Origin of the sequence: Haloechinothrix sp. LS1_15 (assembly GCF_033042135.1) — a bacterium.
Classification (GTDB): Bacteria; Actinomycetota; Actinomycetes; order Mycobacteriales; family Pseudonocardiaceae; genus Haloechinothrix.
Genome location: NZ_WBXM01000009.1, coordinates 115053 through 170413, shown reverse-complemented (window position 1 = coordinate 170413; position 55361 = coordinate 115053). Strand labels below are relative to the sequence as shown.

The following is a 55361-nucleotide window of genomic DNA, read 5'->3' as shown; positions in this document are numbered from 1 at the left end:
GCACTCGCCCTGCTCGCACGCGTTCTTCGAGCCGGCCAACCCGAGCCGTTCACGCAGCACGTAGAGCAGGCTCTCTCCCGGCCAGACGTCGTCTGCGGTGTGCCGGGCACCATTGATGGTCAGGTTCAGGCGCATCGGTACTCCTCCCATGCCCAACCGAGTGTGCGGCGGGCCATTACGGACAGTGCGTGGCTGCGGTAGTCGGCTTGCCCTCGGACGTCGTCGATCGGCGAGGCCGCCGCGGCGACGAGCTCGCCGAAGCGGCGCGCCACCGCATCGGCGAGCGGGTCGCGGTCGTGCCACGGCAGCTGTTCGGCTGCGTAACTCTCGGCGTCGCTGGCGTGCCGCGGCGTCGGAGCCGCCGAGCCGAGCCCGGTGGTCACGGTGCGCTCGCGCGGATCGAGTGCGACCGCGAACGAGCACACCGCGATCACCATGGCGTTGCGCGTGCCGATCTTGGAGAACTGCTGGGGGCCGCGCGCCGCGGGGACGATGATCTCCCTGATCAGCTCGTCGTCGGCGAGTGCGGTGCGCTTGACCCCGGTGTAGAAGTCGTCGATGGGAACCGAGCGCGCTCCGCGAACCGACTCGACCTCCACGGTGGCGCCCGAGGCCAGCAGCGGGGGGTGGCTGTCGCCCGCAGGCGAGCCCGCCCCCAGGTTGCCCGCGACGGTTCCGCGGTTGCGGATCTGCGGCGAGCCTACGGTGCGAGCCGCCAACGCCAGCCCGGGCAGCTGCTCGGCGAGCTCGTCGATGACCGTGGTGTAGCTGACGGTGGCGCCGAGCCGCACGGTATCGCCGCCGCTTCCGTTGCCGTCGCCTGCCCTGTCGATACGCCACCGGCCGAGCTCCGCTATGCCAGTGAGGTCGATGAGCGCCGGTGGCCGGTGGTGGTCGAAGTTCAGTTCGACCATGACGTCGGTGCCGCCCGCGATGGCCACCGCGCCCGGTACGGCCGAGCGGGCTTCCAGCGCCTCCTGCCAGGTCGACGGTCGGATGAAGTCCATGGTGGTCACTCCCAAGCCTGCCCTGCCGCAGGTGCGTCGTCTCGGATCACGGTGCCTTCGATCAGGCCGTACGGGCGGTCGGCGGCGAAGAAGACCTCGCCGTCGTTGTCCAGGCCGAACGGGGTCAGATCGACGGGGAAGTGGTGCTTGTTCGGCAGCGACAGCCGCGCCTCGCACACGCCGGGCTGGTTGTCCAGCACTCGCTGCCCCATCGCGTACAGCGTCTGCTGCAGCGAGTAGCTGTAGGTCTCGGCGAAGGCGTCGATCAGGTCCTGCTTGGCAGTGGTGTAGGACTTCTCCCAGCCTGCGGGGTCGGCGGGGAGATCGGCGTGCCGCCAGCTCGCCGTGACCGCGGTGGCCAGGATCCGGTCGGTGGTCTCGGCCAGCGTGGTGTACTCGTCGACGAGGTAGCCCCAGAACTCCGAGTCGGTGGAGTTGAGCAGCACCAGGTCGCTCACTCCGGAGACGACGTGGGTGGCTTCCGCGTCGTGGTGCACCACGCAGGTGCGCACTTCGGGGCCGGTGCGGGCGAAGGAGTGCCCGGTGGCACCCACCCGCTGCCAGCCGTAGCTCTCGATGGCCACCCGTGCGTGGGTGATCGTCGGCTGGCCTGCCACGAAGCGCTCCGCCAGCAGCAGTGCGAAGGTCTCCGGCTGGTCGATGCCGTACTTCTTGGCGAAGGCGTACACGGTGTTCTTCTGCGTGTCGGTGGGAAGCACGGCTGCGTTGTCGCCGGTCAGGTGCGTGGCGGCGAGCTCACCCGAGAGCGCGATGCTGACGTTGACATCGGTGATCTCGTGCCGGTCGGAGTCGCGCCGCAACGCCACGACCCGTGTCTCCGCCTTGCCGTAGCGGTTGGCGCCCAGCCTGACGCTCGTTCCGGTCATGCCGGGCACCCCCTCGCGGTGAACGCGCCGGTTGCCGTGCCCGTACGTCGGTGTGCATGCTGAGTATGCTCGCGCGCGTGGCTGGTGCCCTCGCCTGCGCCCGGCGCGGGGGTGGTTGTGGTGCTCGTCCCGGTGTGCACTGTCGACCTCCGAAACCTGTTGCCGCGTTACCTTCAGTGAACACCGGACGCCGCCGATGTGACCAGGAGCACAGAACACGAACAACGGGGTGGCCGGGGCGGGACTTCTTGGAGGATCCTCCGAATCCGCCGGATACGTGGTACTCGGACCGGGCGGAGGCTCGCGGGGCGAACCGAAGGAGAGACGTGAAGCTGCGTGAACTGCTCGCCGACACCGAGCTGCGGTTGGAGCGGCTGGTCGGCACCGAGGAAGCGCTCGAACGGGAGTTCCGCTCGGTGATGTCGACCGACCTGCCGGATCCCAGCCGGTACCTGACCGGTGGTGAGCTGGTGCTCACCGGGATGGTCTGGCGGCGCGCTCCGGAGGATTCCCGGAGCTTCGTGGCCGCGCTGTGCGAGTCGGGGGTGGCGGCACTGGCCGCAGGCGACCAGTTCCACCCCGTTCCCGACGATCTGGTCGATGCCTGCGAAGCCGCGGACCTCCCGCTGCTGCGGGTGCCCGCCGACATCGCCTTCGGCACGCTGATCACCCGCGTGTCGCGGGTCCTCGGGCCGCAGCGGGCCGACGAGGTCGCCACGCTGCTCGGCCAGCACCGCGACCTCGCCGACCCCGATGCCGAGGCCGCCGACTGGCTGGCCGAGGTCCTGCGGTTGGTGCACAGCAGGCTCGAGTTGGGATGCGCGGTGCTCGGCCCGACCGGGCGGGTGGTCGCGCGCGCGGGGTTGGACCTCGACGAGCGGCACCGCGAGGAGCTGGCACGGACGTACCTCAGCGGGAGGCACCTGCCCGCCGCGGTTGACGGTCACACCGTGTACGGCACGGGCAGCGCGTTCGCCTCCCGGGTGCTCGGCTGCTTCCTGGTCTTCGCCGAGGACTGCGCGCGATGGGGCGGCGATCGCTACCACATGGCGGCGGAGCTGGCTGCGCTGGTCGCGACGGGCTGGCGGCGCATGCTGCGCGCGCGGCAGGAGCGCAGGCCGCTTGTCGAGGAGATCGTGCAGCGGGTGTGCTCGGGTGCCGACCCGGCGGGGCTGCGGCCACGTCTCGAAGTGGCGGGCCTGCCGGTCGACGCCTCGCTGATGGTGGTGGTGGCTCGGTTACGCGGCGGCGAGCGCTCCGGCAGCGACGAGCTGGCCAGGGGCATGCTGGAGGAGCTGCTCCAGCGGGAGGCCGCGGTCTACGCGGGCGAGGCCGTCGCGCTCGTTCCGGTGGCGGCCGAGGGTGTCCCGGACGAGGACAGGCAGCAGCGGGGTGACCACCCCGCCGCGCTGGTGTCCCGGCTTCGGCAGGAGGCGAGCGGGCTCGCGTGCGGGCTGGGAACCGAGCGGTTACTGCTGGGCACCAGCGGGGTCGTGGCCGGAGAGTCGGGGTTGCGGGGCGCGATCGACGAGGCGCGGCACGCATGCAGGCTGTCCGAGCTCCGTGCGGGTCAGGCGGTGCTGACCGGTCACGAGGATCTCGCCTCCCATATGATGCTGCTCGCCGCCGTGCCCGATGATGTGCGGCAGTCGTTCCGGGAGCGGGTACTCGGCCCGGTACTGGCCTACGACGAGGCGCACGGTGGGTCCCTGGTACCGACGCTGCGGGCGTTCCTGGACAGCTCGGGAAGCTGGACCAAGTGTGCCAGGGAGTTGCATCTGCACGTGAACACGCTGCGGTACCGGATCCAGCGGATCGAGCAGCTCACCGGCAGGGACCTCGGCCGTATCGACGACAGGGTCGACTTCTACCTGGCGTTCTCACTGACCTGACCGACCATCGTCCGGTTGCGACACAGCGGGCCGCGGGTCTACGTTGCCTGCCGGTGCGCCTGCGGAGGTAACCGTTCCGGTGATGGGGGTGGGGGCGTTGTTCAGCGTGCTCGTGCTCGCTTATCTCGTGGTGATCCTGGCGGTCGGGGTGTACTTCGTCCGGCAGGTGCGTGGTGTGGAGGATTTCGCGCTGGCCGGGCGGCGACTCGGGCTGCCCGTGCTGATCGGCAGCCTCGCCGCCAGCTACATCGGCGGTGCGACCGTGGTCGGCTGGACCGGCAGCTTCTACGAGATGGGGGTCGACTGGTGGTTCAGCGCGATCGGCGCGATCGCGGGTGTCGCGCTGGCCACCGTGGTGATGGCACGTCGGTGCAGGCGGCTGGCACAGTTCACCGTTCCCGACCTGCTGGCGATCCGGTACGGCCCGCCTGCCCGGTACGTCAGCGCCGCGCTGATCATCCTTGGTGACATCGCGATCGTGACGGTGCAGATCATCGCCATCGCGGGCATCCTGACCACCTTCACCGATATAGACCGGCTCGCAGCGATGGTGATCGGCATCGTCTCCTTCGCGGTGATCTCGCTGTTCGGCGGGATGAAGGGTGTGGCGGTCACCGACAGCCTACAGGCGCTGGTGATCTTCATCGGGCTGCTCGCCGGGGTGATCGCGCTGTTCGGCAGCCAGGGTGGCCCTGGCCCGGTGTTCGCGGCGCTGCCGGACGGGTACTTCGAGCCCTTCTCGGTGGCCGGTGGGCTCGGCGCGTTCAATCTTGCGCTGGCCGCGCTCGGTACCACGGCCGTGTCGCAGTCGCTGATCTTCTCCCGCATCTTCTCGGCGCGCGACGACACGGTGGCGTTCCGAGCGATGGCGCTGCTGATCCCGGCGGCGCTGTTCGGCTACGGCATGGTGGCGCTGCTCGGCTACGGCGGGCGGGCCGTGCTCGGCCCGGACGTGGTGCCGGATGACGTGTTCGCCCAGGTGGTCACCGAGCTGTTGCACCCGCTGCTCGGCGGGATCCTGCTGGCCACGGTGATCGCCGCGATCGTGACCACGACCAACTCGATGCTGCTGTCCGCCAGCGTCAACGTGGCGCGTGACCTGTACCGGCAGTTGGTGCCCCGGCAGGCGGGCACGGTGGAGCTGCGGCGGGTCGGCCAGGCGGCCGTGGTCGCCTTTGCGCTGCTCAGCTTCACCCTGGCGGTGCTCATGCCGGACATCGTCACCGCGATCGTGTTCGCCTACACCATCTACAGCGCCGGCCTGCTGATCCCGCTGTACGCCGGTTTCCTGTGGCGTGGCGCGACCCCGGCCGCTGGGGTGGCCACCATCGTGGTCGGCGGCGGTACGGCCCTGCTGTGGTACGTGCTCGGCGAGCCGTTCGGCCTGCCGCCGATGGTTCCGGCGCTCGCCGCTGGCCTGATTGTGATGATCGGGTTGAGCCTGGTCACCAGGAAACCGAGCGCGGAACAGCTACGGGTGTTCGACGTGTAGCGGGCGGGCTGCGCGGATTCGACGGGCGCGTGCGCTCACCCTGATGGGTTAGGGTGCGTCCCGTGGATCAGAACCCGCTCGTCGAGCTCGGCCTGCCGATCGCGCTGTTCGTCATCATGATCGGCATCGGGCTGACGCTGACGCCCCGTGACTTCGCCCGCGAGGGCAAGGACCCGCGCGGTGCGCTCGTGGGTTCCCTCGGCCAGATCGTGGTGATGCCCGCGCTCGGGTTCGCCGTCGCCGCCGCGCTGTCGCTGCCGCCCGCGATCGCCGTGGGTCTGGTGATCATCGCGGCCTGCCCCGGAGGCACCACCTCGAACCTGGTGGCCTACCTGGCGCGGTCGAACGTGGCGCTGTCGATCGTGCTGACGGTGATCGCCAGCCTCGTCACGATCATCACGTTGCCGGTCGCGGCCAATCTCGCGTTGCGGTGGCAGCCAACCGCCTCGGACGTGCCGGTGGAGGTGCCGGTGCTGCGCACGATCGGCCTGCTGCTCGCGATCGTGCTGCTGCCGGTGCTGATCGGGATGGCGATCCGGGCGCGCTGGCCACAACGCGCTGTCGCGCTCGAGCGGGCGGTCTCGCTGTTCGGTGGGTTGGTGCTCGCCGCGTTGATCGTGGCGATCGCGGTCTCGCTCGGCGGGGAGGTGGTCACCATGCTCGCCGACGCGGGACCGGCTACCGTGCTGCTCAACATCGTCGGGATCGGGGTCGGCATGGCCATGCTGTGGCTGGTCGGGCTGCCTTTCGGCAGCCGGCTGGCCTGCGGGATCGAGCTGGGTATCAAGAACGCGACGCTCGGCATCCTGATCGCCGTCAACGTCATCGGCTCGGAGGAGATGGCGGTGCCGTCGGCCGTGTACGGGCTGCTGATGTACGTCACCGCGGTGGCGGTGGTGTTCTACGGGCGCAGGCGACAGGCCCGGGTGGTGCGGTCTACCGCGCCGCGCTCCGGATGAAGGTCCTGTCGAGGGCAGGCAGGACCGGGGCCGCGGTCAGCGACGTCAACCGACCCGGTCCGCCTGCCCACCAGGAGCCTGTTGAACGGGTGGTGACGGGCCGGCCGACTCGGGGTGGTCCCCGGATCGCGTCGGAGCCTTCCGCGACGGCGTGGAGCGGGACCGGTCCGTGCTCGGCGAGCCTGGCCGTAAGCGTGCGCGCTGATCAACTACCATGCGCAGGGGTAGTGGGGAGTCGGGCTATCGGTGGCGGGTGTTTTACTGGGGACTGTGAGGTTCATGCACCGGGTCGCCCAGCTCCGAGAGCAGCACATCCACGGTCATGTTCGCTCGTGTCTGCCCGATGGCGACGAGGTGGTGTGCTGGGTACGCGCACGGCGTATGCCGGACGGCAAGCACGGCTTCGCCTACATCACGCGGGAACGGCTGGCCTTCTGCTGGATTCACGGCAGGGAGGAGCAGCTGTCCGTGTCCTGGGAAGACGTGAGTGCCTGGGGGATCAAGCGCGGGCAGCGCGGTGGTCCGGTGCTCGCGGTGGCTACCGATGTGGGATGGACCAAGGTTCAGCTCCCGGTGCCCTCGCACACGAAAGCGCGGGCGGTGAGCACGTTCCTCGCCGAGCTCTCCGACCGGGTCAAGGATGCCCGGCCCGCTCCCGAGGAAGGGCTCCACGGTTTCGAGCAGCCCGAGTCGCTGGTCATCCCACGTGAGCGCCGGTCGCTCGCCGGGCACGGCAAGCGCGCGGTCATGACCTTGGCAGGCGTGCTGCTCATCCTCATCGGTGTGATTTTCGCCTCGCCGTTCGTGCCGGGACCCGGCACGCTGACCGTGCTCGCCGGGCTCGCGTTGCTGGCCAGCGAGTACGACTGGGCCAAGGACGCGCATCACTGGTGCCGCAAGAAGTTCCAGGAATGGTTCCAGCGCTTCCAGCAGTGGCGACGCGCACGACGTGGCAAGCACAACGGCACGAACAGGGTCGGCCAGCGCAGCGGCTGACCGCGATGCTTGGGCGTTGTCACCGCCGCCGCGACCCGCCGTAGCCGGTGCCGTTCACCGGCACCTCACCGGTCGCTGGCATGATTTGTGACCGTGACCGTCACGCCCGACACTGACGACGGCCCCCCTCGCGCGCGTCGCCGCACGCGCGTCACCTCCACCGACGTGTTGTGTGTGCTGCTCGTGCTGGTCATGCTGGGCCAATCCGCGGTGCAGCAGGTGCTGGACGTGCCTGCACTGCGTACCGCGGCGACGGTGTTCGTGGCCATCTGCATCCAGGCGCTGCCGTTCCTGGTTCTCGGGGTGCTGCTCAGCGGGGCGATCACCGCTTTCCTGCCCGCACACGTGCTGCGGCGGGTGCTGCCGAGCGGCGAGAACCGCGCGGTCGGAGTCGCGGGCCTCGCCGGAGTCGGCCTGCCGACCTGCGAGTGCGCCTCGGTACCCGTGGCGCGCAGGCTGATCGGGCAGGGGGTGCCCGCCTCTGTCGCGCTGACCTTCATGAACGCCGCGCCCGCGGTGAACCCGGTGGTGCTGGTGGCCACCGCCGTCGCGTTCCCCGGCGAGCCGGGCATGGTGCTCGCCCGTTTCCTCGGCTCGCTGGCCACCGCGATGGTGCTGGGATGGCTATGGGCACGCTGGGGCAAGACGGAGTGGATCATCGAGCGGGCGCGGCGCCGGGTGGCAGGCGTGCAGCCGGGCAATCGCTGGCGCACGTTCACCGAGACCGCCCGTGGTGATCTCGTGGATGCGGGCGGCTTCCTGGTGCTCGGGGCCGGGGTCGCGGCGGCGATGAACGTGCTCATCCCCGCCGAGTGGTACGGCACGTTGAGCGAGCAGTTGCTGCTCGCTGTGGTCGTCATGGCGCTGCTGGCGGTGGTGCTGGCGCTGTGCAGCGAGGCCGACGCCTTCGTCGTCGCCTCGCTGCCGGGGGTGCCGCTGCCTGCGAAGCTGGTGTTCCTGGTGGTCGGTCCGGTGGTGGACGCGAAGCTGATCATGCTCTACTCGGGGACGTTCGGACGTTCCTTCGCGGTGCGGTTCGTGCCCGTGGCGTTCGTGGTCGCGGTAGCCTGCGGGCTCGCCGCGGCGCTCCTGGTGCTCGGTGGGGGTGGTCGGTGATGCGGCGAGAGACACAGAACGTGCTGCTGGTACTGCTCGGCGCGACGATACTCAAACTCGTGATCACCGGTGACTACCTTCGGTACGTCAAACCCACCCACCTGGCCTGGCTCATCGGGGGCGCAGTGGTCGTCGCCGGGCTCGGCGCGATCGCGATCTGGCGGGATATCCGCAGGAACATGGCCGCGACCCGCGACCGAAACCAGGAGGTTCCGCAGCCGGATGGCGTCGCGGAACCGGCCTGCGGGAGCGACGACGGCGGCGGTCACTCCCACTCGACACCGGTCTCGTGGATGCTGCTCGCCCCGGTGCTGGCGGTGTTCCTGATCGCCCCACCCGCACTGGGCGCGGATTCGGTGCAGCGCAGCGGTGAGCGCAGTGTGTCGAGCGACTCCTCTCGCGCCGCGAGCGCGGAGTTCGAACCGCTTCCCGACGAGGAGGTCGTGGCGCTGCCGGTGGTCGACTTCGTGCGCCGGGCGGCCTGGGACGACAGCGGCTCGCTCGACGGGCGGACGGTCGCGCTGACCGGGTTCGTGGTGCACCAGGAGGGGGAGGTCCAGCTGGCGCGGATGGTGATCGCCTGCTGCGCCGCCGATGCCACCCCGGTCACCGTGCGGCTCGGCGGCCGGGCGGGCCCCCAGGTGCGCCAGTTCGACGAGGACGAGTGGATCCGGGTGACCGGCACCCTCGTTCCCGGATCGGCCACAGAGCACAACAACTTCACCCCGGAACTCGACACGCGGCAGGTGGACGGGGTGCCCGAACCCAGACAGCCATACGAGCGGTAGGTCCACCGTCGAGATGCTCGGACCGGTGTCGCTCGACGAGCTCACCGGGCACGCCTCAACCCCGCCGCAGGCGTGGACGTTGCTGCGACGCGGAGACGTCGCGGTCGTCGCCATGGATCACCTCGTGGAGCGGATCCGGCTGCGGCTCTCCGACGCGGAGGTCCGCTGCGTCGAGCGGGCGGCATCGCATACCCGGGACGGCGTGGACGCGGCCGTGGCCGCCGCTGGCGCCCCGGATGCCACCGAGTCCTCGGTGGCGGCGGTGATCGCCGGGGCATTGTTGGGTGCCGCGAACGCCCCCTCGTCGTGGGGACCGCTGGTGGCCACCGGCCGGCGAGGCGGGATCCCGCATTCGAGCTGGGTGGCACGCCCGTTGAGCCGGGGCGCGACGTTCCTCGAGTTCGCCCGGCGCGCACCACCGCTACCACGCTCCCGTGATGCACACGCTGGTACGTGACCAGCCCGATGCCGACGTGCGGGTACTGGCCGAACTGGCCACCACCGCCGTGGATGCGGTGCTGGCGGAGGCCAGGCCCGGCGTGACCTGTGCCGAGGTGGCGAAGGCGGCGACGTGCGTCGTTGTACAGCGGGGCTCCAGTTGCCTTCGTGTTCTCTCCTCGGACGATGTCGGCGCTGGTTTGCCGCCTGGGGGATCGCATGCGAGGACCGGATCCTCACCCGGCTCGGAGATGGGTTCTGCTCAAGGCAGTAGGTCCTGGTCGTTTACCTGCTGATCACAGCCGCTGCCGTAGCTATCTCACTCGGCTGGATCCGCCGTGATGGCGGTGGCTTCCTGGTAGAGCTGGTGGGCGGACTCGCCGAAGTAGGGGCCGTACATCACCCCGGGCAGGAACAGGTAGCCGAAGCTGTTGACCGAGTTCTGCACCCCGCTCGCTGACTGTTCATCGAAATCGAGGAACCACGGCCCACCGCTGGACCCCTCGGTCATATTGCATCCGAGTCCCATGGCCGAGCTGAAGAACAGGTCGTTGGAGGCTCTCCCGCTGCAGTGGATCAGCTGCTCACCGTCGTAGGTGCCGGCGGCGGGGTAGCCGAAGGCGTCCATGAACTGGCGACGATCCTGGTTGAACGCGAGGGCCTGGCCGCCGACGACCTCGGTGAGGCGCCCGCCGTCCCGCTCACCCACCACGGCGGCGCCCACGTCGTGGTTAAGGTCCTCGCCTGCGACCCATTCCTCGGTGGCCAGTAGGGCCGCAGCCGGCCAGGTACCGTGCGGCGCCTGCCCGTCCTGGTAGCCGGGCACGAAGACCCATTCGTCGTGCCACTGGCCGTCCATCCGGACGCAGTGACCCGCTGTCAGCACGGTGCTGCCGTTGTCACTGGTGACCGCATTGCCGCTGCACGAGGCGTCCTCGCCATCGTAGGTGAAAAACACCCGACCGACGGTGGAGCTCACCTTACCGCCGCCGGTCCATGGCTCACCCGAGGCGCCGCCTCCACCGAGCAGGCCTGTCGAGCGCGGCGTGGCGGGCACCGAGACCGGCTCGCCGCCGGGCACCACGTCGAGCACGTCGGCAAGCCCGATCACGTGCCCGTCCCGGGAGATCAGCTGCTCCACCGGAGTCGCACTGCGCATCCGTTCAGCGGACCAGGAACCGGTGACGTGATCAACGTCGACCATGGTGTCCGTGGCGACATCGAGCACGTCACTATCAGAATCGATGCCCGCCTGTACTGCCGAAGACGGCGCGGACAGTACCGCCAATGTGGCAGTCGAGAACAGGGTCAGACAAACCCGCTGCAGAGACCTCATCACTCACCTCGCCAGGAGCATCGGCAAGCAGGGCACCGCAACTTGACAACGAGCTACGAATCGGACGCATAACGCGCTGTGATTGCTGTCACATAGCGGGTTGGTCGGGTCTTCGGGCTCACGCCGCGGCGCGCTGGGGCGTGGGGGCGAGGTGGAGCGCCTGCAGGACAACCTGGGTGAACAGGTGTGGCTCGTCGATGAGCCATCCATGTGGACCGGGGACGCTCATGGACGGTGGATTGCCGAGTGCCTGCCGCAGGTTCGCGAACGTCGACTCGGGCAGGAGCGAGTCGCCGTCGCTCCATGTCACCGAGATGTCCACGTCGAGGTCGCGCAGCGCGGCGAGTTCGGTGGACAGGTCGACCGCACGGGCCACCTGTCCGGTGCGGTAGATCGCGACCGGGTTGCGCAGCAGCCCGGGCAGCGCGCTGTGCAGCACCGCGGTGAGGGTGGCAGGCCGGTGACCGGAACAGGTCTCCGCTGCCAGATGCCGGCACCATTCCCACAGCGACCGCTCGTGAACCGGCTCGTGCGATGCGTGACGCTTCGCTGGCCGGAAACCGCCAAGTGGGTTGATGAGCACGAGATGGGAAACCCGGTCGGGAGTGTCGTAGGCCAGCCGGATGGCGATAGCGCCGCCGAAGGAGTGGCCCACGACGATCGGTGGCTCGGCTACGCCGGCAGCGTGGCAGAACTGGCGGACCCACCGCGCATAGCCTGCGATGCTGACATCCTCGTTACGCAACGGGACGGTCCCGCCGAATCCGGGCAGGCACGGGGCGTAGACGTGCAGGCCGGTGGCGGCCAGCTGACGCAATGCGTTCGCGTACGCGTGGCTGCTGACACCCCAGCCATGCAGGAACACGACGGGCTTCCCGCTGCCGATCTCGGCGAAGGACGTGGCAGCCCCGGCGACCGTAGCCTGGTGCCACGTCACGGTGGGACGGCTGTGCTGTGCGTTCGTCATGACGGCCTCTCACTGCCGGGCTCTCGGCACCCACGCATCCGCAGGCGTGGACATCCTCGCGAGTGACGTGTTGGTTCGAGCATGGCGCAGGGCGATCGGTGCCACATCAGGGAAACTACCCAGGAAGCTACCTACTGTGGTCCTATACGCCTGCGCTGGCGCGCGCATGCCCGGCGGTGCATCCTGTATCCGATGTCCTGGCCGAGCGGTGGTCGAGCAGGGAGTTCATTCGCCGTTCCGCCCGGCTTGCTCGGTACCAATCCCAGTCGCGGCGCGCATTTCGGAGATCCAGCAACGCGCGCCTGATCAAGCGGTCGAGGTCCGTGGTGGACACCGGGAGATCGCGTGGGTTCGTCATGTCGCTCACCTCGGGTGCCGCATCGGCAGCGGTGGACCCCGCTCGTGCCGAGCGGTCAAGGAGGCTCGCCCGGCACGAGCGGACGATATGGTAACTGCTGGCGGCGCCTATCGGGAGACCGCCCTTCAGCTTTGACACAAGGATGGCGGCGGGATGCGGCGATCGCATGAGTGTTTCTACGGATATCACTACCTACGTGTCCCTGCCGGATCAGCGAGTGGCGCGGCCATCGGCGAGATCCCCGGGTTCGCCGCAGGAGGGTTTGCTGGACTTCCACCCCGGCCGGTCGTCACCCCGCGCCGCTGCCGCCCTGTGGAGCTGACCGGTGTGCCATTGCAGGTCGAGCGCACCGTCGAGTGCCTTGACCGTGCTGTTGCGGGCCAACCGGCGTGGTAGGCCGAGTGAGATCAGGATTCAACACGCTCACACGGTAAGCCCCATCGCCACACGCCAGTTTCCGGACGGTAGGCGGAATATATACGGGAGGGGGTATGTTGACGTACGTGAGGTGATGACATGGACATGGATCCGGAGATGTTCCGCGACGCCCTGACCAGGTTGAAGCGAGCCCAGGGGCAGCTGTCGGGTGTCGTGACGATGATGGAGGAAGGGGAGGACTGCAAGGAGGTTCTCACGCAGCTCGCTGCAGTGTCCCGCGCTCTGGACCGGGCCGGTTTCAAGATCATTGCTACGGGCATGAGGTATTGCGGGGAAGCCGTGGAGCAAGGCGATGATCCACCCATGACCCAGGACGAGCTGGAGAAGCTCTTCCTCGCGTTGGCCTGACGCCCGCTCCTCACCCCGTTCGAGCGAACGCCTGTCCGTACCGCGGATACGTGTCGATTCTATATACCCCCCGGGGTGTTAAACGAGAGGAGCTCAGTGTATGAGCACGCCCAATTGCCAACCCATGAGCGTCGCCGAGGCGCTAGAGCTCGCATCGAGTAATCCGGGAGCACGGTTCATCGACGTCCGCACACCGGGTGAGTTCGCCGCCGTCCACATTCCCGGGTCGTACAACATCCCGCTTGAGCTGCTCCGCGAGCACAGCGATGAGCTTCGAACGCACCATGACGACCCGGTGGTGCTGGTCTGCGCATCCGGAGCGCGGGCGGACCAGGCACAGAAGGCGGTACAGGATGCGGGCTTCGACGAGTTGCGCGTGCTGGACGGCGGCATCAACGACTGGGCCCGATCAGGCGGACCGGTGAACACCGGCTCGGGCGTGTGGTCGATGGAACGTCAGGTCCGGCTGAGCGCCGGATCGATCGTGCTGTTATCGGTGCTCGCGAGCCTGGTGTTCGCACCGGCGGTATGGCTGGCCGCTGCGGTCGGTGCCGGGTTTGTGTTCTCCGCGGTGACCGATACCTGCGGGATGGCCAAGGTATTGGCGATGCTGCCGCACAATCGCGGTGGCTCATGTGACCCGTCCGCACTACTACGTGCGATGACGGACCGGGTACCCGGTCGGTCGTGATCGGGAAGGCCGCGGGATGTTCCTGGCGATACCTCTGGGCGTGCTGATCGGGCTGGCTATCGGCCTGCTCGGCGCAGGCGGGTCGATCCTCGCCGTGCCCGTCCTCGTCTACGGCGCGGGCATGCCCGTGCACGATGCCATCCCGGTAGCGCTCGTGGTGGTCGGGCTCGCGGCCCTGGCCGCGCTGGTCGCCAGGAGAGGCAAGAAGGTGATTCGCTGGCCGGTCGCTTTGGTGTTCGCCGGAGCCGGGTTCCCGGCGGCCTTCGCCGGGGCCGCGGCGGGCCGTGCGGTACCGGAGCCGATCGTGATGACGGGCTTCGCCGTCCTGATGGTGATCGTCGCCGTGCGGATGCTGCGAACTCGTCAGGAATGTTCGGGAGCGTGCCGGACCGGGGACGGAGGGGTGAACTGGCGCAGCTGCCTGCCCAAGGCGATCGGCACCGGTGCGCTGGTCGGGTTCCTGACGGGGATGTTCGGAGTCGGCGGTGGGTTCGTCATCGTCCCGGCGTTGGCGTTGCTGCTTGGCCTGCCTGCTGCCGAAGCGGTGGCCACCTCACTGGTCATCATTGTGGTCAACGCCGTCGCCGGGCTGACTGCCCATCTCGGCGCGTCGGTGGATATGAACTGGTTCGTGACCGCGGTCTTCGCCGCCTCGGCCATCGCGGTGGCGTTGCTGACCGGTAGGCACGCCTCCCGCCTACCCGAAGTTCCCCTCCGTAAAGGATTCGCAGTGCTCGTGTTGCTTGTCGCCGCGGGATCCGTGGCAGCGGCGCTGCTGAAGCCCGAGCTGCTGAGCGCGGCGTCAACCGTGGCAATCGGACTCAACTACCGATGAGAGGAGCGGACACCATGCTGTTCACTCAGTACTACCTGGACTGCCTGTCACAGGCGTCGTACCTCGTCGCCGACGAGACCACACGTAAGGCGGTGATCGTCGATCCTCGCCGGGATGTGGCCGAGTACGTCTCAGACGCCGAATCACAGGGATTGCAGATCGAAGGTGTCATCAACACTCATTTCCACGCCGACTTCATCGCAGGCCATCTGGAGCTGGCCGAACGCACGGGAGCGTGGATCGGGTACGGGAACCGGGCCGATACCGAGTACCCGATACGCGAACTGACCGATGGGGAGCGGATCACCCTGGGTGATGTCACCCTGGAGATCCTCGAAACACCAGGACACACGCCGGAGTCGGTCAGCGTAGTAGTCTACGAACATCCCGAGCACGACGTCCCATACGGTGTACTGACCGGGGACACGCTGTTCATCGGTGATGTGGGTCGCCCGGACCTACTGGCCTCCGTAGGGTACACATCAGACGAGCTCGCCAGAATGCTGTACGACTCGGTACACAACAAGCTGATGCGGCTCCCCGACGCCACCCGGGTGTTTCCCGCACACGGTGCGGGCTCGGCCTGCGGCAAGAACATCTCCACCGAACGGCAGTCGACCATCGCGGTCCAGCGTGCGACGAACTACGCGTGCCAGCCGATGGAACGCGAGCGCTTCGTCGACCTGGTCACCGCAGACCAAAGCGTGGCACCTGCCTACTTCTCCTACGACGCCGACCTGAACCGTAGGCAACGCCCGCTGCTCGACACCGACCACGTTGCCCGGGAGCTCGATCCGGCCGCCTTTCTGAAGGCGCGTGTGGACGGTGCGACGGTCGTCGACGCCCGCGATCCGCAGGAGTTCGCCGCAGGACACCTCCGTGGAGCGCTGAACATCCCGGCCGACGGTCGGTTCGCCGAGACGGCCGGGACCGTGCTGTCGCCTGCGGCACCTGTGGTGGTGCTCGCTCCGGCGGGTCAGGGTGAGCAGACCGCGATCCGGCTAGCGCGGGTCGGCCTCGACAAGGTGGAAGGTTTCCTCGATGACCCGCAGGCGGTCCTCCGCGGGGCAACCGGCGAGGTCGAGCGGTCGAGCCGGGTGACCGCGGACCAGCTCCCCGACATCGTCCATGCAGGCGGCGCGGATATCCTGGATGTCCGTAACCCCGGGGAGCGTGCCAACGGAAGCATCGCCGGTTCGGTGCACATCCCTCTTGGCCAGCTGCCGGACCGGCTCGGCGATGTACCGAGCGAGCGTCCGCTGATCGTCCACTGCGCTGGCGGCTACCGCTCCAGCGTGGCAGCCAGCCTGCTGCGGGCGAACGGCTGGACCGGCGTCTCCGACCTGCTCGGCGGGTACAGCGCCTACCAGCAGGCACACGACCCGGCCTGTGGCGGATAGGGGAGGGCCCGCCCGCCACGGGACCAGGGCGCACGGGCAATCGATCTGCGGTCGCGCACCGCCTTCGTGAGGTTCGACAGGCAGGATATGTACTTTTTGGGCGGCATGTGTGTTCGTCGTGACCGCTGGGATGTCTGGGGTGGCTGCCGTGCGGCAGGGCGCGAGTAGCGACTCGAACCACGACGTTGGGTGGTGTCGACCTACGACTCCGTCGTCGGGCTCGACCACACCGTATCGCCGGTAGCGTTCGGCGAATCGGTCGTGGCGCCGCTTGTCCCGTTGTGGTCGCGACCCGGGCCGCTGACCGGTATCGATCTTGGCTCGGCTCTCGTCACTCGAGTTCGAACAGCGCGAGTTCCGCTGGATTGGATGGAGGAGCCGGCTGATATCGAGGTTGGAGTACAGGACCTCGGCGCGGTTAGGGTGGTTGTTGTGGATGTGCGACGCCTGGCCGAAGTTGGCGGCAGGCGGCTGCCGTTTCTGCGGTGGTCGTTCCTGCGTTCCGTGCTGGGCTTGCGCTGGATGCCGTGGAGCTGGCAGGTCGGCGACGGGCGGGAGATGGCACTCGCCGAGTATGTCGAGGCCAACGCCCGGCGCGGCGACATCGATGACGTGCTGTGGACGATCGATGACTTCGCCTACCGGCGCAGTTTCCTGATCAACATCGGCGACGAGAAGGGCGAGATCCTCGACGCCGCCGTTCAACGCGCGAAACCGCGGTTGCTGCTGGAAGTCGGGGCATACTGCGGGTACTCCGCACTACGGATGGCAAGGACGATGCCGGAGGAAGCGGTCCTGGTGTCGGTCGAGCTCAGCGCCGCCAACGCCGCCATCGCGCGTCGAGTGTGGCAACATGCAGGGGTGGGGCACCGGGTCCACGCATTAGTCGGCTCTCTCGGTGACGGGGGACAGACCCTGGCGCGGTTGGAGTCCGAGTACGGCTTCACGGCGGGGGCGCTGGATTTCGTGTTCCTCGACCACGGGGTGGACGACTACGTACCCGACCTGGAGCGCATGATCAACAAGGCCTGGCTGCGCCCGGGATCCGTCGTGGTCGCCGACAACATCCGGCTTCCCGGGGCGCCAGAGTACCGCCGGTACCTGCGAGAGCGGGAGGGAAGCGCGTGGCGCACGGTCGAACACGCTACCCACCTGGAGTACCAGACCCTTCTCAAGGACGTGATGACGGAGTCGGTGTACCTGGGCGACTCGTGCTCCGAGGCGTGAAGTCGGTGACTGTGTGTAGGGAGTGAGGCTTCGCTGGCATCCCGCCGAGCTAGGTGAAGCGCGTGCACAAGGCGCCCAGTGACGAGCGCCTGACCGCGGGTCAACTCGGATGGAGCTGCGGTAGGTCGCGCCGTGAGTGGATGAACAGGGAAGCGATGAGCCCGGCGATCGCGGCGAGGAACGGAAGAGCGAACACCGCCGTGAGTCCGAGACTCTGCAGTATCCCGCTTGTCGACGACCCCAACGAGTTGCCGATCAGCGTGATCGTGATGACCCAGGCGAACGCCTCGGTCGCGGTGCCTTCCGGGGCGACCTCGCCGATGATCACGAAGCCGCAGGCGAGCACGGGGGATAGGAATACCCCGGCGATGCCCATCAGCACGACCATCAGCGCAGAGTCGGGCAGCAGCACCAGCGGCAGGTAGCACGCAGCCAGGCACGCGTACAGTACCGGTAGCTGCCGGGTCGATCTCGTCGACCAGGTGCGCGACCCGTATACCAGGCCGCCGATCAGCGCGCCGGTCGCGTGGGCCCCCAGTAACAGCCCGGACATTGTGCCCGACGACCACTGCGATTCGGCGAACATCACGCTGGCGAGACTGAAAACTCCGAGCGCGAAGCCCACACCGCCGAGGCTCAGCAACGTCATGCGCAATGCGGCCGAGCGCAACGGCCCGGCTAGTGACCGATTCACTCCGCTGGTGCCTCGCCAGGCACGGACCGGCTCCGCCCCCGCGAACAGCAGCGTGCCGACGAACGTCACCCCGGCCACGAGGTACAGGACGATCGGCGGCGACGTCGCCGCGGCTGTGGCGACCACCAGCAAGGGACCAGCCACGTACACGATCTGCTGCAACGAGGCGTCTAGGGAGTAGGCGGCGGATACCAGTCGCCGTTCTCCGAGAATCCGCTCCCACAGGCTCCGCAAGCATGGTTCCAGCGGAGGGGTCAATGCGCCGGCAAGAACGACCGCTACACACGCGACGAACAAGGAATGCCAGCCGGCAGCGAGTATCACGAAGCCGAGTGGAGACGCCACGCCGGAAGCTAGGAGAACGGCAGCTTGGCCCTTCCTGTCCACCAGTCGCCCCAACAGGGGACCACCGACTGCGGTGGCCACCACGAACAAGCCGACCAGCAGTCCGACCTGTTCGTAAGGATACTGCGCGTGCCGCAGGAACAAGGCGATCGACAGCGGGGCCATCCCGTTCTGGAGGCGCCCCAACAGGTTCGTCGCGATCAGATACTTGGTGTACGGCTTCCGGAAGCAATCCCGGTAGGGATGCGCCATGCCCCATACCCCCTCTCCCCGGTGCGGCCATCCGCAGCGGGGTGCGAGCCGGCTGTGACCACTGTTCGCTGCCGCGACGGAGGGAAGCGCGGCGCCCGCCGCGCCGCGACGGTTCAGTGAATGAGCTTCGTCAGCGCCGCATCATGCAACACGCTGTTCGACGACAGCGCGTTCCCACCAGCAATAGTGTCTACTCCAGACAGACTTGTGAAGCAGCCGCCTGCCTCCTCCACGAGAATCTTCAGCGGGGCGACGTCCCACGAACTGACGATCGGATCCGCGGCGAGATCGATGGAGCCCTCCGCCACCAGGCAGTGCGACCAGAAATCGCCGTACGCGCGGTCCTCCCAGCACGCATCGACGAGCGAGAGGTAGGCCTCCCGGCTGTGGAACCGCGACCACGTGCCCAGGTGTGCGGTAGACACGATCGCATCGTCCAGCTTAGCCACATGTGATACGGCCAGCCGACGTTCCGTACCGTCCATGCCCCGCACGTGGGCACCGTGACCCTTCCCTGCCCACCAGCGACGACCGAGCGAAGGTGCGCTCGCTACACCGGCCACCGGTTGCCCGTCGATGAGCAGCGCGATGAGCGTCGCCCAGACGGGTATTCCGCGCAAGAATGCCTTTGTTCCGTCGATCGGGTCAATAATCCATGTGCGTCCGGAAGCAACAGTCCCCCCGCTTTCTTCGCCGACTACCGAATCAGCCGGTCGTTTGCTGATCAAGAGTGCTCGGATCTGGTTCTCGACCGCGATATCCGCGTCGCTGACAGGCGTCCGGTCCGGTTTGCTGTCCACTTGGAGGTTATAGGCACCTACGCGAGCCGTGGTAATCGCATCAGCTGCGTCGGCGAGTTCCAGTGCCAATGCCACGTCGTCGTAATCGAGCGAGTAGTCAAGCCCCACGGAACGGGACCGTAGCACTGCTCCTTGTGGCAGCCAACGAACTGACGAGTGATCTGCGACACAGCTAGCGTTCGTTGAATGTGGACACACATACTCCCATGCCTCGTCACCGTTGGTGATCGTTCAGGAGGGAACGCGTCGCGCGATCGGACTATAGTCACCGCGGGTCGTTGGTCCTTAGACTGTGGTCGCATTGCGAGAGCTGGGAACAGCTCGTCGCGCCAGAGATCTGGGGAATGATTGGTTGCACGTGACTGGGGATTGGCTTTGTTCACGTCGGCGGTTTCGACGTGAACAGACGTAGTGCGGTTCGGCCACTCGCCAAGCTAGTTTTCGATCATCGCTAACCGTGTTGCGATCAAGGGGAGACATGTGAGTTCACCGAACGACGTGACAAGTCAACGTACCGTTCACTCGAAGATCACGAAGAAATTCAGGGACGACAGCGGGCAGATTGTTTTCCGTAGCGGGCAGGGCGGAAAGGTCTATGCGTGTGACGGATCCACATACATCGACTTCGTGATGGGCTACGGGCCGGTCGTCCTCGGGCATGACATGCGGTCGTTCACCGAGGCCGTGTCCCGCTCGCTGACCAATGGCGTCATGCTGCCCGGTTACACCTCGTTCCACGAGGACTATCTGGAACGGCTGCTGGCTGGTACACCCGGGCGGCGCGGGGCGTTCTTCAAGACGGCCTCCGAGGCCGTGACCGCCGCACTGCGGCTGGCGGCCATCGAGACCGGGCGGCGCGGTGTCATCAGGTGCGGGTTCATCGGCTGGCATGATGCCCAGATTGCCAATTCGCTGAAGTGGCATGACCCGCTTGCTTCCCCGCTGCGATACAAGCACAAGTACACCTCGTATATGCGTGGGGTCGGCGCGGACGAGCCCGTAGTCAATTGGCATGACCTGCGCCCGGAAACCCTGGAAGGGCTCATCGCGGAGCATCGCTCGACAGTAGGCTGCCTGGTGATCGACGCCTATCAGGCGGCACTGTGCGGACCGGAGGTGATGCGCCGGGCCGTCGAAGTGGCCCGCAACGCCGGGTTGTTGACCGTGTTCGACGAGACGAAGACCGGAGGACGGATATCACGGCTGGGATATGCCGCTGACCACGGTATCGATGTCGACCTGATCGTCATCGGCAAGGCGCTGGCCAACGGTGCCCCGCTGAGCATACTCGTCGGCTCGCGCGAGCATCTCGCCACCGCTGAGCGCTCACGACTGAGCGGCACCTTTTCCAAGGAGATGATTGCCATCTACGCTGCGCTCGCGACCTTGGACGAGCTCGAAACGCCGCGCGCCGAGTATCCCGATGGTTGGGCGGAGCTGGGCGCGATCGGCACCCGGGTCGCCGCGTGCATCGCCGGGGCCGCGGCGGAGGCAGGCTGCTCGTCACTGGTCTCCGCCGAGCCGGTGATGGGTGGCGGGATGTTCGAACTGACCTACGCTGAATGGCTGCTCGCTGACCGGGAGCGTCGGGATGCGCTGCTGGATGCGTTCACCGGAGCCGGTGTGCTGCTGCTGGAGGGACACCCCTCGTTCGTGTGTCTGGCCCACCGGGAGCTGGACTGGAACGAGCTGACCCAACGATCGATCGATGCATTCTCCGAGTGGCTGACAAGAACGGGGCTGGCAGCATGACTCACTCGACACGACTGGCACTGATCGGCTGCGGCAAGCAGATGCGGAAGAACCTCCTGCCGTTCCTGCGCCGCGCTGAGTCCGAGGCGCGCGCGGTCGTCTGTGTCGACCCGGACACCGAACAGGCTCGCCGCGTGCAGGCTGTGACAGGCGCGCCGCACCGGTACACCTCGGTGGCGGATCTGGATCTCGGTTCGATCGACGCCGCCATCGTCGCGGTTCCGCCGGAGCCGTCCGCGGATATCGCCGAGAAACTCGTCCATAAGGGAATCCACTGCTTCGTCGAGAAACCAGCCGGACCGTCGACGGAGCGGTTACGCCAGGTGGCCGTCGCGGCCGAAGAGGTGTCCGCCGACGTCCGTGTGCAGGTAGGGTTCAACTTCCGCTACGCGGATGCCATTCGCAGGTTACACGAGGTCAGCGCTGCTGCACGTGCTCAACCGTGCTCGGTGGAGATCGAGTTCTTCAGCAGGCACCCCTCGGCGCCGCAGTGGAAAGTGCCGACCGCAATCGAATCGTGGATCCGGCAGAACGGGGTTCACGCCTTCGACCTCGCGCAGTGGTTCGTGGCCAGTCCGATCGAGCGGGTGGTGGCGCATGAGTTGCCGGGTGCTGACCCGGATCGGTTCATGGCGATCGTAGGCTTGTACCACGCGAACGGCTCGCATACGACACTGCGCGTCGGCAACCAGACCAAGCGATTCGTGGTTAACGCGACCGTTCATGCTGCGGACGGCAGCGTCTACACCGCGCAGTCGCTCGAACGCGTGGAGCTGGTCCGCGACGGCGGTATCCCCTCCGGAGCTCGATTGTTCGCGCATAAGCCACTGGATCACGGGTGGGGGCGGAGCGGCTTCGGCCCCGAGCTCCAGGAGTTCCTTCAAGCCTGCGCAGGCACCAGCTGGAAACCGACTCCCGGGCTTCGGGACGCGCTGTCCGCCTCAATGCTGTGCGACCTCGCTCTCGAGGACCTGACGCCGCCGAGCACCGCCGATTCCGGAACCATGTAGGAGCAGGAATGAACCGACGTGCGAGTGGGACCGAGCCGTTCATGGACCTGTCGAGGGAATCCAAGGTCACTGGAGTGCGGTACGTCGTCGGCGCCGTCATCACCGATGGCGCCGGGCGGGCGTACATGCAGCGACGGAGCCCGCGAGCACGCCACTTCCCGGGATGTTGGGATATCGTCGGCGGCCACGTCGAGGAGAACGAGACGCTCGAACAGGCCCTCGCGCGCGAGATCCGCGAAGAAACCGGCTGGGAACTGGCCCGGATTCACGGAATCGTAGGGACCTTCGACTGGCCGGGTGACGACGGTGTCACCCGCCGGGAGATCGACGTACTCGCTGAGGTCACCGGTGACCTCAGCGAACCCACGCTGGAGACCGAGAAGTTCACCGACCACGTCTGGGCGGACGAGGAAGAATTGCGGCGGATGCAACGCGCGGTCCCCGCTCCCGATGCGGCGATGATTCGGCTGTGCCTCCAAGCCGATTGCGCAAGGATCGTGCGCTGACCATGGACAGAATGGACAGAGCGGTCGGCGGGACGCCCACTCCTGCCTATTCCGCTGCTTCGGCCACCTCGCGGGCCCACCGGTAGTCGGCCTTGCCGGACGGCGACCGCTGGATCTGCTCGACGAAGACCCACGTCTTCGGCAGTTTGTAGCGGGCGAGGTGCTCGGCGGCGTGGGTCGCCAAGCTTTCCGCCGTGGCCTCCGCCTCCGTGGCGAGCTGGACGACGGCGACGACCTCTTGGCCCCAGCGTTCGCTCGACCGCCCGCACACCGTCACGTCCCGGACGTCGGGATGTGTGGCGATGGCGCCTTCCACTTCCTCGGCGAAGACCTTCTCACCACCGGTGTTGATGGTGACCGAGTCCCTGCCGATCAGCTCGACGGTGCCGTCGGCCAGTAGCCTCGCCCGGTCGCCCGGGACCGCGTAGCGCTGCCCGTCGATCACCGGGAACGTGCGGGCTGTCTTGTCCGGGTCGCCGAGGTAGCCCAGCGGTACCCAGCCGGACTGGGCCAGCCAGCCCATGCCGTCGTGGCCTGGCTCCAGCACCCGGGACAGATCCTCGGAGACCACGGTGGCCCCGGGACCCGCACTGAACGTGCCGGTCGCGACGTTGCCCTTGGCTGAGAGGTGCGAGCCTTGGGCGCCGGTCTCCGAAGCACCAACCGAGTCGTTGATGAACACGTTTGGCAAGGACTCGAGCAGTCGCTCCTTGAGGGCGGGAATGAGCGGTGCGCCGCCGTTACCGATGACCGCGAGCGAGGAGAGGTCGTAGTCGCCGGTCTCGATCTCGTCAAGCAGCGGGCGCACCATGGCGTTGCCCACAACGGTGATCGTGGACGCGCGTTCCCGATCCACGGCACGGAGCACGTCCGCGGGGTCCATGTGCCGGTTCTCGTCAGGGATCACGATTCTGGCGCCGGTGGTCATCATGATGAACGTCGACCACTGCGCGGCGCCGTGCATGAACGGCGGCACCATCACCATGGTGGTGCCTGGGTTCTCGGTGGCGCGAGCCACCACATCGTCGTAGGAGGTCGCCGGCTCCCACACACCGGGGATCCGCCCGCCCATGGTGGACATGAAGATGTCGTGCTGCCGCCAGAGAACGCCCTTGGGCATCCCGGTCGTGCCGCCGGTGTAGAGCACGTAGAGGTCGTCGGGGGAGTGGTCCCGGCGAGGGAGCTCCGCGGGCATCGAGGCGAGCGCGTCTTCGTAGTCGACGGCGCCGGGCAGCAGCGGATGGCCCGATCCGTCGTCGACCTGCAGCAGTACCGTCAGATCCGGCAACGCGTCACGGATGGCTGCCAGCCGCGGCGCGAACGCGGCGTGGTAGATCACCGCCCGGGCGTTGGCGTTGCCGAGTAGGTAGGTGAGCTCCTCCTCGACGTAGCGGTAGTTGACGTTGACCGGGCCGAGGCGCGCTTTGAACGCCCCGAGCATGCCTTCGAGGTACTCGTTGCCGTTGTGCAGGTAGAGCGCGACGTTGTCCTGGCCGGACTCGTGCCCCGCGAGCTCGGCGCGTTCGGCCCGCACACCGAGCCCCTGCGCATGCAGGTAGGAGGCCAGTCGGCGGCTGCGCTCGGTGACATCACCGTAGGTGAGGCGGCGGTCGCGCCAGACCAGCACCTCGTGGTCGGCCAGCTGGCGGCTGATCGCCTCGTGGACGAGCGCGATGTTGAACTCTGTCGCGGGGGCGTCAGTCACTGGAGCTCCTTACCTTCTCGCGTACGCGGTCTCGCCCGAGGCGAGGGATGTGGTGTCGAGGCGTGAAGCCGTCACAGGACGAACGTAGCCAAACTATGGACACATGTCCAGTCTCCTGTTTATAACGCGGTATGGAGGAGGTAAGGAGCTGGGGCGAACCGCGCGTTTCGTCGTCCTGGCGGGTTGTGGCGGCGAGTTGCCCGTAGCTGGCCGCGACGGCTCCGTCTACCGGGAGTGCGTGGCGAGCCGCCCGTTGGGCAAGCGCGAGGTGGCCGGTGTCCGCGGTCGCGGTGTGGCCTCGGTTACGGCGGTGCATCCGGTTGTAGGGGCCGCCAGCCAGCAGCCGCGGCCTGGGCGCTCACCCGGCTGGTAGCAATTCAGGTAGATCCGGTCTGGACACTGGATGTCCAGGCCGTGTCCGTCGAGACTGTCGGTTGCGCCGTCAGACGATCCTGATCCACCCCGGACAGCGACGTCGATACCGTCGGCTGGCTCCTCACGATCCGAGGTGGCGGGGCGACGATGGCGGTCGGTGACGGGCGCCGTGATCGGGCGGCACGTCGATCCCGTGCCGCACGCTGGAGAACGCGTCGACGCCCCGGGCGACCTGGCGGGCGCCGCTCCACAGGGCGCGGAGCAGACGCCGGATGGGCCGCTGGGCGCCAACGTGTTGCGAGGACGAGGAGTCGTTGGCCTTCAGGAGCTGTTGTGCGATGAAGTCGTCGAAGTGCATGCCTTGAGAGTGACACGAGAATCGGTCCCGCGGGAGTGGCAGTATCGACGTAAAGTGCTAGGATTTTGCCATCATGGCCACACCGCGTCCGACGATCACGATCCCGCTCATCGACGGCATGACCCTGTTCGAGATTGGCATGCCGCTGGAGGCGTTGGGCTACGACTGGGGCCCCGAACACGGCCCGCTCTACGACGTGACGCTGTGCGGCGACCTGCGCGGAGTGCGCACACACACCGGCGCCCGTCTGGCCCCGGAGCGGCCGCTGAGCGCCGTGGCCGAGGGCGAGACGGTGCTCGTGCCGGCGGTGCCACCAGGGCGGTCGGTCGGCTCACGGCTGGTCCGCGAGCTGCGGCGCGCCGCCGGTCGGGGTGCCCGCATGGTGGCACTGTGCACCGGAACGTTCGCGCTCGCCGAGGCCGGGCTGCTCGACGGCCGTCGGGCCACCACCCACTGGCGGCACGCCACACTGCTGCAGCGGATGTACCCCAACGTCGAGCTCGACGCGCGCGCCATCTACGTGGCGGACGGCGACATCTTCACCAGTGCTGGCTCGGCGGCAGGTCTCGACCTATGCCTGCATCTGATCCGGCGCGACCACGGGGAGCGCGCCGCGAACGCGACGGCCCGCTACCTCGTCATCGCTGCCCACCGCGACGGTGATCAGGCGCAGTACGTACACGCGGAGCCGATGGAGAACCGCGCCGCCTGGTTGGACAACCTCCGCGCCTGGCTGCGAGAGAACCTCCGCCGCCCGCTGACGCTGACCGAACTGGCACGAGCGGCGAACCTCTCGCCCCGCACCCTCGCCCGACGGTTCGAGCAGGACGTCGGTACCACGCCCATGCGCTGGGTCGCTGCGGAACGGATCGCCGCGGCCAAGGAGCTGCTCGAGACCACCGACCTCACGGTGGACCGGATCTCGTTCGAGGTGGGCTACGGGTCACCGGTGACGTTCCGAACCGCCTTCACCCAGGAGGTCGGCATCTCACCGAGGCGCTATCGCTCGCGGTTCGCGGCAGTGCTCGACACCGCCACCCCGACATAACCCGCGGGGCGGCAACGTACCTACCTGAGTGCGCGGAACCCGCCACCTCCTGTGGCAGGTCTCAGCCGGTGATCTCCCGGCCGAGTATTTGGCGGGCGATGATCCATTTCTGGATCTCGTTGGTGCCTTCGTAGATCTCGCCGATCTTGCTGTCGCGGTAGAGGGCCTCGACCGGGCTGGCGCTGCCGTCGGCGCCGAGTTCGCGGGCGAAACCCAGTCCACCGAATGCCTGTACGGCGTCGCGGGCGATGTCCACCGAGAGGCGGGTGCCGTAGGCCTTGGCCATCGCGGCTTCGGGTTCGGGGAACGGGTTGCCCGCATCGAGCCGGAGGGCGGCCTTGGTGTAGAGGGTGCGGGCGTTGTCGATCTCGGTGGCGCGGTCGGCGAGCAGGAACTGCCAGTGCTGGTTGGCGGCGACCGGCCTGCCGAACGCGTGCCTGCGGGAGAGGTGGTCGACAATGTGGTCGAAGGCGGCTTGCGCCATGCCGACCCCGGCGGCGGCGATGCCGATGCGCCCGTAGGTGAGAGTGGACAGCGCGTGGCGCAGACCTTCCCCTTCGATGCCGCCGAGCAGGTCGGCGTCGGTGAGGCGTACGTCGGTGAAGGACACGTCCGCGGTGAGCTGTCCCCGGTTGCCGATCTTGCGGTCCGGCGTGCCGATCCGCACGCCTGCGAGGCTGGTGTCGACGATGAACATGCTCAGCCGCTCCCCGGTGCGCGCCAGCGTGACGATGAACCCGGCGACGGGGGAGTTGGAGATCCAGCGCTTGTGGCCGTTGAGCAGCCAGCCATCGCCCGTGCGGGTGGCCACAGTCTGCACCGCTCGGGGCGAGAGGTCGGTGGACGCCTCGGGCTCGGTGGTGGCGAACGCGCCGACCACCTCGCCGGAGGCGACCGGGGCCAGCCAGCGCTGCTGCTGCTCGGCGGTGCCGTTGCGCAGCACGTTACCGGCCAGGATGCAGTGCACATCGAACACCGCGGACACGCTGCTGGAATGGTAGGCGAGTTCCTCGATGGCCGCGGCCGTCGCGCTGGCCGGGTGGGTCAGGCCCTCGCCGCCTACCGCCGTGTCGAACGGGATACGGAAGACACCCTCGGTTGCCAGCGCGTCGAAGACGTCCCGGGGGAAGCCGTCGGTGCGTTCGTCGCCGCCCGCGATGCGAGCGGCCTCGGGCGCGACCACGGTGTCGGCGATGGCGCGTACCCGGGTTCGTATCCGCTGTGTCTCGTCGGGAGCGAGCAGGTCGTGGTACAGGCGCTCGGATTGACGCGGCACATTCATGTGCTGAAGATACCATTAGTGCTACCAACTATTTGAAGGATCTAGGTCACACGGCCCGGTGCGGTCTCCCGGTCGGCATCGAGCGCTGCGGGCAGGGTCGGACCTTCGGCAAGCACGCGCAACGACCGGTGCAGCGCCGCGCGCTCATCGGCCGCAAGGTCGTGCAGCAGGCGGGTGTCCAGGTCTTCAAGAGCACCGTTGACCCTGGCGAGCATCCGGCGCCCTGCCGAGGTGAGCTCGACGACGTGCCGGCGCCGGTCCTGGGGATCCCGCACCCGAGTGGCGAGCGTGCGATGCTCCAGGTCGTCCAGCGAGCTGACCATGGTAGCCGGATCGATGCGCAGGTAGCCACCGAGCGCCAGCTGGGTCATGGAGCCTTGATCGGCAAGGGCCTGCAGGATGCTGTAGTGCCGTACCCGTAGGCCGAGTCGGCTGAGATCAGCCTCGACGAGGCGGAATACCACCTGGCCCAGCTTGATCAGTAGGCAGCCGGTGTGCTCGGCGATGCTGCCCGGTACCAGCGATGTCTGGTTCATCGTTCGCCCCACTTATCGTTCGCGCGTCGTATCAACCGCATCCTACGGGCAGGTGATGACGAGCTGGGGCGTGTCGTTGAGCAGGCGGCGTTGGCGCCGGGGACCGTGTCAGGCGTAGGTCTCGAGGTAGGCGGTGACCAGGCGTCGCGCTTCGTTCATCGTGGTCTCGTCGCCGGCGGGTGAGCGCCGGAACGCGACGTCGAAGAGCCGGCTGCCTGCCTCGAAGGCGAGCTGCACGGCGAACTGCGGGGTGTCCGCGCGGAGCAGCTCACGCTCGACGAGCAGCCGCCACAGCCGTTGTGCGGTCGACTCGTCGAAGGCCTGCACCAGCTCGGTGAGCGTCTCGTGGCGACCCGCGAACCACAGCTCGGCGCAGCTCGGGTACTGCCGGAAGTAGGCGAGCATGGGGTCGATCGTCGCGTCGACGGCATCGCGCAGCGTACGCACCGTGGGGCTGTCCAGCGCGGCGGTGACCCGCTCGTCGAGTGCACGCAGGTGGCGTTGCAGGAGCTCGGCTTCAACCTTGTGCCGGTGTGCGAAGTAGTGGTAGACGGAAGCGGTCGGGATGCCTGCCCGCTCACCAACCGCCTTGAGGGTGGCGGCCTCGTAGCCCTGCTCGCCGAGCAGCTCCTCGGCGGCGTCGAGGATGGCCTGGACGCGCTCGACCCTGCGGCGCTGCACAACGGCCGGGCGAGTGCGCTCCTGGGCCGTCGGCTGGTTATCGAACATGATTCAAGATCGTATCAGTCATGCTGGGTTCGGGAGCATGTGATCGCGGCCGGCTGCTTACGGCTCCGTGACCGCGGCGAGTCCGGCATCCAGCAGCGGGTGGATCGCCTCGCCGATCCGGTCGAAACCCGGGCCGACGGTCTGTCCGTCCAGATAACGGTAATGGATGCCTTCGAGGATCGCGGCGAGTTTGAAGGCCGCGAGACCGAGGTAGAAGCCCAGGTCGCTGAGGTCGCGGTCACTGCGGGCGTCGTATCGCGCGATGATCTCGGACTCAGTCAGGAAGCCGGCGGCGTTGCTGGCGTCGGCGACGACCTCGCTGCCGACGAGGTGAGCGAGCCTGGCGTAGAGCAGCATCAATGCCAGGTCGGTCACCGGGTCACCCAGGGTGGCCATCTCCCAGTCGAGGACGGCGCGAAGCCGGTCGTCGTTATCGACCAGTACGTTGTCCAGGCGAAAATCGCCGTGGACGATGCCAGGGCGAGCTGCTGCGTCGACCTCGGGTGCTCGCGCCGCGAGCGCGGCGTGCAGCTCATCGGCGGCAGGCAGATCGCGGCAGTACGACGCGTCCAGCTGCTTGCGCCATCGCGTGACCTGCCGGGTGAGGAATCCCCTTGCACGGCCGACGTCGTCGAGCCCGACGGCGGCCGGTTCGACTTCGTGGAGGTCGGCGAGTGTATCCACCAGCGCGGTGGAGATGGCCCGTACCCGCTGGGCGCCGAGCGGCTCCAGCTCTGCAGCCGTCCGGTACTGAGTACCCTCGACGGACTCCATGACGTAGAACTCGCTACCGAGTACCGCCGTGTCGTGGCAGAAACCGATCATCCGCGGCACGGGCACCGCGGTGTCGGCCAGCGCCGACATCACCCGGTACTCGCGTCCCATGTCGTGTGCGGTGGCGAGCACGTGACCCAGTGGTGGTCTGCGCAGGATCCAGCTCGTCACACCGTCGGTGAGGCGGTAGGTCAGATTCGATCTGCCGCCGGTGATCAGGGTGGCCGACAGTTCGCCGAGGCCGCGCCTGCGGCGCGGCCTCGGCGAACCAGGGGCGCAGCCGAGCCGGATCGAGTCCCGGTGTCTCGTTCGTGTCGCGTGCGCCCATCACGTGCCGCCTGCCAGCGTGAGCCCGCCGTCGATGACCAGCGTCTGTCCGGTCATCCAGGCCGCATCCTCGGAGAGGAGGAATGTCACCGCACCGCCGAAGTCACTGGGTATCCCCAATCGTTTGAGCGGGTATGCTGCGGCGACCTCCTCCTCCCGGCCGTCGTAGAGCGCCGTCGCGAACGTGGTCTTCACGACGGCAGGAGCAACCGCGTTCACCCGGATGCCGGGACCGAGCTCGACGGCAAGCTCCTCGGTCAGGTGGATCAGCATCGCCTTGCTGGCGCCGTACATCCCGATGCCGGGAGCTGGTCGGATGCCGCCGACCGAGGCGACGTTGACCACCGACCCACCGTGTTCGACCATCCAGGCCTTGTTCACCTTCTGGATCCACGACAGCGCGCAGAAGCAGTTGACCTCGACGATCTTGCGTGCGGCGTCGAGGTCGAGCTCCGCCAGCGGCCCGTAGACCGGGTTGATGCCGGTGTTGTTGACCAGGAGGTCGGCACTGCCGAAGGTCTCGACAGCCTTCTCGATCACCTCGTCCTGATGGTCGGTGTCCTCGGCGCGGCCGGCGACGCCGAGCGCGCGGCCGGCCCCGCCGAGCTCAGCGACTGCCGTGGCCAGCGCGTCGGCCTTGCGACCGGTAATTGCCACCTTCGCGCCGCCTGCGACCAACCGTTCGGCGATCGCGAGCCCGATGCCGCGGCTGGCACCGGTGACGATCGCGGTCCGTCCGGCGAACCTGTCGGTGGACGTCTGCTCAGTACGAGTCATGGTCGAGCGTTCCAGGGATGCTACGGGGGAGGGGCGCCGGTGTACCGGCGCGGAGAGCCACGACGTCGTACCTGTTGACCATCAGCCCCTCCGTTTCGCCTGATGTCACCCGTGGCACCTGGCGTGCCGGACTGATGGCGGCGAGCGCGCCTGGCGGCGTAGGGTGCGGAACTGGTGGCCGAAGGAGGGCGGGACGACGGGAACCGACGATCATCAGCGGCGCTTGCCGGAGCTCGTGGGGCTGGGTAGTGCGCCGGAACGGGGTTGGCTGGCGAGCGAAGCGGCCGCGGAGGTGCTGGCGGAGCAGGATCGTGCGTTCGCGGATGGGGAGTACGACCGCAGGCTGGTGGCTACCCGAAACGCGATGGTTGATGCGGAACTGGACGCGATGGTGGTCATCCGGCCGTCGAGCGTGGAGTACCTGTGCGGCTACCACAGCGAAGAAACCGCGCCGCAGCCGCTGCTGGTGACCGCATCGGAAACGTCGATCTACGTGCCCGACCTCGAGGTGGGGCGGGCATTGGCCAGCGCGCGAGCGGACACTGTGCTCTACTGTGGATACACCGATGCGCTGCGCGGGCTGGAGCTGTTCACCGCGCATATGGCGACTGCCCTGCCGGCGGGGGCGCGCGTCGGGCTGGAGACCAGACATGCGTCGACCCCACCGGATGTTCTTGAGCTGTTGCGGCGTGGTGGGCTCGAGGTCGTCGCCACCGACCACCTGGTCGAGCGCATCCGGTTGCGGATGTCCGAAGCGGAGGTGCGTTGCGTCGAGCTCGCGGCAACACAGACCCGGCACGGCGTGGACGCGGCGGTGGCCGCCGCGGCGGCCACGGATGCCACCGACTCGTCGGTGGCGGCGGCGATCGCCAGCGCGCTGTTCGCCACCGCCAACTCAGCTTCCGCGTGGGGACCGGTGGTCGCGACCGGCCGGCGGGCAGGTATCCCGCACTCGAGCTGGGTCGCGCGGCCACTGAGCAGGGCAGCGACGTTCCTCGAGTTCGCCGGTGCGCACCACCGCTACCACGCCCCGGTGATGCGCACCCTCACGCTGGAGCAGCCGGACTCCGACGTGCGGATGCTGGCCGAGCTGGCCAGCACCGCCGTGGACGCGGTTCTTGCTGCGGCCCGCCCTGGCGTGACCTGCGCCGAGGTGGCGACGGCGGCGGCTCGTGCGGTCGGGCCGCTACCGCAGGGTGTGATCTTTCATCACCTGTTCGGTTATCCCGTGGGGTTGGCGCACAAGCCACACTGGATGGACGGGGCGCCGTTCTACATCGCCGCGGACAACCAGGCTCCCCTTGAGGCCGGGATGGTGTTCCACATCCCGGCGTCGTTCCGGCTGTTCGGCCGCACCGGGGTCGGGCTCAGCCACACGTTCGTGGTGGAGCCCTCCGGTGCCAGAACGCTCACCCACGGTAGGGCGCGGCTCATCGAGGTGTGAACCGCGACGACGACCGGGTCCTGGTCCGGACGTTCACCTCGGAGGCTGACCCGGTGGTGTCGCCGGGTGGGATGGGGTCGTCGGTGAAGGTGACTCGTACCGAGATCGGTGTCGTTCGCAGTGCGCGGAAGGCGGCCGCGCTGAGCGAGCGGAGTTCTCGGCGATGAGCCAGGCGCCGCCGGCGTCCGTCCCATCGTTTCGGATCTCCGTCAGCGCCGGTACGCGGATGCCGAGGCGGTCCAGCCCCCGGACGATCGGGTTGGCGAGGTAGCGACCAGCCAGACGTTCCACACGGAACTTCCGCCGTAGCCGGTCCTCGGCCGATGCCGGTTACTTGAAGCCGCGCTGGCTCCGGAAGGCGTCGAGACCGTTGCGTTTGACCATCGTCCACAGCGTTCGCCAGGCTGGGCGCCCTGGCGCTGGATCGGCGCCTGCCCCGAGCCGGTGCAGCTGGTCGGTGTGCCATTGCAGGTCGAGCGCGCCGTCCAGTGCCTTCACCGTGCTGTTGCCGGCCAGCCGGGATGGTAGTCCGAGCGAGATGCGTGGGGAGGCGAGTCTGCCGTCGTCGCTGGCGAGAACGGCGGACGCGGCGCCGGGGTTGACCGCGGCCGGGCGGCCTAACCCGACGACGTCGCAGTCGCCGGAGGCGACGGCCTGCAGCATTCCCGCGTGTGACCGGAAACCTCCGGTCACCGCCAGCGGCACGGCGCCTGCCACCTGCCGCGCGGTGCGGGCGTAGCCGAGGAAGTACGCCTCGCGCGCGCGGGTGCTCGCTGACCGGGTAGCGGGTCTGCCCATCATGGCGGGCGATTCGTAGCTCCCGCCGCTGATCTCGATAAGGTCGACGTGTTCGGCGGCGAGACGCTGAATGACCTCGGTTGATTCGGCTTCGGTGAACCCTCCGCGCTGGAAGTCGGCTGAGTTGAGCTTGATACCGACCGCGAAGCTCGGCGTGACGGCTGCCCGGATGCGCCGGACGGTCTCGAGCGCGAACCGCATCCGGCGCTGGGGATCGCCGCCCCACGCGTCGTCACGCTGGTTCGACAGTGGCGACAGGAACTGGGACACCAGGTACCCGTGCGCGCCGTGGATCTGGATGCCGTCGAACCCGGCGGCTTCCGCGAGGGACGCTGCGGTAGCGAACCGCCGGAGGATGTCGTCGATGTCCTCCTCGCTGAGCGCGCGCGGCGTGGGAACGCCCGGCAGACCTGGTGCGATGGCAGACGGTGCGACGGGCCGCGTGCCGGTGGCGAGCGGGTTGGCTTGCCGCCCTGGATGGTTGAGCTGGACCCAGATCGGGGATCCGCCGTCCTGGGCGCTCTTCGCCCAGCGGGTCAGTCCGTCGAGGTCGCGGTCGTCGTCGAGCACGACGTTGCCGGGTTCACCCAGGTGTTGGCGATCGATCATCACGTTGCCGGTGATGATGAGCCCGTACCCGCTCGCGCCCCACCTGGCGTAGAGGCGTTCGAGCCTCTCGTCCGGCCCGTGGTCGTGCGTGGCCAGACCTTCGCTGAGGGCGGCCTTCATCAGCCGGTTGGGCAGTATCAATCCGCAGGCAAGCGGTAAGGGTTCATGGAGTCCCGTCATCGGCCGCACCTCATACGCCGTCATCGCCATGTGTTACTCCGAGTCATAGTTGAGTATGGCGATCGGCATGGAAAGTAATCGTGATACACAACACAAAACTTACGTTCTGCGAGTTCGTTGCGGATATGGCTTATGCTGATTGGTATGGACGGTGGACACTCGGGTCGTGAGCGTATGGTGAACGGAGCGATCCAGGTGTTCCGGGAGCGTGGTGTCGCGGGGACATCGCTCACAGATATCGTGGAGCGCACCGGGGCCCCGCGCGGTTCGGTGTATCACTACTTTCCCGACGGCAAGGCCCAGCTCGCCGAACACGCCACCGATCACGCAGGGCGGATCATGTCCGCGATGATCAGCTCGGTGCTCAGCGCGGCTGAACCGGCGGAGGCGCTTGACGAGATCGTGTCCTTCTTCCGGGAGTCCTTGATCGACAGTGGCTACGATGCTGGTTGCCCTGTGGCCGCCGGCGCGCTCGCGGCACACGAGTCGGAGGGCGCGCGCGAAGCCGCAGGCGAGGCATTCAGCTCATGGGAATCCACCATCGCCACGGCGTTGTGGCAGCGCGGCTTGTCCAAGAGCAGGGCCGAGGTGGTGGCGACCATGGTGATTTCCGCGATCGAGGGCGCCCTCATCGTTGCCAAGGCCCAACGCAGCCCCCGTCCCCTCGACCGCGTCGCCGACGAACTGAGGAGGTACGCCGCCGAGCTGCCCGGGTGAACGAGCAGAGGCTCGGCAGCAGCCCCTGCGGCGCGAGTGACGTGCGCTGCGGTGCGACGTTCGGGCCGTGTCACCCGATCGGGCGTGGTAGGTTGTGCTGGCTCGGCGCCATCGCGGCGGTAGCGGGGTCGCGGTTGCCAGCGCAACGGGCCGGCCGATCGTGCCACCCGGGTCACAGGGGAGGGGATCGATGTCGGACACCGGGGTCGTCGTGCGCGGCCGGGGGTCGCTGTCGGCGCGCTATGAAATGGCTACCGCCTATGTCGCGGTGGGTGTCACGGTGCTGTCGTGGGCGTCGGCGTTCGTGGCGATCCGGCACCTTGCCGGACATGTCGAGTCCGGCCCGCTGGTGCTCGGCCGGGTCGCGGTTTGTGCCGTGATTCTCGGTGTGGTGCTGGCGGTGCACCGGGTACGCACCCCGAGGCAACGCCGTCCCGCCCTGCTCCCGCGGGGCAGGCAGTGGGCGCCTATGGCCGTGATCGGCGTGGGGTGGTTCTTCCTTTACCACCTGGCGCTGAATCAAGGTGTCCATTATCTCGACGCTGGCACGGCGGCGATGCTGGTCAACACCGGTCCGATCTTGATCGTGGTGTTCGCGGGGCTCTTCCTCGGTGAAGGGTTCGACAGGTACCTCGTTGGTGGTGTGGCGGTCGCGTTCGCCGGGGTGCTGCTCATCACTGCCTCGTCGGGTGGTGGCATCGACTTCGACTGGGTGGGTGTCGTGTTGTGCTTGTGTGCGGCGCTGGTTTACGCGTTGAGCGCTGTCGCGCAGAAGCCGTTGTTGCGGAGCGTGTCGGCGTTGCAGGTGACCACGTGGGCGGCCGTCATCGGCGCTGTCGCGAGCCTGCCGTTCCTGCCGGCGCTGATCGAGCAAGCCCGCCCGCTGCCTGCCACGTCACTCTGGCTCGTCGGCTACCTGGGCGCGATCCCCACGGCGCTGGGGTTCTTGACGTGGGCGTACGCGCTGAAGCGGATCGACGCGGGCCGTATGGGCGCGTTCTCGTACCTCGTCCCACCTGCCGCGATCGCCATCAGCTGGCTCGCACTGTCCGAAGTGCCCGCGGTTCTCGCCATGGTAGGCGGCGCGCTGTGCCTTGCCGGCGTCGCAGTGACCAGGCGACGTCACGCCCGGGCGTGACGGGCCTGTCGTCCCAATGCGCCAGTGCGCGGGCTGCCGTCGGAGCAGTGGACGCCGAGGGAACTGCGGCACAGCTTCGTATCGCTGCTGTCGGGCTCGGGCGTGCCGCTAAAGGATATCGCTCGCCTGGTGGGCCACAGCGGCACCAGGGTGACCGAGACCGTCTACCGCAAGGAGATCAAGCCGGTCGTGGTCGAAGGCGCAACCGCTATGGACCGACTGTTTCCCCTCGGCGCGCGAGACACGTAGTCATGCAGTTAGTCATGCAGAAAGTCAGCGGGCCGCTCCCCTTCAGGGATGACGGCCCGCTGACCTGCGTTTTCGCTGGTGGAGCTGACGGGACTCGAACCCGTGACCCCTTGACTGCCAGTCAAGTGCGCTACCAGCTGCGCCACAGCCCCTTGGCTCGGCACCTGTGCGTGCCTGCCGACATCACAGTACACGATGCCGCTAAGCCGCTAAGAAGGGGTCCCGCTGGCACCGTCCGGGCGGTACGTCAGGCGCCCTGGTCCTGCTCGATGAGCTCTGCCAGCCAGTCCTCGTTCCAGTGGCGCTCGTCGCTGATGTCGACGACCTCGCCGTCGTGCACCACGGTCGGGGTGCTGAACCCGCTGTGCCCGTCGTCGAACTCCTGGTGCACGGATTCGTCCTCGCGGATCTCGGAGAACTCGTCGAGCAGGTCCTGCTCGTAGGTGCCTTCGTTGACGCAGGCGGCGAAGCTGTCACCGAGACCGAGGTCGCGGCCGAGGTTGACGAGGTCGGTGACCTCGTAGGCGTTGTTGAAGTCGGGCTGCGCGGCGAACAGGCTGTCGTGGTATGCGGTGAAGGCACCTTCGTCGGCTGCGCACAGCGCGGCGTTAGCCGAGTGCAGTGAGTAGCCCTCGGGGTTCGACCTGTCGGAGAGCATCGGTACCAGGTGGGTGCGCACCCGGAGCTGACCGTCCGCCACGTAGCTGTCGATCTCCTCGGCGAAGGCTTCCTCGAAGCCCTTGCATGCCGGGCACAGGAAGTCGGCGTAGACGTCGATGGTGGTGGGTGCGTTGTCGTCGCCGCGCACGACTACGGTGCCGTCCCGCTCGGCGGGTACGCCGGTGTCGACCGCCAGCGCGGGGATCTCTCCTTCGCCGCGGTCGCCCTCGGCGGCCGCGCCGTTCTCGCCGCCGTTCGCGAGGACGAAGATCGCGGCGATCGTGATCGCTGCGCCGATCACGATCGCCGTCACGACACCGAACGTGATCTTCTTGGTGCGGTCGTCATCGGTGGCGGCAGCGTGACCGGCCTGCGCCTGGGCGGCTTGCTGCGCCTGCTTCCGCTTCCGTGCGTTGCGCTCCGCGCCACTCACCTGGTGTGTCCCTTCACCTGTCCGCGTGATTGGTGTGCTGCCGGACCTGGCCCCCTGCATTCCAGGCTAGCCCTCGCGGTTAAGCAACGGGTGAAGTGGGAGCGCCTGGATAGGGTGCCGCCGGATGACGTTGGTCACTCTGCGTGCTGTCCGGAGTGTTCGGCTCCTCGTGGAGTCCTTCCTGCACCGCCTTCCGGATCTGTTCCCGGTTCTCCCGGACGACGTGGGCGAAGAAGGCATCGATCCTGGGGTCGGTGAGCACGTCGAGTGTCACCCGGAACGTGGTGTCGACCACCGATTCCACGATCTCGTCGTGGAACGGCAGTCGCTTCAGCCTGCCCGCCTGCGGGTCGTTGCGCACCTTCTCCAGGATGATGGTTCGTAGCTCGCGGCTGTTCTCGTCCAGCGAGCGCGCCAGGTTCTGCGGGTAGTTCCCGGTCTCCAGCACCTTGACGACCTCGTCGAGCACCGCGACGGTGATGGGCTTCTTGATGGCCAGCACGATCGGGCGGGACATGCGCTCGACCAGCCGGTAGACGAACCGCTCGCCGAAGGCCCTGTCCGCGGCGCGGACGAGCCTGACGATGACCACGATGAGCCGGAGTAGCCGGAAGCTGCGCAGTGCAGGGTGGGCGACCGGGATCATGCCCAGGATCTCGTACCAGTTGCGCAGCGGGAACCGGCGGTCCCACCCGTTGGCGCGCCACCGGTACAGGAACTCAACGAAGAACACGCCGCAGATGGACGTGTCGGTGATGATGACCCACCGAGCCTCGATATCGATGGCGTCGAAGAACATGGCATAGGCCAGCAGGCCGACCGAGAACGCTGCCAGCAGCAGCATGGCGATGTCGAGCATGCTGACCTGGGACTTGCGGAGGACACCGTGTGGGGTCGATGTCGCCGGGTGCTGCGCCGGATACTGCACTGTCACGCTCCATGCATCGGGACGCGCTCGCTGTACGCTGCGACCGGAGGTTACCCGGTCGCTCCCCCGCGGTTTACGGTCAGCTCACTCGCCTACGGCAGGATGTGCTGACACGGCCGGGTGAGACACGGTGACACGGCGGAAGGAGTCGCTGGTATGGAGGGCAGGAACGATCGGGCATCCGGGCAGCTGTCCCGTCGCGGCGCTGTTGCCGGGTTCGGGGTCGTTGCCGTTGGCGGGGCGGCCGGGCTCACGCTGGCGGGCTGCCAGGTCGACGAGGCCGGTGGCGGCGGTGCGGAGCCGGGTACCGAGCTCGCCGGTGTGGACGACGTCCCCGTCGGGGGAGGGGTGATCGTCGAGGAAGCCAACGTCGTGGTGACCCAGCCTGCCGAGGGGGAGTTCCGGGGCTTCACTGCGACCTGCACGCACCAGGGATGCACGGTCAGCGAGGTCGCCGACGGCACGATCAACTGCGCGTGCCATGGTAGCCGGTTCGCCATCGAGGACGCCTCGGTCGTGTCCGGGCCGGCCGAGGAGCCGTTGAGCGAGGTGGAGCTGCGCGTCGACGTCGACGGCATCGCCGTGGCGTGACCGGCAGGCAGCACCCGGTATCAGCGTGCCGGGGCGAGATCCGGACGTTTGGGCGAGCGGCCGTCACCCGAGGAGCGCCCCCGTACGCGACGGCCGATCCACGGTCCGACGAAGCTGGCCAGCCACCACAGCTCGGTCCTGGTGGAGTGCATGGTTCCCGACGGCGGGGGCGGCGGCAGCGGTTCGCTCCAGGATTCGCTGCTGCCGGGTAGGTCGAGCGCGTACGCCATACCTGCGGCGATCCGCTCGTGTCCGAGGGGGTTGGCGTGCAGCCGGTCCGGGCTCCAGATGCGCGGGTCCGTGGTCACCGAGTGGTGGAAGGTTTCCAGGATGGCGACACCGTGGCGGGTGGCCGCCTCGTGAATCCGGGCGTTGAGCGAAACCACCCGATGGGTGAGCGGCCTGGCGATCGGCACGATCTTCGCGACGTTCGGGAAGGTGAGGGTCGCCACCCGCGTGCCTGCCTCGGTCAGCGCGGCGAACATCTGCTCCAGCTCGCTCGCGACGGCGTCGGCGTCGAATCCGGGGCGGAGGAGATCGTTCATCCCGGCGACCACGGTGGCCAGGTCCGGTTGGAGCGCGAGCGCGGCGTCGAGCTGCTCCGCCCGCACCTCATGGGCGAGTTTGCCCCGCACGGCCAGGTTCGCGTAGCGCAGGTCCGGGTTGAGCTCGGCCAGCTGCTCGGCCAGCCGGTCGGCCCAGCCCCGCAGGCCGGTCTCGTCGTCGCCGTCCCACAAGCCCTCGGTTTGGCTGTCTCCCAGTGCTACGTAACGGCGGTACGTGCTCATGCTCATGACGTACTTTATAGCTGATCACCTCTCGCCTTCTTTTCCGGCTTCCAACCGTGCCACCGCCGCCTGGTGTTCCGCCAGCACGAGCGTTGTTGCGCCTACGACGTCCAGCGCGTGCCAGACTCCGGTCCTATGACCGAACTACGTCCCGCGCTGCAGCGCGCCGCCGACCTCGCGTTCGGCTACCTCGAGGGTAGCCGGGACCGGCCGGTGGCCCGGCGGGTAGCCGCTCCCGAGCTCCGCGAAGGCCTCGGCGGGCCGCTACCGGAGAACCCGAGCGATCCCACAGAGGTCGTCGAGGCGCTCGCCCGCGCAGCCGAGCCGGGTCTGGTGGTGACCAACGCGGGCCGGTACTTCGGTTTCGTGGAGGGCGGTGTGGTGCCTGCCTCGATGGCCGCGGATTGGCTGACCTCGGCCTGGGATCAGAACCCGGCGTTCTCCGCGCTGTCGCCCGCTGCGGCGGTGGCCGAGGAGGTCTGCCGTGGGTGGCTGTGCGAGCTGCTCGGGTTGCCCGCCGGGTGTTCGGCCGGGTTCACCAGCGGCGCGCAGCTGGCCAATCTCGCTGGTCTGGCCGCGGGTAGGCACCACGTGCTGCGCGAGGCGGGGTGGGATGTCGATGCGGACGGCCTGTTCGGCGCCCCGGAGGTCACGGTCGTGGTCAGCGCCGGTCGCCACGCCACTATCGATCGCGCGCTGCGGTTCCTCGGGTTGGGCGAGCGGCGGGTGACGGTGGTGCCCGCCGACGATCAGGGGCGGATGCGGCCCGATGCGCTGGGCGAGGCGCTGGTCGGAGGACCGACGATCGTGTGCGCGCAGGCGGGCAACGTGAATACCGGGGCGGTGGATCCGCTGCGCGAGATCGCCGAGCACGTCCGCGAGTGTGGGGCGTGGTTGCATGTGGACGGTGCGTTCGGGCTGTGGGCGGCTGCCGCGCCGAGCTTGAAACACCTCACCGAGGGTGCGGAGCTGGCGGATTCCTGGGCGGTGGACGGGCACAAGTGGCTCAACGTGCCCTACGACTGCGGCATCGTGCTCTGCGCCCACCCGGAGAGCCACCGCTCGGCGATGGCGCTGACCGCGCCGTACCTGACACGCACCTCCTTTCGAGACGGCAGCGACTGGTCCCCGGAGAGCTCCCGCCGGGCGCGGGTGTTCCCGTTGTGGGCCGCGCTGCGTAGCCTCGGGCGTACCGGCGTGGCCGCGCTCGTGGAGCGATGCTGCGCCCACGCCCGCCGCATCGCAGACACGCTGGCAGCCGATCCGCGTGTCGAGGTGCTCAACGACGTGGTGCTCAACCAGGTGCTGGTGCGTATCGGCGACGACGAGCGTACCCGGGCAGCTGCCGAGCAGGTACAGGCAGCTGGCAGCACCTGGTTCGGCACTACGGCCTGGCAGGGTCGCGCGGCGATTCGCATCAGCGTTTCCGACCACGCCACCACAACCGCGCACGCCGACGGGGCGGCGGAGGCGCTGCTGCGTGCCGCGCGAGATTGAGGGTGCCGCTCAGAACGGTGGCGGATCGTCCTCGGGCTGGCCGGTGGGCGGGGTGGGGGAGCTGTGTTTCTGCCGGTGGTGGCGTCGGCAGAGGACCTGCGCGTTCGCCGCAGTGGTGGGGCCGTGGGGGTAGGGCACGCGGTGGTCGATGTCGCAACGGTGGGCCGGTTTGTGGCAGGCCGGGTGTCGGCACGTCTCGTCGCGTAGCCTGACGAACTCGGCGAGCCTGCCGGTGAAGCGGTACCGGTCGCGTGCCAGCGCCGCAGGCTGCCCCGTGTCGTCGGTGAGTAGTCCGGACCAGGTGGCCTTGAGGTCGTAAGCCAGTTCCCGCACCCGCTCCGCGGGCAAGGGGCCGCATCCGCGTAGCTCGCCGGGGAGCTCATCCAGCCCGAGCAGGGTGCTCGCGCCCGCGGTGACGTACACCTGGGCATGCATCGCCTGCTGGTTGGTTCCCAGCAGCAGCTCGGCCGCGACGTCGGCGCGCATCTGATCGAGGGTGCGGACGTCACCGTCGGAGTTGGCCTGCCGGGCCAGCGAGTCGATGCGATCGAACGCCGCTGCGGCGACCTCGCTGGGCAGGCAGAGGTTGAGCCACGAGACCCCGTCCTCGCCATGATCCAGCTCGACCCGGCGGGAGCCGCGTGCTCGCCGTGCGCGTGTCGTGGCCGCGTCCGGGTCGATCGCGGCGACCGCGCGGCGGGCGCGCTGCCGGAGCCGCTGTGGTGGCTGGTCAGTGGCAGCGGGAAACAGCCGGTCCTCCAGTTCGGCGCACTGGTCACCGTCGAGCGGCTCGGCGGCCTCGGCGATCTGCCTGGCCCGATAGTCGTCCAGCCGACCCTCATCCATGGCCGCCAGGGTGCGTGGCAACCGCTCGATCAGATCGTCGGCGAGGGCCATTTCCGTACCGGCCCGATGAATGCTCGTTTTCAATCGAGCGGCGAGGGCGTCGTGCGCCCATTCGTCGTGACCGGTGGCCACGCGGTAGCGCCTGCATGCCCGGAGGCGTTGGGCGTGCAGCATCGCTTGCATTTGCCCGATGGCCTCGGCGAACGCCAGCGCTTCACCGGCGGACATGCCGGAAGTGTCGACCGACAGCAGCTCCTCGATCCCCCAGCCGTCGCCGCCGGGATCTGCAGTGGGGTCGAACGTGTCATCGATGGAATGGGTCACGGCGCTATTCTATGCGGCAGAGGTGACAGATTCACGCGAGAGCAAGATCAAGGGAAATGCTGTCCAATAATGTCACCGGAAAGGCGGGATTTCATACTTCCGGTCCGTAGCGTGGCCATTCGATCGCCGGGCAGCGGTCCATCACCATCTCCAGACCGGCATCCCTCGCCCGCCGGAAGGCCGCCTCGTCGAGCACGTCGAGCTGGAACCACACGGCCTTAGCGCCGATACGTGCCGCCTCGTCCGCGAACGCGCCCGCTGCTTGGGACCGGCGGAACACATCCACGCAATCCACCGCGAACGGGACCTCGGCGAGCTCGGTGTACCCCTGCTCGCCGTGCACCGTCGGCGCGTCCGGGTGCACGGGCACGATGCGCTTGCCGTGTCGCTGCAGGAAACGCGCCACGCTGTGGGCGGGACGGTCGGGGTTGTCCCCGAGGCCGACGATGGCCCAGGTGTGGCAGCCGGTCAGGATCGAGCGGATGCTCTCCGGATCCGCCCACGGTTCGCTGGTTTCGGACACGCCCCAAGGTTGCCAGTCGCCGGAGTTGCCTGCCACCGCCAGTCCTGCTAACGTTGGAATTCAAATACTAACGGTATCCGAAAATTCCCGCGGCCGAGTGCGGGAGATTCGAGGAGAGCTGATGGCATCAGTTCGCGAGGTCGACGTCCTCGTGGTGGGCGCGGGGGCGTCCGGGATCGGTGCGGCCGTCCGGCTGTTGCGGGGCGGCATCACGGACTTCGTGGTGCTGGAGAAGGCGGGGGAGCTGGGCGGCACCTGGCGGGACAACACCTACCCCGGGTGCGCCTGCGACGTACCGTCCGCGTTGTACTCCTACTCCTTCGCGCCGAATCCGGAGTGGACGAGGGTGTTCGTCACGCAGCCGGAGATCCGCGCCTACCTGCGCGACGTGGCCGAGCGGCACGGCGTGCCCCGCTACATGCGGTTCGGTACCGAGGTCACTGAGGCCCGGTGGCGGCCATCCCGCGCGCGCTGGGAGGTCACCACCACCGTGGGGACGTTCCACGCGCGGATCCTCATTGCGGGTGCGGGTCCGTGGCACGAACCGCGGATCCCCGAGCTGCCTGGCCTCGCGGACTTTCCCGGCGAGGTGTTCCATTCCTCTCGCTGGCACCACGACGTGGATCTGCGCGGCAAGCGAGTGGCCGTCGTCGGCACCGGAGCGTCCGCCGTCCAGTTCGTACCGGAAATCCAACCACAGGTGAGCAGCCTGCACCTGTTTCAGCGCACCGCCCAGTGGGTGCTGCCGAAACCCGATCACTACGTGACCCGTGCCGAGCGATGGCTGCTGCGCAACGTTCCCGCCACGCAACGGGCGCTCCGCCTGGTGGAGTACCTGGCCATGGAGGCACTGGGCATCGGCTTCCGGCGCCCGTGGATCCTGCGCCAGGTGCAGCGTATCGGGAGGTTGCACCTGCGTCTCGCGGTACGCGATCGCGGGCTGCGGGAGGCGCTGACCCCTGACTACACGCTCGGCTGCAAGCGCATGTTGCTGTCCAACAACTACTATCCCGCGCTGACACGACCGAACGTGCAGGTGCACCCGACGGCGCTGCGTGAGATCGACGGCAACACCGTGGTCGGGGCCGACGGATCGCGGGCCGATGTGGACGTTCTCATCTTCGCTACCGGATTCCGGATCCTCGACATGCCGGTCGCGAGCAAGGTGCTCGACGGGCAGGGGCGCAGCCTCGCCGATCACTGGCAGGGCAGCCCGCAGGCTTACCTCGGCACCATGGTCAGCGGCTTCCCGAACGCGTTCCTGCTGTTGGGGCCCAGCCTGGGCACCGGCCATTCCTCGGCGTTCTCGGTCCTGGAATCGCAGCTCGACCTCACCATGGACGCGATACACCGGGTCCTGGCGCATGGCTGGTCCTCGGTGGATGTCCGCCGCGAGGTGCAGGACACCTTCAACGACGAGGTTCAGCGCGCGCTACAAGGCACCGTCTACAACTCGGGCGGCTGCTCTAGCTACTACCTCGATGTCAACGGTAGGAACAGCTTCAACTGGCCGTGGTCCACCGGCGCGCTACGCAGGCGCGTGGGCACCTTCGATCCGGCCGACTATCGCGAGGCGGCCTGACGCTGGGCACACGGTGTCCAGCGAACCACCAGCGACGCTGGTCCAGCAGGCTGATGGCAGGAAGACCCCGCCCGACGGTACGGGCGGGCGGGCCTCAGCGTCCGAGTAGCGAGCCGGCAGTGTCCAGCAGGCCGGAGACCGTTCCCTCGACCGGGTCGAGTAGCGAGCCGGATTCCTTCTCCTGCTCGTCGGTCCCGCCACCGTCCTTGCTGCCGTCGGAGTCCGTGCTGCCCGTGCTGCCCGTGCTGCCCGTGCTGCTGCCGTCCGACCCGGAGCCGCCGTCGCTGGAACTGCGCTGCTGAGTGTCGCCGGTGGAACCGCTGGCGGAGCCGCCGGTCGAGCCGCTGCTCCCGGAGGCCTCGCCGCCGCCTGCCGTGGCCTGGCCGGTGCCGGCGTTCTGGGTCCCCTGAGGCTCGGCCGTACCCTGCGTGCCGGGTGAACCGCTGCTGCCCGTGGTCGTCGTACTCACCTGTGCCGCCGTCGGCGTCACGGTGTCACCTCCGCGTGGCTCGAGGATGCCGGGGTGCTGCTGATCCGCCGAGTCGGAGGAGCTGGCCGCCCTGCTGTCGGTCGACTCCGGCGATAGCGCCGTCGTCGGCTTCAGCGCGACAAGGCCCGCCAGCGTCAGCCCGCACAGCACGGCAGCGCTACCGACGGCGGCGCCCCTGCGGGGTGCCTTGCTGTCCTGTGGCTCGTCCGGATCGGGAAGTCGTGCCGCGGTTGCCGCAGCCGTGGCCTGCGTGGCGATCGCGCCCCACGACGGCGTGGCGGCGTCCGGCCGCGCCGGTGCGGCGGTCTCACGCTGCGGGGCTACGCCCTCCCTACGCAGCAGCTCGGCTACCGGGAGCGCGGTGGTCTCCTGGTAGCCGGGCCGTTCCGTGCCCGTGCGTGCGGGGGCGGTGATGCCCTCGCGCGACATGAGGTCGGCGACCGTGTGTCTGCCGTCTGCCTTGCGCCGGTTCCGTGCTGTGTTCATCGTTCCCGTGACCCTCTCGCCTCGCGGCGCACCAGGGACCCCATCTGGCGCTAGCAATCGCGGATCGTGATCTTGCTGAGCGATACTGGGCGTACATCCTACCCGTTCGGGTGAGAGTGCCAAGGGGGGTGTCACGTTCAGCACACTGGATGGGCGTTGTGCAGGTCACGTGCCGTCACTCGCTCGTGCGACCCGGAACGGGTTCACACGGCGAGCACACCCAGCGCCATCGGGAGGTAGATCAGCGCCAGCGCCTGCATCTCGCCGATGATCCCGCCCAGCACCGCCCCGACCATGACTGCTGTGCGTTCGTCCTCCTTGAACGCGGGCCGGATGATCTGCTCGAACTGCTCGGCGGAGAGCAGCTCCATCCGCTCGCTGATCGTGTTGCGCACGTCGAGGGCTTCCTCGGTGTAGCCGAACATGCTCTCGACCGTGCGCGGTGCGGTGGCCATCACGTGCGCCACCGCGTCACGTTCGAGCTCCCGGAAGCGTTGCCCGCCGACGGCCAGCACCACCAGCGGCTTGGCCAGGCCCGCCCGCGCGTCGATGGCGCGCCGCACCTCGCGCTGTACCAGCGCGACGAGCCGATCCGACTTCGGGCCGGTGAGCATGCCCTCCAGCAGGTTGCGCGGGGTGAGGATCTCCTTGGCGATCAGGTCGCCGTAACGCGCTCCCACCTCGCTGCGACGTCGCTGGAACTTGCCCTGCAGCCGGATGCCGAGGAACTGTTTCTCCTCACGGGGCAGGAACAGCATGTTCAGCGCGAGGTAGTCGGTTACCCAGCCGGTGATGAAGCCGAAGATCGGCATGACGAGCGGGCTCTTGGTCAGCCCCCAGGCCACCGCCTGGATCACGCCGATCGCCGCCCCGAAATAGATACCCGAACGGACGATGAACCGCAGTTCCGGCTGGGCGACGTCGCGGATGAGACGGTTCAGCAGCTCCTTGTCCCTGACCAGGTTGGACACCACCATGTGGCGCACGTCGATCACGGCGTGGACATCGCTGGTAACCTCGCGAGCCAGCTGCCGGACCACCTGCGGCGCCTCGGCCTGCAACCGCCTGATGAGCAGCACCCGGACCTGCTCGGGCAGCGCCTCGTACAGCCCGGGCCGGTACTCGGCGAGCAACGTCCGTGCCAGGTCCTCGACAACCTCCTTCACCGGCCCGTCCAGCTCGGCGACCAGCTCGTCCGGGTCGATACGGCTCATCAGCTCCTGGATGTCGATCAACCCGGACGTCATGGTGTCGTAGGCGATGGCGGCCATCTTGCCCGCGCGGGCGGGAATCATGCCTTGCCAGCCGAACACGGGGCGGATACCACGGAACTCCAGCGGTTCGAAGAGCATCCTTACCGCGAGCAGCTTCGTCAGGTACCCGATGATGGCCGCCATCAGCGGTATCGCCGCGTACACCCACCAGTACTCGACCAGGTCGGCAACGATGGCGCCGACGACCCCTGAGGCGTCCACGCCGCTACTCGGACAGACCGGTGGAGGCCTCGCGGGGTTCGATGAGCTTGAGGAGCTGCGCCTTGGTACGGCGCCAGCGGGCGTCGATCTCCGCGTCGCTGACCTTGGCCACCCGCTGGCTCAGCGCCAGGCCGGTCATGGTGTTGATGGCGGTGTAGAGGGCGTCCTCGAAATCGGGGTGGCTGGCTTCCTCGGGAAACAGCAGCGGGACCGAGCCGCGGATCAGATCGGCGGTGACCTGGTTGAGCACCGTCAGCTTCTGCTCGATCTCGGCATCGGCCGGTCCAGCCATCGACAGCTGCAACGCCGCCTGGAACAGCCTGCCCCGGAAGGTCTGCCAGAGCATGTCCAGCGCTCGGCCCGCTCGCTCCTGGCCTGCGGGTAACTGGCCGACCTCGCTGAACAGCGACTGGCTGACCTGTCCGATCAGGTACTGCACCGCCTCGGTGACCAGCGTGGCTTTGGTGGGGAAGTGATGCACCTGCGCACCACGGGAGACCCGCGCCCTTGCAGCCACCTTCGTGGTGGTCAGGTTCGCGTAGCCCTCCTCGACCAGGCAGTCGATCGTGGCCTCCAGCAACGCGCGCCGCGTCGTGGCGCTACGCTCCTCCTGGGTGCGTCTCCGGCCGGGCGTGCTACCGACATCGGTGCTCATGTCATGATGGTAACTTGCAGTCAGTACTGACTCTAAAATGGCTAGTCTCAGCGTGTTCCCTCGCACGGTTGCGGTGCACAAGCAGTCATGATTGTATGTTTGTCGTTGGGCGGGTGAACGCGCACCTCATCCGGCCGTTTGCTCGTTACCATCGAGTGATGGTGAACTCGGTTCGTGATTCCGATGTCAAGTGCCGCATCGTCACCGCCGCGCACCGCGTGGTGGCGTCACAGGGCGTGCACGCATCGACCATGCGCGGCATCGCGGCCGAGGCGGGGGTCACCACAGGAGCGGTCACCCACTACTTCGCCGACAAGGCCGACGTGATGGCTGCGGTGCTGGAGTACAACAACCGGCTGGCCACCGAGCGGGTGACCGAACGCGTCGCTGGGCGGCGGGGACTGGCCGCGCTGGCCGCCACGGTCGAAGCGCTCGTGCCGTCCGACGAGCTGAGCTTGCAAGCGTGGACCGTGCTGGTGGCGTTCTGGGGGCACGCGCCTGCTCAGCCGGTACTGGACGCCTGGGTGACCGAGGCGACCAGCGGCGCGCGGGGACTGCGTTCCTGGCTGGGCAAGACGCTGGGCGACGCGGTGGAGCTGGGTGAGCTCGACGCCGGCGTCGACATCGACCACGAGACCGAGCGCGCGCTGGTGCTTATCGCCGGGCTGGGGGTGATGGCCGGCGGATTCCCGCAGGAGCTCGAGCAGGTCCGCAGGCGGACCAAGGCCATGCTGGCCGACTATCTCGATCAGCTCAAACAGCGCTGAGCGACACACACCGGCAATTGTTGACGTTGTGTCAACTACGGGGTTGTGTTTTGCTGGCAATCTCCGTAACGTGCCTCACACAACATTCGTTATGGATGCATAGTCCCCGTGCGAATGCCGTGCTGGGGTGGCAGACGTCGAGCATCGGAGGGAGCCGATGGCCGCTGCGACCGAGCGGTGGAGTGCCCGCGCGATCGCAGCGCGCAGGAAAGCGGCCAAGCAGCGGGAGATCTCACCGAGCGTGCTCGAGCTCGGCCTGCTGTTCGGCTTCGCCGCCGACACCGCCGTCGCGGTGTGGACCTCGATCACCCGCAGGCGGTTCGCCTGGCGGGAGACGCTGTTACAGCTGCAGTTCCTCGCCGCGGTCACCTCGGTGCCCGCGGTGCTGGTGATGCTGCCGCTCGGGGTCGTCGTCGGCGTGGTCGTGGCCTCGCTGGCCGCGCAGGTGGGTGCCGAGATCTACAGCGGCGCCGTGGTCGGGCTGGTCATCGTCGGGCAGATCGCTCCGCTCGTCGCCGCGCTGATGATCGCCGGCGTCGGTGGCTCGGCGATGACGGCCGACCTGGGCGCGCGCAAGATCCGCGAGGAGACCGACGCGATGGAGGTCATGGGGATCTCGGTGCTCGAACGGTTGGTCGTGCCGCGCATCGTGGCGGCCATCGCTGTCACCATGCTGCTGACGAGTCTGGTGATGGCGCTCGGGGTGAGTGCGAGCTTCGTGTTCCAGGTGACCGTCATGGGTGTCACGCCCGGCGCGTTCCTGGGGACGCTGACCGACTTCGCGGGACTGCCGGACTTCCTCGCAGCACAGGCCAAGGCCATCGCCTTCGCGGTGCTCGCGGCCACGGTGTGCTGCGCGAAAGGGCTCACCGCCAAGGGCGGGCCCGGGGGAGTGGGGATGGCGGTGAACGAGGCCGTCGTGCTGGCGTTCATCCTGGTGTTCTTCGCCAACGTCGGTATTGGCGAGGTCTACGCGCTGATCACCCCCGAAGGGGGTGGGCTGTAGATGGTCGCTCCCGAGCTCGGCCGTGCAGGCCACCTCATGCGCACCCCGGCGAGTAAGCTGACCGCCGCGCTGGCCACCGTGGGCAGTCACCTCGCCTTCTACGCCAAGGCACTGGCCTACATACCGATCACGCTTGTGCACTACTGGCGCCATATCGTGCGCCAGATCGCCGAGATCAGCTTCGGCAGCGCCACGTTGCTCGCCGCGGGCGGCACCGTCGGCGTGGTTTTCGCGATGTCCTTCGTCAGCGGTGCCCAGGTAGGGCTGGAAGGCTTCCGCGGGCTCGATCTCGTCGGTCTGTCCCCGCTGTCCGGCGCGGTATCGGGGCTGGTCAACACCAGGGAGCTGGCACCCGTCGTGGCGGGGATCGCGCTGGCGGCGAAAGTCGGCACCGGATTCACCGCCCAGCTCGGGGCGATGCGGATATCCGAAGAGATCGACGCGCTGGAGACGATGTCGATCAACTCGGTGCCGTTCCTCGTCACTACCCGGATCATCGCGATGGTGATCACCGTGATCCCGCTGTACCTGGTCGGCCTGTTCGCCGCCTACGTCTCCACCAGGGTCGTGGTGGTGAACCTGAACAACCAGTCGGCGGGGATCTACGACTACTGGTTCGACCTCATGCTGCCCACCCAGGACGTGTTCCTGTCGCTGGCCAAAGCGGTGATCATCGCGATCGTGGTGACGCTGATCCACTGCTACTACGGCTACTACGCCAGCGGCGGGCCGGAGGGCGTCGGCCGTGCGGCAGGCAGGGCGCTGCGCACCAGCATCGTGATGATCATGGTCACCGACATCCTGCTGACCTTCGCGTTCTGGGGCGTGTACATGGAGCTTCCCGGTCTGGCAGGTGCGACATGATCGGGCGCGCGGGGCTGATCCGTAGACGGGACGAGCCGAGCAAGCTCCGGCTGGCGCTCTGGGGTGCCATCGGCACCGCCGCCTTCCTGCTCATCGCCGTCGGCACTACGGTGTACGGCACCGGGGCGCTCAGCGGGCATCCGGAGGTCACCGCCGAGGTGTCCGCGGACACGACCGGCGTACCCAACCGCGCCCCCATCGAGTACCAGGGCGTGCTCGTCGGGACCGTCATCGACGTCGAGACGCACGAGTCCAGCTCCACGGTCACCATGCGGATCAGCGAGCGCCACGCCGAGTCCATCACCACCGCCGCCCAGGTGCGGGTGCTGCCGCGCACGCTGTTCGGTGACCTCTTCGTGGAGCTGGTACCGGCCGACGGCACGGCGGAGGCCGCCGCCGAGCCGATCTCCGACGGCGACCGGTTGGCCGCGGACGACTCGGCCGAGGCCGTACAGATCTACGAGGCCTTCGACCGGCTCACCTCGCTACTCGCCGAGATCGAACCCGCCAAGATCAACCAGGCGCTGTCGGCGGTGGCGCAGTTGCTCGACGGGCGCGGCGAACGGTTCGGCCGGATGCTCGACCAACTGCACGAACTCACCGACGACGTCGACGACTTCATCGCGCTGATCGACGACGGCATGGACGCGGCGAGCACGGTCTCCGAGCAGGCCGTCGAGGCGACACCGGACGCGTTGCGCGCGCTGCGCGACGCCGTGGAGATCTCCCGCACCATCGTCGCCGAACAGCGGACGATCGAGCGGGTGCTTGCCAGCGGCATCACCCTGGCCGACGAGGGAAGCCGCGTGGCACGCAGCGACAACGTCGACCGCTACATCCGGCTGTCGCGCACCGCCGACCCGGTGCTCGACGAGCTGGCCACGGACCCGACGGTGGCGCCGCGTGCCGTGGAGAACGTCCGTCACCTGCTTGAAGCCGCGATCCCCACCTACGAGCAGGGGCCGTGGTTCCGGATCAGGGCGAACTTGACCGCCGTCGAGCCCTTCCCGTACACAGTGGAGGACTGCCCGCGTTACGGCGACGAGGAAGGCCCGAACTGCCCGGACGGTGCCGGGCAGCAGGAGCGACGCCAGCAGGAGCAGCGCTACGGCGGGACATCGGGTCCGGTTGGCAGCGAGGCGGAACGCGAGGTCCTCGCGGAGTTGCTGGATGCCGCGCCCGGTGACCTCGGCGCTGCGGGTGACGATGAGGCCTCCGGTGCGGTCGGCGTGCTGCTGGGGCCGTTGTTGCGGGGCACCGAGGTGGAGGTGCCATGAAGCATCGCGACCTGCTCGGGACCTGGATCAAGCTCGGCGTGTTCCTGGTGATCACGCTGCTGAGCACGGCGTTGGTGACCAACACCCTGTACCGCCCGCTCGGCGAGCCAACCACGACTTACCATGCCGAGTTCACCGATGTCGTCGGGCTCGAACGCGGCAGCGACGTGCGCATGGCCGGGGTGCGGGTGGGCACCGTCGACCGCATCGAGCTCACCGGCAAGCATGCCACCGTCACCTTCGACGTGGCCGACAACCAGCACGTGCCTGCCGACGCCGAGGCGAACCTGCGGTTCGCCGACCTGCTCGGCGCCAGGTACGTGGCCATCGAAGCAGGCGGCGGCGCCGACACCGAGCTGGAAGCAGGCGGCGTCATCCCGCTGGAACGCACCCGCCCCGCAGTGGACCTGACCGAGCTGTTCAACGGGTTCGCCCCGGTGTTCGACAGCCTGCGCCCCGAGGAGGTCAACGAGCTGGCAGGCAACCTCGTCGCGGTGTTCGACGGGCAGGGCGGCACCGTCAACAGTCTGCTCGCCCACTTGGTCTCGGTCACCGAGAACCTCGCCGAGCAGGACGAGGTCATCGGTGAGGTACTGCAGAACCTGCGGGAGGCGACCGAGTTCGCGCTGGAGCACGAACCGGAGTTCGAGCGCCTCATCGACAGCCTCGCCGCGCTGACAGCGGGCATGGCCGACAGCGCCGATGAGATCGGCGCGGCCATCGACGGCGCTGGCGAGCTGGCAGTCGCGGTCTCCGGGATGGTGCGCGAGGTGAGCGGGCCGCTCGAACGCAACGTGGCGTCGTTGGACGCGATCACTCAGACGTTCGTGGAGCAGAACGACAACTTCACCGCGACGATGGAGGCCGCTCCCGAGATGCTTCCCGCGGTCAACCGCACCCTGGAGTACGGGGCCTGGCTCAACATCTACGTGTGCCACATGATCATCGAGACGGGCTTCCCGCTGCTCGGCGAGGTGGATCCGGGAATCGGTCCCCACACGGAGGTGTGCCGCGCATGAGGGTTCCGTTCCGTGAGCGCGATCCGCGACTGCTGGCGACCGCCGGGTCGGTGATCCTGGTGATCCTGGTGGCAGGCTCGCTGCTGCTCCCCCAGGGGATCTTCTACTCCCGAACCAGCAGCTACTCGGCCGAGCTCGAAAACGCGGCAGGCCTGGCACCGGGTGACCCCGTCTACGTCGCCGGGGTTCGCGCTGGCCGGGTCGACGACATCGAACTCGACGGCGATCGGGCCGTCGCCCACTTCCGCATGGACAACGACAAACGGATCGGGCAGGACAGCACGGTCGGGGTGAAGATCCAGACGGTGCTCGGGCAGCGCTACCTCGACGTGGTCTCGCGCGGCGACGGGGAGCTCGACCCCGACGACCGTATCCCGCTGCACCGCACCTCGGTGCTGTACACCCTGGACGAGCTGTCCCGGGCGGCCGAGGACACCGCCGAGGAGCTCGACCTGGACGCGTTGCGGGGGCTGATCTCCTCACTCGAACAGGACGCCCCTGATGGTGAGTTGCTCGGCGATGCGCTGGACGGGGTCGCGGGCGCCGCGGAGATGTTCACCAGGCACAGCGAGCAGTTCCGCGGCCTGCTGTCCAGCACGCAACAGGTGACCGACAGCGTGCTAGAGCAGTCGGACGTGCTGGTGACGCTGCTGGCCGACGCCGACGTGATCGCTGACGTGCTGGCGCAACGAACCGACACCATCGCCGCGCTCATCGCCGAGATCCGCGAGCTGAGTACCCGGTTGGAGACTTTTATCGACAGCAACCGGCCGGAGATTACCGGCATCCTGGAACGCCTCGACGTGATCACGCAGACGCTCACCGAGACCCAGGAGGAGTTCAACGAGCTGCTGCGGCAGTTCGCGCCGACCAGCCGGTACATCTCCAACACGTTCGGCCAGGGTCCGTGGGGCGATGTCGCCGGTCCCGCCGGTCCGCTGCCGGACAACATCCTTTGCCTCACCGGGCTGATGGAGGGATGCGCATGACGGTGAGACCCGCTCGCGCGCTGTCCCTGCTGACCGTGGCCCTGCTGCTGGCTGCCGGGTTGTTCGTGGTGGCCAAACCCGACCCGGCGATGACGGTGCACGCCGACTTCACCCAGGCCGACGGGTTGTTCGTGGGTAGCGACGTCGCGGTCCTCGGCGTCCCGATCGGCAGGGTCGATGCCATCGAACCGCGAGGGGATCGGGTGCGGGTGAGCATGTCCGTGCCCGCGGACACCGACATCCCCGCAGGCGCCGAAGCGTGGGTGGCCTCGCCCACGGTCGTTCCCGACCAGTACATCGAGCTCACCCCCGCCTACCAGGGCGGAGAGAAGCTGGCGGACGGGGCCGTCATCCCGCCCGAGCGCACGCAGGCGCCGATCGCCTGGGACACGCTGGTGGACTCGGTGAACGAGCTGCTGGTCGCGCTCGGCCCGGAAGGCGTGGACGGGGAAGGCTCGATCGGCAGGCTCATCGACAGCGCAGCCGAGATGCTCGACGGCAGGGGAGAATCGCTGCGGGATGCGGTGCTCAACGTCAGCCAGGCCTCGGACATCGCCGTGGACACCGCGCCGGATGCCGAGGCGCTGCTGGAATCGGTGGACGCGCTGATGGAGGTGCTCGTCGAGAACCAGTCCGTTGTGGACTCGTTGACTGCGAACGTCAACGAGGTGGCTGGAGAGTTCGCCAGGCAGGAACGCGAGGTCGAGCAGGCGCTGACCTCGCTGACCTCGGTGTTGAACGAGGTCGCGATACTCGCAGGGGAGTACGGGGACGAGGTGACCGACAGCGTCGACCGGCTCGCCGATGTGTCCGTGCACCTGGCCGAGCACCAGGCGGAGCTGGTGGAGATCATGGACACCCTCCCGTTGGCTGCCGACAACATCACGCGCGCCGTCACCGATGACGGCAAGCTCCGGATCCGGCTGAACATCACCACCAACCTCTCGCAGTTCGACCGGCTGCGCCCGCTGTGCGACCAGTTCCCGCTGCCGCTGTGCGACGGGCCCGGCATCGTCAACCCCGTCCCGCTGCCGCCCGAACTGCTGCGCGACGGATTGGGGGGTGGTTGATATGCCGGTGATGACGCGGATCATCGCGGTCGTCGGCGCGGCTGCGATGCTCTCCGGGTGTGGCATCAGCCTGCAGAACTCGCCGTTCGGCACCGGTGTGGACGGGCCGTCCTACGAGGTCACCGTCGAGTTCGGCGACGTGGCAGGCCTGGTGCGCGGCGGCCAGGTGCGTATCGGGCCCGCCACCGTGGGGCGGGTGGCCGACATGCGCGCCGAGGATTTCACCGCGCACGTTACGCTGCGGATCCGCGAGGACGTCGAGCTGCCGGAGGCCACCGAGGCCGGTATCGAGATGAGCACCGCGCTCGGCGACCCGTACATCGCGCTCGAGGTTCCCGAACAGCACGGGGAGGTGATGCTGGGCGACGGTGACACGATCCCGAGGGAACAGACCCGCCACGGCCCCGAGGTCGAGGACAGCATGGCGATGCTCGCTAACCTGCTCACCGGCAGTGGTATCGAGCAGGCCCGCACCATCATCACCGAGACCAACAGCATGCTCTCCGGACGTCAGGACACCGCACGGGAGCTGCTGACGCGCACCGAACAGGTGCTGGCCTCGCTGGACGAGCGTTCCGAGGAGATCAACCGCACGCTGGCGGCGGTGAACACCCTAGGATCCACGGTGACCGACAACTCCGACCTGCTCGCCGAGGCCATGACCGAGATCCGGCCCGCCATCGACGTGCTCGTCGACGAACAGGAGAACTTCGACGAGCTGCTGGCCAAAGTGCAGGTGCTGGCCGTGGACGTGCAGCACGCGATCGACGCCACCGAGGAGCACCTGGTCGATCAGCTGGTCAAGATGGATCCCCTGCTCGACGAGTTCACCACCATCGATCGCCATGTCGAGCAGCTGCTGACCGCGTTCCAGGAGTTCCAGCCGCTGTTCAACGCCGCGGTACCGGGTGACTACCTGAACCTGGACGCGTCGTTCCACGTGTCCGACTCGCTGGCAGGCGTCGTCGAGGGCTTCGACGAGTTCATGCCGCTCGGCGGTGGCTCGGGCCCGGCGGCGTCCTCGGCCGGTATGGAGGAGACGCTCGACGCGTTGCTCGAAGGAACGGAGGGGTAGCCGATGTCCGGATCTACAAGCATGCGGCAGCGCCTGCCCCTCGGTCAGATCGCGCTGTTCCTCGCGATCGCGCTGGTGTGCAGCGTGTATATCGTGGTCAACGCCATCGGTACCGACGCGGTGGCCGCCAAGGACAGGGTGACGGTGCACATGGAAGACGGCGGGGGGATCACCCCACGCGTCCCGGTCACCTACCGCGGCGTCACCATCGGCACGGTCGACGACGTCCGGCTCGTCGACGGCGGGGGAGTGGAGGTGGAGCTGGCGATCCGCCAGGACGCCGAGGTGCCCGCCGATACGCACGTGGTGGTCGGGCAGAACACCCCGGTGGCGCTCAAGCACATCGACCTGCGGCCAACCAGCGAGGAGCCACCGTACCTCACCGACGGCGACGTACTCGGCCCCGAGGACACCAGCAGGCCGCTGGCGCTGGAGG

General features: G+C 68.2%; 57 protein-coding genes and 1 tRNA gene (2 of these 58 cut by a window edge). 33 read left to right on the top strand and 25 right to left on the bottom strand.

Annotation, left to right across the window (positions count from 1 at the left end; genetic code table 11):
* The 3 genes in view from F8178_RS15240 to pucL are tightly spaced (at most 5 nt apart) and all read right to left on the bottom strand, a layout consistent with a single transcriptional unit that may run on beyond the window.
* Nucleotides 1-135, bottom strand: the 5' end (the start) of a protein-coding gene (locus tag F8178_RS15240) for a 2Fe-2S iron-sulfur cluster-binding protein (RefSeq protein WP_317495462.1). Its footprint begins 345 nt before the window's first position; the window shows 135 of its 480 coding nt (coding positions 1-135); its start codon is at nt 133-135; the stop codon falls past the left edge of the window.
* Nucleotides 126-1007 carry an FAD binding domain-containing protein gene (locus tag F8178_RS15235; RefSeq protein ID WP_317495461.1) on the bottom strand — a complete coding sequence of 294 codons (882 nt, stop codon included), beginning with the start codon at nt 1005-1007 and terminating at the stop codon, nt 126-128. Before F8178_RS15235 ends, F8178_RS15240 begins: the two co-directional genes overlap by 10 nt.
* Nucleotides 1008-1012: 5 nt before the next feature.
* A complete protein-coding gene (pucL, locus tag F8178_RS15230; RefSeq protein WP_317495460.1) occupies nt 1013-1894 on the bottom strand; it encodes a factor-independent urate hydroxylase in 882 nt (293 codons plus the stop codon).
* A gap of 326 nt (nt 1895-2220) precedes the next feature.
* On the opposite strand from pucL, the gene F8178_RS15225 reads away from it, so the two are divergent.
* The 8 genes from F8178_RS15225 to F8178_RS15190 all read left to right on the top strand — a co-directional run bounded on the left by F8178_RS15225 (nt 2221) and on the right by F8178_RS15190 (nt 9871).
* Nucleotides 2221-3786: a PucR family transcriptional regulator ligand-binding domain-containing protein gene (locus F8178_RS15225; protein WP_317495459.1), complete on the top strand. Its 1566-nt coding sequence runs from the start codon at nt 2221-2223 to the stop codon at nt 3784-3786.
* Between the two features lie 82 nt (nt 3787-3868).
* Nucleotides 3869-5278 carry a sodium:solute symporter family protein gene (locus F8178_RS15220; RefSeq protein ID WP_317495458.1) on the top strand — a complete coding sequence of 470 codons (1410 nt, stop codon included), beginning with the start codon at nt 3869-3871 and terminating at the stop codon, nt 5276-5278.
* 62 nt (nt 5279-5340) lie between these two features.
* Entirely contained in the window at nt 5341-6237 is an 897-nt protein-coding gene (locus F8178_RS15215) for a bile acid:sodium symporter family protein (RefSeq protein ID WP_317495457.1), read from the top strand.
* Nucleotides 6238-6516: 279 nt separating this feature from the next.
* The gene (locus F8178_RS15210; protein ID WP_317495476.1) at nt 6517-7233 is read left to right on the top strand and encodes a PGPGW domain-containing protein; all 717 of its coding nucleotides are present in this window, start codon (nt 6517-6519) and stop codon (nt 7231-7233) included.
* A gap of 93 nt (nt 7234-7326) precedes the next feature.
* Entirely contained in the window at nt 7327-8349 is a 1023-nt protein-coding gene (locus tag F8178_RS15205) for a permease (protein ID WP_317495456.1), read from the top strand.
* A complete protein-coding gene (locus F8178_RS15200) occupies nt 8349-9137 on the top strand; it encodes a TIGR03943 family putative permease subunit (protein WP_317495455.1) in 789 nt (262 codons plus the stop codon). Before F8178_RS15205 ends, F8178_RS15200 begins: the two co-directional genes overlap by 1 nt.
* A 13-nt stretch (nt 9138-9150) precedes the next feature.
* Entirely contained in the window at nt 9151-9594 is a 444-nt protein-coding gene (locus tag F8178_RS15195) for a hypothetical protein (protein WP_317495454.1), read from the top strand.
* On the top strand, nt 9575-9871 hold the full coding sequence (locus F8178_RS15190; protein ID WP_317495453.1) for a hypothetical protein: 297 nt from the start codon (nt 9575-9577) through the stop codon (nt 9869-9871). The genes F8178_RS15195 and F8178_RS15190 overlap by 20 nt, the downstream gene beginning before the upstream one ends.
* Before the next feature lie 23 nt (nt 9872-9894).
* On the opposite strand, the gene F8178_RS15185 is transcribed toward F8178_RS15190, so the two are convergent.
* From F8178_RS15185 to F8178_RS15175, 3 genes are all read right to left on the bottom strand, one after another.
* Nucleotides 9895-10911, bottom strand: coding sequence for a peptidase (locus F8178_RS15185; RefSeq protein ID WP_317495452.1), 1017 nt, complete (start codon nt 10909-10911; stop codon nt 9895-9897).
* 118 nt (nt 10912-11029) lie between these two features.
* The gene (locus F8178_RS15180) at nt 11030-11878 is read right to left on the bottom strand and encodes an alpha/beta hydrolase (protein ID WP_317495451.1); all 849 of its coding nucleotides are present in this window, start codon (nt 11876-11878) and stop codon (nt 11030-11032) included.
* Between the two features lie 568 nt (nt 11879-12446).
* Nucleotides 12447-12620 carry a hypothetical protein gene (locus tag F8178_RS15175; RefSeq protein ID WP_317495450.1) on the bottom strand — a complete coding sequence of 58 codons (174 nt, stop codon included), beginning with the start codon at nt 12618-12620 and terminating at the stop codon, nt 12447-12449.
* A gap of 132 nt (nt 12621-12752) precedes the next feature.
* On the opposite strand from F8178_RS15175, the gene F8178_RS15170 reads away from it, so the two are divergent.
* The 5 genes from F8178_RS15170 to F8178_RS15150 all read left to right on the top strand — a co-directional run bounded on the left by F8178_RS15170 (nt 12753) and on the right by F8178_RS15150 (nt 17175).
* On the top strand, nt 12753-13022 hold the full coding sequence (locus F8178_RS15170; RefSeq protein ID WP_317495449.1) for a metal-sensitive transcriptional regulator: 270 nt from the start codon (nt 12753-12755) through the stop codon (nt 13020-13022).
* 100 nt (nt 13023-13122) lie between these two features.
* On the top strand, nt 13123-13713 hold the full coding sequence (locus F8178_RS15165; RefSeq protein ID WP_317495448.1) for a rhodanese-like domain-containing protein: 591 nt from the start codon (nt 13123-13125) through the stop codon (nt 13711-13713).
* A 16-nt stretch (nt 13714-13729) separates the two neighbouring features.
* Nucleotides 13730-14548, top strand: coding sequence for a sulfite exporter TauE/SafE family protein (locus F8178_RS15160; RefSeq protein WP_317495447.1), 819 nt, complete (start codon nt 13730-13732; stop codon nt 14546-14548).
* A 14-nt stretch (nt 14549-14562) separates the two neighbouring features.
* Entirely contained in the window at nt 14563-15948 is a 1386-nt protein-coding gene (locus tag F8178_RS15155; protein ID WP_317495446.1) for an MBL fold metallo-hydrolase, read from the top strand.
* 432 nt (nt 15949-16380) lie between these two features.
* Complete coding sequence (locus F8178_RS15150; protein WP_317495445.1) at nt 16381-17175, top strand: O-methyltransferase; 795 nt, start codon at nt 16381-16383, stop codon at nt 17173-17175.
* Between the two features lie 100 nt (nt 17176-17275).
* Here the strand turns inward: F8178_RS15150 and F8178_RS15145 are convergent, their stop codons facing one another.
* Both F8178_RS15145 and hisN read right to left on the bottom strand, forming a co-directional pair.
* Entirely contained in the window at nt 17276-18466 is a 1191-nt protein-coding gene (locus F8178_RS15145) for an MFS transporter (RefSeq protein ID WP_317495444.1), read from the bottom strand.
* A gap of 113 nt (nt 18467-18579) precedes the next feature.
* Complete coding sequence (gene hisN / locus F8178_RS15140) at nt 18580-19374, bottom strand: histidinol-phosphatase (RefSeq protein ID WP_317495443.1); 795 nt, start codon at nt 19372-19374, stop codon at nt 18580-18582.
* 372 nt (nt 19375-19746) lie between these two features.
* On the opposite strand from hisN, the gene F8178_RS15135 reads away from it, so the two are divergent.
* From F8178_RS15135 to F8178_RS15125, 3 genes are read left to right on the top strand one after another with little or no spacing between them, the layout of a single operon-like run.
* On the top strand, nt 19747-21018 hold the full coding sequence (locus tag F8178_RS15135; RefSeq protein WP_317495442.1) for an aminotransferase class III-fold pyridoxal phosphate-dependent enzyme: 1272 nt from the start codon (nt 19747-19749) through the stop codon (nt 21016-21018).
* Complete coding sequence (locus tag F8178_RS15130; RefSeq protein WP_317495441.1) at nt 21015-22028, top strand: Gfo/Idh/MocA family oxidoreductase; 1014 nt, start codon at nt 21015-21017, stop codon at nt 22026-22028. The genes F8178_RS15135 and F8178_RS15130 overlap by 4 nt, the downstream gene beginning before the upstream one ends.
* An 8-nt stretch (nt 22029-22036) precedes the next feature.
* Nucleotides 22037-22534 carry an NUDIX domain-containing protein gene (locus F8178_RS15125; RefSeq protein WP_317495440.1) on the top strand — a complete coding sequence of 166 codons (498 nt, stop codon included), beginning with the start codon at nt 22037-22039 and terminating at the stop codon, nt 22532-22534.
* Between the two features lie 46 nt (nt 22535-22580).
* Here the strand turns inward: F8178_RS15125 and F8178_RS15120 are convergent, their stop codons facing one another.
* Both F8178_RS15120 and F8178_RS15115 read right to left on the bottom strand, forming a co-directional pair.
* Nucleotides 22581-24239, bottom strand: a complete 1659-nt coding sequence (locus F8178_RS15120; RefSeq protein WP_317495439.1) for an acyl-CoA synthetase — start codon at nt 24237-24239, stop codon at nt 22581-22583.
* 496 nt (nt 24240-24735) lie between these two features.
* Nucleotides 24736-24972: a hypothetical protein gene (locus F8178_RS15115; RefSeq protein WP_317495438.1), complete on the bottom strand. Its 237-nt coding sequence runs from the start codon at nt 24970-24972 to the stop codon at nt 24736-24738.
* Between the two features lie 73 nt (nt 24973-25045).
* Here F8178_RS15115 and F8178_RS15110 point away from each other — a divergent pair, with 73 nt between their 5' ends.
* Nucleotides 25046-26020, top strand: coding sequence for a helix-turn-helix domain-containing protein (locus tag F8178_RS15110; RefSeq protein ID WP_317495437.1), 975 nt, complete (start codon nt 25046-25048; stop codon nt 26018-26020).
* A gap of 61 nt (nt 26021-26081) precedes the next feature.
* Here the strand turns inward: F8178_RS15110 and F8178_RS15105 are convergent, their stop codons facing one another.
* From F8178_RS15105 to F8178_RS15085, 5 genes are all read right to left on the bottom strand, one after another.
* A complete protein-coding gene (locus tag F8178_RS15105; RefSeq protein WP_317495436.1) occupies nt 26082-27302 on the bottom strand; it encodes an acyl-CoA dehydrogenase family protein in 1221 nt (406 codons plus the stop codon).
* Between the two features lie 41 nt (nt 27303-27343).
* Nucleotides 27344-27838 carry a MarR family winged helix-turn-helix transcriptional regulator gene (locus F8178_RS15100; protein WP_317495435.1) on the bottom strand — a complete coding sequence of 165 codons (495 nt, stop codon included), beginning with the start codon at nt 27836-27838 and terminating at the stop codon, nt 27344-27346.
* Between the two features lie 108 nt (nt 27839-27946).
* Nucleotides 27947-28567, bottom strand: a complete 621-nt coding sequence (locus tag F8178_RS15095) for a TetR/AcrR family transcriptional regulator (RefSeq protein ID WP_317495434.1) — start codon at nt 28565-28567, stop codon at nt 27947-27949.
* Between the two features lie 57 nt (nt 28568-28624).
* Complete coding sequence (locus tag F8178_RS15090; protein ID WP_317495433.1) at nt 28625-29512, bottom strand: phosphotransferase family protein; 888 nt, start codon at nt 29510-29512, stop codon at nt 28625-28627.
* Nucleotides 29513-29668: 156 nt separating this feature from the next.
* Nucleotides 29669-30445, bottom strand: coding sequence for an SDR family oxidoreductase (locus F8178_RS15085; protein ID WP_317495432.1), 777 nt, complete (start codon nt 30443-30445; stop codon nt 29669-29671).
* 223 nt (nt 30446-30668) lie between these two features.
* Here F8178_RS15085 and F8178_RS15080 point away from each other — a divergent pair, with 223 nt between their 5' ends.
* The gene (locus F8178_RS15080; RefSeq protein ID WP_317495431.1) at nt 30669-31889 is read left to right on the top strand and encodes a M24 family metallopeptidase; all 1221 of its coding nucleotides are present in this window, start codon (nt 30669-30671) and stop codon (nt 31887-31889) included.
* A 330-nt stretch (nt 31890-32219) separates the two neighbouring features.
* Here the strand turns inward: F8178_RS15080 and F8178_RS15075 are convergent, their stop codons facing one another.
* Entirely contained in the window at nt 32220-33476 is a 1257-nt protein-coding gene (locus F8178_RS15075; protein ID WP_317495430.1) for an NADH:flavin oxidoreductase/NADH oxidase family protein, read from the bottom strand.
* A gap of 144 nt (nt 33477-33620) precedes the next feature.
* Between F8178_RS15075 and F8178_RS15070 the strand changes: the two genes are divergently transcribed.
* From F8178_RS15070 to F8178_RS15060, 3 genes are all read left to right on the top strand, one after another.
* Entirely contained in the window at nt 33621-34193 is a 573-nt protein-coding gene (locus tag F8178_RS15070) for a TetR/AcrR family transcriptional regulator (RefSeq protein WP_317495429.1), read from the top strand.
* Between the two features lie 190 nt (nt 34194-34383).
* Nucleotides 34384-35331: a DMT family transporter gene (locus F8178_RS15065; RefSeq protein WP_317495428.1), complete on the top strand. Its 948-nt coding sequence runs from the start codon at nt 34384-34386 to the stop codon at nt 35329-35331.
* Between the two features lie 24 nt (nt 35332-35355).
* Nucleotides 35356-35580 (top strand): tyrosine-type recombinase/integrase, encoded by a 225-nt coding sequence (locus tag F8178_RS15060; RefSeq protein WP_317495427.1) that lies wholly within the window; start codon nt 35356-35358, stop codon nt 35578-35580.
* 76 nt (nt 35581-35656) lie between these two features.
* On the opposite strand, the gene F8178_RS15055 is transcribed toward F8178_RS15060, so the two are convergent.
* The 3 genes from F8178_RS15055 to F8178_RS15045 all read right to left on the bottom strand — a co-directional run bounded on the left by F8178_RS15055 (nt 35657) and on the right by F8178_RS15045 (nt 37532).
* Nucleotides 35657-35732 (bottom strand) — tRNA-Ala (locus tag F8178_RS15055).
* Nucleotides 35733-35827: 95 nt separating this feature from the next.
* On the bottom strand, nt 35828-36673 hold the full coding sequence (locus F8178_RS15050) for a thioredoxin domain-containing protein (protein WP_317495426.1): 846 nt from the start codon (nt 36671-36673) through the stop codon (nt 35828-35830).
* Between the two features lie 79 nt (nt 36674-36752).
* A complete protein-coding gene (locus tag F8178_RS15045; RefSeq protein ID WP_396345601.1) occupies nt 36753-37532 on the bottom strand; it encodes an ion transporter in 780 nt (259 codons plus the stop codon).
* Between the two features lie 225 nt (nt 37533-37757).
* Here F8178_RS15045 and F8178_RS15040 point away from each other — a divergent pair, with 225 nt between their 5' ends.
* The gene (locus F8178_RS15040; protein ID WP_317495425.1) at nt 37758-38192 is read left to right on the top strand and encodes a Rieske (2Fe-2S) protein; all 435 of its coding nucleotides are present in this window, start codon (nt 37758-37760) and stop codon (nt 38190-38192) included.
* Between the two features lie 20 nt (nt 38193-38212).
* On the opposite strand, the gene F8178_RS15035 is transcribed toward F8178_RS15040, so the two are convergent.
* The gene (locus tag F8178_RS15035) at nt 38213-38986 is read right to left on the bottom strand and encodes an SGNH/GDSL hydrolase family protein (RefSeq protein WP_317495424.1); all 774 of its coding nucleotides are present in this window, start codon (nt 38984-38986) and stop codon (nt 38213-38215) included.
* Nucleotides 38987-39115: 129 nt separating this feature from the next.
* Here F8178_RS15035 and F8178_RS15030 point away from each other — a divergent pair, with 129 nt between their 5' ends.
* A complete protein-coding gene (locus F8178_RS15030) occupies nt 39116-40477 on the top strand; it encodes an aminotransferase class V-fold PLP-dependent enzyme (RefSeq protein WP_317495423.1) in 1362 nt (453 codons plus the stop codon).
* 9 nt (nt 40478-40486) lie between these two features.
* On the opposite strand, the gene F8178_RS15025 is transcribed toward F8178_RS15030, so the two are convergent.
* Nucleotides 40487-41647 (bottom strand): DUF222 domain-containing protein, encoded by a 1161-nt coding sequence (locus tag F8178_RS15025; RefSeq protein WP_317495422.1) that lies wholly within the window; start codon nt 41645-41647, stop codon nt 40487-40489.
* 91 nt (nt 41648-41738) lie between these two features.
* Nucleotides 41739-42170, bottom strand: a complete 432-nt coding sequence (locus tag F8178_RS15020) for a CoA-binding protein (protein WP_317495421.1) — start codon at nt 42168-42170, stop codon at nt 41739-41741.
* 121 nt (nt 42171-42291) lie between these two features.
* On the opposite strand from F8178_RS15020, the gene F8178_RS15015 reads away from it, so the two are divergent.
* A complete protein-coding gene (locus F8178_RS15015) occupies nt 42292-43752 on the top strand; it encodes an NAD(P)/FAD-dependent oxidoreductase (RefSeq protein WP_317495420.1) in 1461 nt (486 codons plus the stop codon).
* A 94-nt stretch (nt 43753-43846) separates the two neighbouring features.
* Here F8178_RS15015 and F8178_RS15010 read toward each other — a convergent pair whose 3' ends face one another.
* The 3 genes from F8178_RS15010 to F8178_RS15000 form a co-directional block, all read right to left on the bottom strand.
* Nucleotides 43847-44728 carry a hypothetical protein gene (locus tag F8178_RS15010; protein ID WP_317495419.1) on the bottom strand — a complete coding sequence of 294 codons (882 nt, stop codon included), beginning with the start codon at nt 44726-44728 and terminating at the stop codon, nt 43847-43849.
* A 203-nt stretch (nt 44729-44931) separates the two neighbouring features.
* On the bottom strand, nt 44932-46125 hold the full coding sequence (locus F8178_RS15005; RefSeq protein WP_396345599.1) for a DUF445 domain-containing protein: 1194 nt from the start codon (nt 46123-46125) through the stop codon (nt 44932-44934).
* Between the two features lie 82 nt (nt 46126-46207).
* On the bottom strand, nt 46208-46858 hold the full coding sequence (locus tag F8178_RS15000) for a TetR/AcrR family transcriptional regulator (RefSeq protein ID WP_317495417.1): 651 nt from the start codon (nt 46856-46858) through the stop codon (nt 46208-46210).
* A gap of 158 nt (nt 46859-47016) precedes the next feature.
* On the opposite strand from F8178_RS15000, the gene F8178_RS14995 reads away from it, so the two are divergent.
* From F8178_RS14995 to F8178_RS14955, 9 genes are all read left to right on the top strand, one after another.
* Nucleotides 47017-47625 (top strand): TetR/AcrR family transcriptional regulator, encoded by a 609-nt coding sequence (locus F8178_RS14995; protein WP_317495416.1) that lies wholly within the window; start codon nt 47017-47019, stop codon nt 47623-47625.
* 157 nt (nt 47626-47782) lie between these two features.
* On the top strand, nt 47783-48631 hold the full coding sequence (locus tag F8178_RS14990; RefSeq protein ID WP_317495415.1) for an ABC transporter permease: 849 nt from the start codon (nt 47783-47785) through the stop codon (nt 48629-48631).
* Nucleotides 48632-49495 carry an ABC transporter permease gene (locus tag F8178_RS14985; RefSeq protein ID WP_317495414.1) on the top strand — a complete coding sequence of 288 codons (864 nt, stop codon included), beginning with the start codon at nt 48632-48634 and terminating at the stop codon, nt 49493-49495.
* Nucleotides 49492-50772 (top strand): MCE family protein, encoded by a 1281-nt coding sequence (locus F8178_RS14980; protein WP_317495413.1) that lies wholly within the window; start codon nt 49492-49494, stop codon nt 50770-50772. The genes F8178_RS14985 and F8178_RS14980 overlap by 4 nt, the downstream gene beginning before the upstream one ends.
* Entirely contained in the window at nt 50769-51791 is a 1023-nt protein-coding gene (locus F8178_RS14975; RefSeq protein ID WP_317495412.1) for an MCE family protein, read from the top strand. Before F8178_RS14980 ends, F8178_RS14975 begins: the two co-directional genes overlap by 4 nt.
* Complete coding sequence (locus tag F8178_RS14970; RefSeq protein ID WP_317495411.1) at nt 51788-52780, top strand: MCE family protein; 993 nt, start codon at nt 51788-51790, stop codon at nt 52778-52780. The genes F8178_RS14975 and F8178_RS14970 overlap by 4 nt, the downstream gene beginning before the upstream one ends.
* Nucleotides 52777-53850 carry an MCE family protein gene (locus F8178_RS14965; RefSeq protein WP_317495410.1) on the top strand — a complete coding sequence of 358 codons (1074 nt, stop codon included), beginning with the start codon at nt 52777-52779 and terminating at the stop codon, nt 53848-53850. The genes F8178_RS14970 and F8178_RS14965 overlap by 4 nt, the downstream gene beginning before the upstream one ends.
* Nucleotide 53851: 1 nt before the next feature.
* Entirely contained in the window at nt 53852-54925 is a 1074-nt protein-coding gene (locus F8178_RS14960; RefSeq protein ID WP_317495409.1) for an MlaD family protein, read from the top strand.
* 3 nt (nt 54926-54928) lie between these two features.
* Nucleotides 54929-55361, top strand: the start of a protein-coding gene (locus F8178_RS14955; RefSeq protein WP_317495408.1) for an MlaD family protein. The gene runs 815 nt beyond the window's last position; only the first 433 of its 1248 coding nucleotides appear in the window; the start codon lies at nt 54929-54931; its stop codon lies off the right edge, out of view.

What these genes read in the sequence shown, in the direction of transcription:
- F8178_RS15235 (WP_317495461.1), bottom strand. Translation starts at nt 1,007, where the DNA reads ATGGACTTCATCCGACCGTCGACCTGGCAGGAGGCGCTGGAAGCCCGC.
- pucL (WP_317495460.1), bottom strand. Translation starts at nt 1,894, where the DNA reads ATGACCGGAACGAGCGTCAGGCTGGGCGCCAACCGCTACGGCAAGGCG.
- F8178_RS15220 (WP_317495458.1), top strand. Translation starts at nt 3,869, where the DNA reads ATGGGGGTGGGGGCGTTGTTCAGCGTGCTCGTGCTCGCTTATCTCGTG.
- F8178_RS15210 (WP_317495476.1), top strand. Translation starts at nt 6,517, where the DNA reads ATGCACCGGGTCGCCCAGCTCCGAGAGCAGCACATCCACGGTCATGTT.
- F8178_RS15200 (WP_317495455.1), top strand. Translation starts at nt 8,349, where the DNA reads ATGCGGCGAGAGACACAGAACGTGCTGCTGGTACTGCTCGGCGCGACG.
- F8178_RS15195 (WP_317495454.1), top strand. Translation starts at nt 9,151, where the DNA reads ATGCTCGGACCGGTGTCGCTCGACGAGCTCACCGGGCACGCCTCAACC.
- F8178_RS15190 (WP_317495453.1), top strand. Translation starts at nt 9,575, where the DNA reads ATGCACACGCTGGTACGTGACCAGCCCGATGCCGACGTGCGGGTACTG.
- F8178_RS15185 (WP_317495452.1), bottom strand. Translation starts at nt 10,911, where the DNA reads ATGAGGTCTCTGCAGCGGGTTTGTCTGACCCTGTTCTCGACTGCCACA.
- F8178_RS15180 (WP_317495451.1), bottom strand. Translation starts at nt 11,878, where the DNA reads ATGACGAACGCACAGCACAGCCGTCCCACCGTGACGTGGCACCAGGCT.
- F8178_RS15170 (WP_317495449.1), top strand. Translation starts at nt 12,753, where the DNA reads ATGGACATGGATCCGGAGATGTTCCGCGACGCCCTGACCAGGTTGAAG.
- F8178_RS15165 (WP_317495448.1), top strand. Translation starts at nt 13,123, where the DNA reads ATGAGCACGCCCAATTGCCAACCCATGAGCGTCGCCGAGGCGCTAGAG.
- F8178_RS15160 (WP_317495447.1), top strand. Translation starts at nt 13,730, where the DNA reads ATGTTCCTGGCGATACCTCTGGGCGTGCTGATCGGGCTGGCTATCGGC.
- F8178_RS15155 (WP_317495446.1), top strand. Translation starts at nt 14,563, where the DNA reads ATGCTGTTCACTCAGTACTACCTGGACTGCCTGTCACAGGCGTCGTAC.
- F8178_RS15145 (WP_317495444.1), bottom strand. Translation starts at nt 18,466, where the DNA reads ATGGCGCATCCCTACCGGGATTGCTTCCGGAAGCCGTACACCAAGTAT.
- F8178_RS15130 (WP_317495441.1), top strand. Translation starts at nt 21,015, where the DNA reads ATGACTCACTCGACACGACTGGCACTGATCGGCTGCGGCAAGCAGATG.
- F8178_RS15125 (WP_317495440.1), top strand. Translation starts at nt 22,037, where the DNA reads ATGAACCGACGTGCGAGTGGGACCGAGCCGTTCATGGACCTGTCGAGG.
- F8178_RS15115 (WP_317495438.1), bottom strand. Translation starts at nt 24,972, where the DNA reads ATGCACTTCGACGACTTCATCGCACAACAGCTCCTGAAGGCCAACGAC.
- F8178_RS15110 (WP_317495437.1), top strand. Translation starts at nt 25,046, where the DNA reads ATGGCCACACCGCGTCCGACGATCACGATCCCGCTCATCGACGGCATG.
- F8178_RS15105 (WP_317495436.1), bottom strand. Translation starts at nt 27,302, where the DNA reads ATGAATGTGCCGCGTCAATCCGAGCGCCTGTACCACGACCTGCTCGCT.
- F8178_RS15100 (WP_317495435.1), bottom strand. Translation starts at nt 27,838, where the DNA reads ATGAACCAGACATCGCTGGTACCGGGCAGCATCGCCGAGCACACCGGC.
- F8178_RS15095 (WP_317495434.1), bottom strand. Translation starts at nt 28,567, where the DNA reads ATGTTCGATAACCAGCCGACGGCCCAGGAGCGCACTCGCCCGGCCGTT.
- F8178_RS15085 (WP_317495432.1), bottom strand. Translation starts at nt 30,445, where the DNA reads ATGACTCGTACTGAGCAGACGTCCACCGACAGGTTCGCCGGACGGACC.
- F8178_RS15075 (WP_317495430.1), bottom strand. Translation starts at nt 33,476, where the DNA reads ATGACGGGACTCCATGAACCCTTACCGCTTGCCTGCGGATTGATACTG.
- F8178_RS15070 (WP_317495429.1), top strand. Translation starts at nt 33,621, where the DNA reads ATGGACGGTGGACACTCGGGTCGTGAGCGTATGGTGAACGGAGCGATC.
- F8178_RS15065 (WP_317495428.1), top strand. Translation starts at nt 34,384, where the DNA reads ATGTCGGACACCGGGGTCGTCGTGCGCGGCCGGGGGTCGCTGTCGGCG.
- F8178_RS15045 (WP_396345601.1), bottom strand. Translation starts at nt 37,532, where the DNA reads ATGCTCGACATCGCCATGCTGCTGCTGGCAGCGTTCTCGGTCGGCCTG.
- F8178_RS15040 (WP_317495425.1), top strand. Translation starts at nt 37,758, where the DNA reads ATGGAGGGCAGGAACGATCGGGCATCCGGGCAGCTGTCCCGTCGCGGC.
- F8178_RS15035 (WP_317495424.1), bottom strand. Translation starts at nt 38,986, where the DNA reads ATGAGCATGAGCACGTACCGCCGTTACGTAGCACTGGGAGACAGCCAA.
- F8178_RS15030 (WP_317495423.1), top strand. Translation starts at nt 39,116, where the DNA reads ATGACCGAACTACGTCCCGCGCTGCAGCGCGCCGCCGACCTCGCGTTC.
- F8178_RS15015 (WP_317495420.1), top strand. Translation starts at nt 42,292, where the DNA reads ATGGCATCAGTTCGCGAGGTCGACGTCCTCGTGGTGGGCGCGGGGGCG.
- F8178_RS15010 (WP_317495419.1), bottom strand. Translation starts at nt 44,728, where the DNA reads ATGAACACAGCACGGAACCGGCGCAAGGCAGACGGCAGACACACGGTC.
- F8178_RS15005 (WP_396345599.1), bottom strand. Translation starts at nt 46,125, where the DNA reads ATGGCGGCCATCATCGGGTACCTGACGAAGCTGCTCGCGGTAAGGATG.
- F8178_RS15000 (WP_317495417.1), bottom strand. Translation starts at nt 46,858, where the DNA reads ATGAGCACCGATGTCGGTAGCACGCCCGGCCGGAGACGCACCCAGGAG.
- F8178_RS14995 (WP_317495416.1), top strand. Translation starts at nt 47,017, where the DNA reads ATGGTGAACTCGGTTCGTGATTCCGATGTCAAGTGCCGCATCGTCACC.
- F8178_RS14990 (WP_317495415.1), top strand. Translation starts at nt 47,783, where the DNA reads ATGGCCGCTGCGACCGAGCGGTGGAGTGCCCGCGCGATCGCAGCGCGC.
- F8178_RS14985 (WP_317495414.1), top strand. Translation starts at nt 48,632, where the DNA reads ATGGTCGCTCCCGAGCTCGGCCGTGCAGGCCACCTCATGCGCACCCCG.
- F8178_RS14980 (WP_317495413.1), top strand. Translation starts at nt 49,492, where the DNA reads ATGATCGGGCGCGCGGGGCTGATCCGTAGACGGGACGAGCCGAGCAAG.
- F8178_RS14975 (WP_317495412.1), top strand. Translation starts at nt 50,769, where the DNA reads ATGAAGCATCGCGACCTGCTCGGGACCTGGATCAAGCTCGGCGTGTTC.
- F8178_RS14970 (WP_317495411.1), top strand. Translation starts at nt 51,788, where the DNA reads ATGAGGGTTCCGTTCCGTGAGCGCGATCCGCGACTGCTGGCGACCGCC.
- F8178_RS14965 (WP_317495410.1), top strand. Translation starts at nt 52,777, where the DNA reads ATGACGGTGAGACCCGCTCGCGCGCTGTCCCTGCTGACCGTGGCCCTG.
- F8178_RS14960 (WP_317495409.1), top strand. Translation starts at nt 53,852, where the DNA reads ATGCCGGTGATGACGCGGATCATCGCGGTCGTCGGCGCGGCTGCGATG.